The following is a 57,671-nucleotide window of genomic DNA, read 5'->3' as shown; positions in this document are numbered from 1 at the left end:
AGCCTGGGAATACAGCGGGGTACGCTGGTATTTGTCCCTCGCATTAATATCGGCACCCTGCTCCACCAGCCAGCGGACCAGCTCATCCGGAATCTGCCGCATGCTGAGCGCGGGTTCTTTGTAATATCCCAAGGTTGCATCCCAATCACATTTTTCAAAAACAGCCTTTAGTGCATCGACATCCCCTGATTTAACCAGCTCGCCGAAGTCGGCGGGTAAGGTTTTTCTCTTTTTGCCCATTTGCCCATTTCTCCTCCCTAAAATGATTTCCCATGAACTTAGTACAGCACTTCCACATTCTTCTCGGACAACAGCTTCAGCCACGCCTCCGAAGGCTTGCGGTCGGTAATCAGCACATCGATCCGGCTTAGCTCTGCGAGCCTCGCGAAGGCCGTCTGATCGAACTTGGTATGGTCCGCGAGCAGCACAACCTTATGTGCCTGGCGCAGCATATATTTCTTCAGCTCACATTCCGGTTCATTGGAATCGGTGACCCCGCGGTCCATATCGAGGGCCTTGCAGCTGATTACGGCGGTGTCCACATTGTAGCGCTGAATGGTCTCATGGGCTACGGGGCCGACAAGCGACAGGGAACGGTGGCGGAGTGAGCCGCCTGTAGAAATAATGCTGTGGCTCGAACTTGCGAACTCATGGAGAATGTTGATCGAATTGGTGATGATCGTCAGATTACTTTTATTACCCAGCAGCTTCAGGAATTCAAACGAAGTCGAGCTGGGGTCGACCATCAACGTATCCCCGTCATTAATCAGATCCAGCGCCTGGATCGCTATTGCGCGTTTGATATCCGTATTGAGCGCTCCCCGGGTCAGAAAAGGCAGGTCCTCATTGGTATGCCTGTTCAGCATGGCTCCGCCGTAGGTCCGGCTTACAATCCCATCCTTCTCCAGCTTCTCCAGATCTCTGCGGATCGTCTCCTCTGTCACCTCGAACATCCGGCTCAGATCGGACACCAGCACACGCTTGTCCTGATGGACAAGGTCGATTATTTTTTTGCGTCTTTCGGCAGCGAGCATACGTATCACCTTTCCAGAGTTGATAGTCTTAATATAGCCTGTTATTTCTGTGTTGTACAACACAATTCACCTGATTTGCTCTGAAACCCACAATAATGATTGCTTATTTCCCGTAAAACAAACAATAAACAAATAAAAACAACTTATTTAGTGTTTAAAGTGTTGACAACACAGATTAACGGCGATACGATGAGAAGGTCAACAGGGAGATGTGCGCTTACAGTGTTCATTAACTATTTACGTGCCCGGGAGGCTGGTTAAGCAATGAGTACTCATGTCTATTATGTGCCGTCGATTAACATGATGGGGGAGGGCTGTCTGAAGGACATCGCCCCGTACATTCAAGAGCTGAAGCTGAACAAGGCGCTTGTGGTCACAGACAAGTTCCTGATGAAGAGCGGAATCGCCGGAAGGCTGCTGGCTGTGCTGGAGGAGGCGGGGATTCAGTATGTGGTATATGATGAAGTGAAGCCGAACCCCACCTGCAAAAATGTTCATGACGGCGTAGACTTTCTGAAGCAGCACGAATGTGACTATCTGATCTCCATCGGCGGCGGCTCGCCGCAGGATACGGCCAAGGCCATCGGCATTGTTGCCACCAACGGGGGGCATATTGCCGATTATGAAGGCGTTCACAAATCCAAGAATAAATCTCTGCCGATTGTCGCGGTGAACACGACGGCCGGGACTTCAAGTGAAGTGACGATCAACTACGTGATTACAGATGAAGAGCGCAAGATCAAGATGGTCATGGTAGACAAGAACAGTATCGCCACCATCTCGGTGAATGATCCGGAGCTGATGGTCGATAAGCCTGCTGCGCTGACGGCGGCTACGGGCATGGATGCACTGACGCATGCGATTGAAGCGCTGGTCACTCCAGGCGCATATCCGGTAACCGATGCTACGGCACTGGCTGCGGTGGAGCTGATCTTCGGCAATCTGGCACGGACGGTAACGAACGGACAGGATATTGAAGCGCGTGAGCAGATGGTCTATGCGATCTTCCTCGGCGGCCTTGCCTTCAATAATGCAGGCTTAGGCTATGTGCATGCCATGGCCCATCAGCTTGGCGGGGTGTATGATCTGCCGCACGGCGTGTGCAATGCAATGCTGCTGCCTTATGTGGAAGAAGAGAATGCCAAGCATGTGCCGGAGAAGTTCAGAGCAATTGCCAGAGCGGCCGGTATGCAGACTGAAGGACGCAGCGACAAGGAATGTGCGGATTACGTCATTGAGGCGATCAAGGCCTTGTCCAAAGAGGTTGGCATTCCTGCCAAGCTGTCCGAGCTGGGTGTAGCGGAAGTAGATCTCGATCTGCTGGCTGAGAACGCCATGAAGGATGCCTGCGCGCCCGGTAATCCTTTTATTCCTACCAAAGATGAAGTAATCGCGTTATTCCGCAAAATTCTGTAAATCACCTCCCATAGAATAGGAGATTCCCTATGACCTATCATATCGCCGTCGATATCGGCGCCTCCAGCGGACGGCTGGTGCTCGGACAGCTCGTGGACGGGAGCCTCCAACTGGAGGAGATTCACCGTTTCAGCAATGGCTTCACAGAGCAGGAAGGCTCCTGCTTCTGGGATATGGATTATTTATTGAATGAAATTATTAACGGTCTGCAGCAGGCGAAGCTAAGAGGCATTCACGAATGCACCCTCGGCATTGATACCTGGGCGGTAGATTATGTGCTGCTGGATGCCGAAGGCAAGCAGATAAGCCGGGTCTATGCCTACCGTGACCACCGGACCGACGGGGTGATGGAAGAAGTCGGGCGGCTCCTTCCGCCCGAGAAGGTCTACGCCAAAACGGGCATTCAGCAGCTTCCCTTCAATACGCTGTATCAGCTATATGCGCATGACCGGGAAGAACTGAAGGCGGCCGATCAGATTCTGCTGGTGCCGGATTATCTCTACTACCGGCTCGGCGGACGTAAGATGAACGAGGTTACCAATGCATCCACGACGCAGCTATTGGATCTTGCGGCCCGTGATTTCGATGCCCAGCTGCTGGAATTCCTGGGTCTGCGGCGTGAACAGTTCGCTCCGTTAACCGAGCCTGGGGAGGATCTCGGCTTCATTACGCAGGAGCTGCGCGCGGAGTATGATCTGCCGGAATGCCGCCTGATCTGCGTGGCTACGCATGACACAGCATCTGCGGTACTCGGTGTGCCTGCTCAGAAGGACCGTGCGTCAGCCTATCTTAGCAGCGGAACCTGGTCTCTGCTGGGAGTAGAGCTGGATCACCCGATCAATAACAGCAGAGCGATGGCCGCTAATTATACCAACGAGTGGGGCGCTTACGGGACTTACCGGTTCCTGAAGAATATTATGGGCCTCTGGCTGATTCAGGAAGTGCGCAGACTGGACGGCGGAAGATTTAGCTTCGCGGAACTAGCAGAGCAGGCCGGTGAATGCCCAGGCTTCCGCAGCCTGATTCCCTGCAATCATCCGCGGTTTTTGAACCCGGACGATATGATTCAGGAGATCCGCCAGGCCTGCCTGGAGAGCGGCCAGCCTGTGCCGCAAGCTACGGGCGAGCTGGCACGCTGTATCTTTGACAGTCTGGCGTTATCCTACCGCAGTCATCTGGCTGAGCTGGAAGAACTCACCGGGGAGCTAACCCAAGTGCTGCAGATTGTCGGCGGCGGCGCTAACAATGGGCTGCTGTGCCAGCTGACGGCAGATGTTACCGGCAGGGAGGTGCTGGCCGGACCGACCGAATCCACAGCCCTGGGTAATCTGGCTGTGCAGATGATTGAGGCGGGGCGCATGGCAGATATCCATGAAGCCCGGCAGACCATCTCACAGTCCTTCGCGATTCAGTCTTATCTTCCGCAGCCGGTTCCTGGGCTGGCGGAGCTGCTGCTCCGCTGGGAGCAGCTTCATCCGGGAGCGGATGTTCACAATACGTATTAGGAGGCAACAGCATGGATCAGAGCATCATTAACAGCTACAACGAAGCCAAGAAATTATATGCAGCCCATGGAATTCAAACGGATGAGGTACTGGAGAAGCTGGCGCAGATCAAAGTATCGCTGCACTGCTGGCAGGGCGATGATGTACGGGGCTTTCTGTTCAAGGATAAAGAGCTGAGCGGCGGCATTGCCGTGACCGGCAGCTACCCGGGACGGGCCGGTACACCGGATGAGCTGCGTCAGGATCTGGAGAAGGCCCTCTCGCTGATTCCCGGCAAGCATAAGGTCAATCTGCATGCGATCTATGCCGATACGAAGGAGCAGGTGGATCTGGATGAGCTGGCGCCGCGCCATTTCAAGAATTGGGTGGAATGGGCCAAGGAGCAGGGCTTAGGCCTTGATTTCAATCCGACCTGCTTCTCGCATCCGAAGGCGGCAGACGGGTTCACCCTGAGCCATGCGGACGAAGAGATCCGCAGCTTCTGGATTAAGCATTGCAAGGCTTCCCGCAGCATTGCTGAGCACTTCGGCCGCGAGCTGGGCCAGCCGTGTGTGACGAATTTCTGGGTGCCTGACGGCTACAAGGATACTCCGGTAGACCGGCTGGCACCGCGCATGCGACTGAAGGAATCGCTGGACGAAATCTTCAGCGAGGAGATGGATCCGCAGTACACTATCGATGCCGTGGAGAGCAAGCTGTTCGGTATCGGCTCGGAGAGCTACGTTGTCGGTTCGCATGAGTTCTACATGGGCTACGGCCTGACACGCGGTAAGGCCATCTGCCTGGATGCCGGGCATTTCCATCCGACGGAAGTGATCTCGAACAAGCTCAGCTCTATCCTGATGTTCAGCGAGCAGCTGCTGCTGCATGTCAGCAGACCGGTCCGCTGGGATAGCGATCATGTGGTCACGATGGACGATGAGCTGCTGGAGATTGCCCGCGAGCTGGTTCGCGGGGATCTGCTGCCGCGTACGCATATCGGCCTCGACTTCTTCGACGGCAGTATCAATCACCTGGCAGCATGGGTAATCGGCACGCGCAATACGATCAAGGCGCTGCTGCGCGCTATGCTGGAGCCGGTAGAGGAGCTTCGTGCCATTGAGCGGGCCGGAGATTATACCTCACGGCTGGCCCTGGTGGAAGAATTCAAGTCCTACCCGTTCGGTGCTGTCTGGGATTACTACTGCGCTTCGCAGGGGACCCCGGTCCGCGAGGGGTGGCTGGCTGAAGTGAAGCGCTATGAACAGGATGTATTGGCTTTAAGATAAGATCAGGCTGCTGAAATCACAATGACTGCTGAAATAATAAATAACAAGTACCCGCACGCTTAGGGTGCATATAGAAGGAGAGAGCATATGAGTACTTCCGTAATTGAATCCAAAGGGTATATATCCGGCGTCACCGCGCCTTTTATCGAGGAAATGTCCGAAATTACCCATCACATGTGGTCGCTGGGCTGGGATGAGCTGAACGGAGGCAACGTCAGTTACCTCCTGGATGAAGAAGAGGTAGCCAAGTATATCAATATCCGCGAGCCGCTGCGCACGATCAGCCTTACCTTCCCTGTAGCCGAGCTGGCGGGCAAATACTTCATCGTTACCGGATCAGGCAAGTATTTCCGTAATGTGATCAAGGACCCGGAGGCCAATCTGGGTGTGTTGCGTGTCAGCAGCAGCGGCGAGAGTGTGGAGGTGTTATGGGGATTGCGTAATGGCGCTGTTCCGACCAGTGAGCTGGCTTCCCACTTCATGAGCCATATCGAACGGCTGAAGGTAGATCCGGCGCACCGGATTGTGCTGCATACCCATGCAACGAATGTGATTGCCATGACCTTCACCCATGATCTGGATGAGCTGAAATTCACCAAGACGCTGTGGGAGATGTGCACAGAATGTCTGGTGGTCTTCCCGGATGGCGTCAGCGTCATTCCCTGGATGGTGCCGGGGAGCAGCGAGATCGGCCGGGCCACCGCTGACCGGATGAAGGAATACCGCGTGGTCATCTGGCCGCAGCATGGGATATTTGTTACTGGTGCGACGATGGATGCCACCTTCGGACTGGTTGAAACGATTGAAAAGGCTGCGATTGTCTATAACCTGATCGGCGGAAGAGAGATTCGGCAGAAGATCACCGATCGGCAGCTGGCAGATCTGGCTGCAGCCTTCCGAGTGACTCCAAAAGCCGGAGTGCTGGACTTATAAGACTTATCAAATCTCTTGTACTGGCAGTCATTTGCATTTGCCGCCGGGAACCGTCATACTATGCTTACTTAAAGTAATCATCAAGTAAGTAATCATCGTATGAAATGGAGGCTTGTGAATTATGAATGCTGCTGCATTGTTTGAACCTTTTGAATACGGAGGCTTGTCCCTCAGTAACCGTGTGGTGATGGCGCCGATGACCCGGGTGCATTCCCCTGAGGGCGTACCTGGCCCTGAGGTGGCGGCGTATTACCGCCGCCGCGCGGAAGGCGGGGTGGGTCTGATCATTACCGAAGGCACGGCCATTGATCATCCGGCGGCAGTCAGCCATCAGGATATCCCGAACTTCCATGGCGAAGCCTCCCTTGCGGGATGGGCGCAGGTCGTGAGTGAGGTGCATGCTGCCGGAGGCAAGATTATGCCCCAGCTCTGGCATGTCGGCATGGCCCGCAAGATCGGTGAGGGGCCTAATGCTTCGGCGCTGCCGATCGGTCCGTCCGGGCTGAATCTGGCCGGAGAGCAAGTTACAGAGCCGATGACTAAGAGCGAGATTCAGGCCATCGTCAGTGCCTTCGCCAAGGCAGCGAAGGCAGCCAAAGCCGTCGGCTTCGACGGCATAGAGCTGCACGGCGCCCACGGCTATCTGATCGACCAGTTCTTCTGGGAGAAAACCAACCGCCGCACCGATGAATACGGCGGCGATCTGGAAGCCCGCACTACCTTCGCGGTGGAAGTGATCGATGCCTGCCGCCGTGCGGTAGGACCGGATTTCCCGATCGTACTCCGCTTCTCGCAGTGGAAGAGCGGGGCCTATGACGCTAAGCTGGCGGAGACGCCGGAGGATCTGGCCCGTTTCCTGACCCCGCTCAGCAATGCCGGGGTAGATATCTTCCATTGCTCCACCCGGCGGTTCTGGGAGCCTGAATTTGCAGGCTCTGAGCTGAATCTGGCGGGCTGGACGAAGAAGATTACGGGCAAACCGGCGATTACAGTGGGCTCTGTCGGCCTGGACAGCGCATTCACCAGTGCGGTTATGGAGAAGAATGAGGATAACAACCTTGAGCGGCTGCTGCTCCGGCTGGATCAGGGAGAGTTCGATCTGGTGGCGGTAGGCAGAGCCTTGATCAGCGATCCGGCTTGGCCTGCCAAGGTACAGGCAGGCAAGATTAACGAGATTATTCCGTTCACCTCGGAGTCTACCAAGACATTGTATTAATCAATAGAGCTTGATCTGTAACACCCTGTGCCAAGCCATTAGGTTAGACTTCAAGTCTATCAGCTCATGGCTGCCTGCATGGGGTGTTTTTTTGCGGGTGAATCTTTGAAGATGTACTGATTGTTACTGTTTCTTATAATAATGTCAATATGCCAACACTCTTCTGTTTTCTCTCGAATACTGCTATTAATATAGCTGGATTTAGCTTGAGAGGGGAGCTGGAAAATGGCAATTTTATCTACAGGACCGATTGAGAATATTATTGCAAGCAATACGGGGACCCGGCCGACTCAAAGGGTAACACTCAAAATAGACGGCCGTAATATAACCGGATTCTTCGATATTCTTATTTTGGGTTATACCCTGAACGGCATACGCACCTTATATGTACAGGAGGAGATCACTGTGGCCCCCTCCCAAGTGGTTACCAAAATTTACTATGCGGACCTGGATGCTTTTGAATTCGTGTTCAACACGACAGGAACGGCAGTCTCCGAAGCGCAGGTATCTCTATGGGGCCAAAATGCCAGCGGGCAGCTGGTGACAGCACACCGGCTGGTCTCGCAGGAGTTGCTGGGAGAAGAGGCAACAGGAGTCACCGGAGCCACAGGAGTAACGGGTGCGACGGGAGTAACGGGTGTGACGGGTGCAACGGGAGTAACGGGTGCGACGGGAGTAACGGGTGTGACGGGAGTAACGGGTGTGACGGGAGTAACGGGTGCAACAGGTACAACGGGTGTGACGGGTGCCACTGGAGTAACGGGTGCCACGGGTGCAACGGGTGTAACTGGTGCAACGGGAGCCACAGGCGCACTGGCGTCATCTTATGCCTATATTTTCAATACGGGGGCCCAGACCGTGGCTACGGAAGCAGATGTTACTTTTGACAGCAATGAGAGTCTTGTCGGCTTCTCGCATACCCCTAATACAGCTCAGATTAATGTTGAGAATGCAGGAGATTATGCGGTAATCTTTATTGTCACCGCAGTGGAACCGAATCAGTTCACTTTGTATCTGAACGGTGCACCTGTAGGTGGCAGCGTCTATGGTTCAGGAGCGGGAACACAGCCTAACCCCGGGATGGTGATTATCTCTGTAGTCCCCGGCGATGTAATCACTTTAAGGAACCATTCCAGTGCCGCTGCAATCAATTTACAGACCTTAGCCGGAGGAACGCAGATCAACTCCAACGCATCGATTTTGATCTATAGGCTTGGGGATTAAGATGTCCGGCGGCAAGCTGGTTGTAATAAATAAGTCCGGGACCTTACATTTTAGGCCGGGCTTTTTTGTCGTATAGGAAATTATATTATCCGTCTGTTGTGGATAAGGGGGCCTAGCGTGGGGAGAAGTACTCTTTGAATGAGTCCGGAGGCCTCATGAGTATATGAGGAGCTCAGAATGTATGCGAAAAACAGCATACATTTGCTGGCGTGAAGGCTAGTGGCCCGAATGTATGCGAAAAACAGCATACATTTGCTGGCGTGAAGGCTAGTGGCCCGAATGTATGTGAAAAACAGCATACATTTGCTGGCGCGCAGGCTGGTGGCCCGAATGTATGCGGAAAACGGCATACATTTGCTGGCATGAAGGCTTGTGGTCCGAATGTATGTGGAAAACAGCATACATTTGCTGGCGCGTAGGCTTTTGGCCCGAATGTATGCGGAAAACGGCATACATTTGCTGGCGCGCAGGTAATCTCATTCACCCGCAGGGTGATTTTGTTGCGCTGGAGATACTCCTGAGTTGCGTGCCTCATACATAAGCTCTAAGCAATAAGTTGTTTTAAATCTGATGTTATACAAGACGCAATAGTCAGACTGCTGACTTGCCCTCTCTTCCTGCCGCCGCGCGGTAGGACCGGATTTCCCGATAGTACTCCTTATCCCGGCCCCAGGCGGAATTTCTTCTCGCATACAGACTTCGCGCTATCCCCTCGGGATTTGTGGGTCGCTACTACCTCCCCGTCATACAGGATTGTGCAGCTTATCCAAGTGGCATCGGCATCCTTTTCTGCTTGTACCCTGGTAGAGGTTAACGGTATGAACGTGTCTTTGGGGACAGCAAATTCCTCTCTGTAAGGGAGTTCGATAGAATCGAAATATACACTCTGCGGATGGTCACGGGCATTGACTTCCACCTCCAGATTAAGTGCTGCATCACTATCACTTTCAATTAGCACCTCTACGAGTATAGCGTCCGCTTCCGGTTCAACCGTTGTTGTTGACTCCTCAGCTTTCTTTTCACGTATTGGATCTGTAGCTGTTCCACAGGTTGACAATAGGATCACTACTCCTGCCAGTACAGCCAGCATCCAAGGATTCTTAAGAATGCCCAGTGATTGTAGCCCTCTATTCATGCCGGTTCTCCTCTCTATGCCCAAGATAATATCCGATCATCTCATCTATAAAAGACATCATTGCGCTATCCATGCCCATCACGACAGGAGTCGCACCGTCAGCGGGCCGGATCATTTCCCAATACCTATCCAGCAGCGTCTCATTACCTTCAAAAAGGTCCAGCGCCATGCTATATAAACGGCCAGCCAGCGCATGAGCTTCTGAAGAATAGGGGGACGAGGCCATCAACGGTACGGCTTGCTCTAAAAGGCGTACAAGCTCCTCCGCTTTGTTGCTGCCGCCGCCCAGGATAGGGAGACGCTTAAGCAGCTCAACCTCCTCAACAGTTAGTGACGGCTCCTCCCTGAATTCGGCTGGAATGATTCCATCACTTAGAGGACGGTCATTCATAGCCGCAAGGACCTGCATTAAATCTTGCAGATGCTCTGTACCTTTGAGCCGGAGGGTATGAAGAGTAGACCTGAGATAATACTGCTTGCGGCTTAACTCTTCTTTTTTTTGTTCGATCAGCTCGATCTGCTCATGCAATGATGCTATCCAATGGTCATGTTCATCCGCAGGGCTCTGATTCTGTAACAGCTCTTTTATTTGCTCTAAGGTGTAGCCGATCGATTTCAATAACAGAATTTTTTGAAGCCGGATTACAGCTTGGTTATCGTAGAAGCGGTAACCGTTCTCAGAGACCCTTGTGGGCTGCAGCAGTCCAATATGCTCATAGTGGTATAAGGTTCTTTTGCTGATATTCGCTGTCTTCGCTAAATCGCCAATACGGATCATAGTCACGACTCCCTCCTTATCATCACTATAAACGATAACGTATACGTTACAGTAAAGCCCCTAGCTTCTGAAATGTTCAGAATGGATTATCTTGGGAGCGGTATGATATAATTTTACATTAGAAAAGCACGGAAAATATGGGGACATCAGCAGAGGATGTGACTTTAGCATGGCGAAGGGGAGCAAGGATTACGGGCAGTATTTCGATTTCACGGATGCCAAGATCGTCAGCGAGACTGAAGGCAAGACCACTTACCGGATCAAAGGCAGGAACGTGCAGATCAACAGCCAGCCCGATTACAAGGAAGGCAAGCGGCGGGGCAAGGAAGAGATTGAAGTGCTGTATCACTTCGACATTCCGCCGGAGATGGCAGATTTCGGTGCAGGCAAGAGCTATCATATTACCACCTACGGCTGCCAGATGAATGAGCATGACACGGAGACGATGAAGGGTATGCTGGAGCAGCTCGGCTACCGGGCGGCTGAAGACCGCAGCGAGGCTGATATTATACTACTTAATACATGTGCGATCCGCGAGAATGCGGAGGATAAGGTATTCGGAGAACTGGGCCATCTCAAAACACTGAAGCTGGAGAAGCCCGGCCTGCTCCTGGGGATCTGCGGCTGTATGTCCCAGGAGGAGGGCGTGGTCAACCGGATCATGAGCCGGTACGGCTTCGTGGATCTGATTTTTGGCACACATAATATCCACCGCCTGCCGGAGCTGATTAAGGAAGCGGTGTTCAGCCGCGAGCTGGTCATTGAGGTCTGGTCCAAGGAAGGCGATATCATTGAGAATCTGCCGAAGAAGCGGGAGGGTCTGCGCGCCTGGGTGAACATTATGTACGGCTGCGACAAGTTCTGTACGTATTGTATTGTGCCGTTCACCCGGGGGAAGGAGCGGAGCAGACGTCCCGAGGATGTCATTGCCGAGGTGCGGGAGCTGGCCCGCCAGGGCTTCAAGGAAGTAACGCTGCTGGGGCAGAACGTGAACGCATACGGCAAGGATTTTACGGACATTGATTATACCTTCGGCGACCTGATGGACGACATGCGGGGGATTGATATTCCGCGTATCCGGTTCATGACCTCGCATCCGCGTGATTTTGACGATAAACTGATTCACGTGCTGGGCAAAGGCGGCAATCTGGTGGAGCATATCCATCTGCCGGTGCAGTCGGGAAGTACAGCCGTGCTGAAGCGGATGAGCCGCAAATATACCCGTGAAGCCTACCTGGAGCTGGTCCGTAAGATTAAGGCAGGCGTGCCGGATGCGGTGCTGACTACGGATATTATCGTCGGCTTCCCGGGTGAGACGGAGGAGCAGTTCGAGGAGACACTGTCCCTGGTGCGCGAAGTAGGGTATGATATGGCGTATACCTTCATTTATTCTCCGCGCGAAGGGACTCCGGCAGCCGGGATGGACGATAATGTTCCGTCAGAGGTTAAGAGCGCGCGTCTCCAGCGTCTGAATGATCTGATCAAGGAGCAGAGCCGTCTGGGGAATGAGCGGATGCTGGGCCGGCGGGTGGAGGTGTTGGTGGAAGGTACGAGCAAGAATAATGCCCGGATGCTGGCCGGACGTACCCGTGACAGTAAGCTGGTGCATTTTGAAGGCCCGTCCTCCCTGATTGGCACGCTGGTGCAGGTGAGCATTACCGGCGCGAAGACTTGGTACATTAGAGGGGACTATCAGGCGGAAGCCGCAGCGGTCCTCTAATTATAGAGAAATGAGGCGAGAAGAATGAGCCAGGAAGAAGCACGACTGAATGAATATGGCATGCAGACCCACAATACCCGCGATTTAATTGTCCGGGAGGATATTATGGGCAAGGCGAAGGACTTGGCTGCACTCATCTCCACCAGTGAGGAGGTCCGTCATTTCCAGCAGGCCGAGCAGAAGATTCTGAATCACGAGCGTGTGCAGGGACTTATTGCTACAATTAAGAAGAAGCAGAAGGAGATCGTGGCGTTCGAGAGCTTCAAGAACCAGGCGATGGTCGCGAAGATTGAACGTGAGATTGAAGAGCTGCAGGATGAAATCGACAGCATCCCGGTCGTGAACGAGTTCCAGCAGAGCCAGAGCGATATCAATTATCTGCTGCAGATGGTGATTTCAGTGATCAGGGATACCGTTTCGGATAAAATCAATGTGGAAGCAGGCACCGAGGCGCCGCCCTCCACTTGCGGAGATTAATGCAGAATCACCCGGGGGCGGATGTGAATCCGTCCCTTTTACATATCTGCGGCCTGCTCCGGTTGATTTTGGGCGGACAGGTTTGGTACATTAAAAGATACGAACAACAAACAATAGCTGCGGCAAAGGATGATCTATAGTGACTGAGAACGCGGAACAAACCTATAACGCCAAGAAGTACCGCACTCCGGATGGCGTTCCGGCGGATATTGTCATGTTTACACTGACCAAGCGCGAGCGGAAGACCGTCACGAAGACGCTGCCGCTGCGCGAGCTGAAGGTGATGCTGGTCCGGCGCAAAAAATGGCCGTGTGCGGGCATGTGGGCCCTGCCGGGCGGCTTTTGCCAGGAGGATGAATCGATCTATGATGCCGCTACGCGCGAGCTGAAGGAAGAAACGGGCGTGGACGGCGGACATCTGGAGTATCTCGGTGTCTACAGCCAGCCGGGCCGTGATCCGCGCGGCTGGATTATCAGCCATGCTTTCTTTGCACTGGTGGAGGAGTGGATGCTGGAGCAGCGGCAGGCCTCGGATGATGCAGGCGAGGTTGGCCTGTTCACACTGCAGGAAGCGCTTGAGGAGCTGGAACTGGCTTTTGACCACCATGATATTATTACCGATGCCTACCTGCGGATTCAGCAGCAGATGCTGCAGACGACGATTGCCCGGCAGTTCCTCCCGCGTCATTTCACGCTGAGCGAGCTGTATCAGGTGATCCAGACGGTGGTGCCGGAATTCAAAGAACCGAATTTTATCCGCAAAATTACGTCAACACGCAGCCGTCAGGGTATATTAAAAGAAGTGAGCGATGAAGCGGGGAATCCGCTCAGCTCCAATCAATACTCCCAGCGCCCGGCACAGCTCTATATGTTCACGGACCATGAGCCGTTATTATCCATTTATACGTAAGCTGCCGGGAAGGGCAGGCCCATTAACCTTTTAGGAGGCTATCCTACCATGAGAGCACTGATTGTAATTGATTTCACGAATGATTTCGTTGACGGGAACCTGCCTGTCGGCCAGCCCGGCATCGATATTGCGCCCAGAGTCAGTGAACTGACGGAACAATTCGTGCGCAGCGGGGACTATGTGGTGATGGCTGTAGATCTGCATGAAGCGGATGACCCGTACCACCCGGAGACCAAGCTGTTTCCGCCGCATAATCTGCGGGGAAGCGAGGGGCGTGAGCTGTACGGCAGCCTGAAGGCTGTCTACGAGGCGAACCGGGAAGCCATCTACTGGATGGACAAAACGCGTTACAGCGCCTTCTGCGGCACGGATCTTGCGCTGAAGCTGCGTGAACGGGGCATTACCGAGGTGCATCTGATCGGGGTATGTACGGATATCTGTGTACTGCATACGGCAGTGGATGCCTACAACCACGGCTTCGGGATTACGGTGCATGAGGATGCCGTCGCCAGCTTCAATCCTGACGGTCATGTATGGGCGCTTGGACACTTCCGCGGCAGTCTTGGCGCGAACGTTGTCACGGGCGCTATAGAGAAGTAGCACATCAGCAGAGACAGAACCCAAATACAACAGTGGAATGACTAGGAGATGAGGACTTGAGGAGAGAACTTGCTCTACATACAGACAAATACCAGATCAATATGATGTATGCCCATTGGATGAATGGTACACACAAGCGCCGGGCGGTGTTCGAAGCCTATTTCCGCAAGCTGCCGTTCGGCAACGGCTTCGCTGTATTTGCCGGGCTGGAGCGGATCGCCCAGTATATTGCCGAGCTGCGGTTCACGGAAGAGGATATCCGCTACCTGTCGGAGCAGGAGGAGAACTATGCGCCGGCCTTCCTGGAGGAGCTGCTGCAGTTCCATTTTCAAGGCAGTCTTCACTCCATGAAGGAAGGGGCCCTGGTGTTTCAGGATGAACCGCTGATCCGGGTCGAGGGTACGATTATGGAGGCGCAGCTTGTCGAGACTGCGATCCTGAACTTCATGAACTATCAGACGCTGATTGCTACCAAGGCGTCACGGATCAAGCAGGTGGCCCCGAATGATACGCTGCTGGAGTTCGGAACGCGCCGCGCGCAGGAAGCGGATGCCGCAGTCTGGGGCGCTCGCGCCGCTTATGTCGGCGGCTTCCATGCGACTTCTAACATGCTGGCCGGCAAAAAGTTCGGCATCCCTACGAAGGGCACCCATGCCCATTCTTGGGTGCAGAGCTTCCCAAGCGAGCAGGAGGCGTTCGACGCTTACGCGCGGGTAATGCCGGACGGCGTGACGCTGTTGGTGGATACGTTCGATACCCTGCGCAGCGGTGTGCCGAATGCGATCAACACGGCGAAGAAGCTGGAAGCGCAGGGCAAACGGATGAACGGCATCCGGCTGGACAGCGGTGACCTTGCTTATCTGTCCCGCAAGGCACGCGAGATGCTGGATGAAGCCGGGCTGCAGTATGTGAAGATTGTGGCCTCCAATGATCTGGATGAGAACACCATCATGAACCTGAAGTCGCAGGGGGCGGCGATCGACACCTGGGGGGTCGGAACCCAACTGATTACCGCTTCGGATCAGCCTTCGCTGGGCGGCGTCTATAAGCTGGTCGAGATCGAAGCGCCAAGCGGCGAGATGATCCCCACGATTAAGATCTCTTCGAATCCCGAGAAGGTATCCACTCCCGGCAAAAAGGAAGTCTACCGCATTATCGGCCAGAACGGCAAGGCGCTGGCTGATTATATCAGCTCCGCCGATGAGCCAGCACCCCGCAGTGGAGTGCGGCTGAAGCTGTTCAATCCGCTGCATCCTTACATGAAGAAGCATGTGGAGCGTTACGACGCGGTGCGGATGCTGGAGCCGATTGTAGTGAACGGGTTCCAGGTCTATACCCTGCCGGAGCTGGCGGAGATCCGCCGTTACCATGAGGAGCAGCTCGACCTCTTCTGGCCGGAGTACTTGCGCAAGCTGAACCCGGAAGTGTTCCGCGTGAATCTCAGCGAACAGCTATGGAACCGCAAGCAGCAGCTGATTGCGGAGCATATGATTACCGATGTGGAGTAACCGGACTGTATTGCAGGAATAGAGATGTTGACTTAGCCCCTTCAAACCGGTTGAATTGTTTTCCGGCTGAAGGGGCTGTTGCTGCATCAATGGAGGAAGGCCGCTGGGCAGGCTTCTACTTGCTATCATAACGGGCACTTCTTACGTAGGACCATATGCTTATTGACATAGATACTCTGGAATAATATATTAAATATGTACCGATTTACAATTTTAGTAGAAGAAGATTATTTTTTTGGGACAAAAGTATAAGCGCTTTAACTTTTGTCCGGCAGGCAGCATCCGCAATATCCAGTAAGGAGGTGAGCTTTTCCTACAGCTGTCCGTTTGTGAATACAATGGGTTCTCTTAAGTATCCACCCCAACCACAAGGAGTGAATGGATGATGAACAAGCAAGGGAAACGCAAGCTGCACTGGAAAAGTCTGATGCTTCTATGTCTGGCCATATTTATCCTGCCTGCCGGATCTGCCTTCGCCGCTGTGAACAAACCGTTCCCGCAGCACACCACCTATACAAGCGGAACCATTAAACCGAACAATGTCACTCAGACCGTCATGGATAACGCCGTCAAGACCAAATGGGATGCCTGGAAAGGCGCATATCTTAAGCCTGCCGGAACAGGCAAATATTATGTGAAATATAATTCAGCCGGGGAGACGGTCTCTGAAGCACATGGCTATGGTATGCTGTTCACCGTGCTGATGGCCGGCTACGACAGTAACGCACAGACCTACTACAACGGACTCTACAATTATTACACAGCACATCCAAGCGCCATCAACCCCTATCTGATGTCCTGGAAGCAGAACAGCAGCTTCCAGAATATCGAAGGGGAAGACTCCGCAACCGACGGAGATATGGATATTGCCTTCTCGCTGCTGCTGGCCCACAAGCAATGGGGAAGCAGCGGAACCGTCAACTATCTGCAGGCTGCGACGAATATGATTAACGCTATCATGGATAATGAGATTAATCAGACCCAGTGGACGATCCGTCTCGGGGACTGGGCGAACAGCGGCTCATACAATACGGCTACCCGCCCTTCAGACTTCATGCTCAATCACCTGAAGGCCTTCCAGGCTGCTACAGGGGATGCCCGCTGGCAGAATGTAACGAACAAGACCTACACCTTAATCAACAGCCTCTACACCGGCTATAGCTCAACCACCGGCCTGCTGCCGGACTTCGTGGTCTACTCCAGCAATACCTATAAGCCGGCTGCGGCTAATTTCCTGGAGGATGCCAACGACGGCAACTATAACTATAATTCCTGCCGCACCCCGTGGCGGATCACCACCGATTATCTGCTGACAGGCGATAACCGGGCCTTATCCCAGCTGAATCAGCTGAACAGCTGGATCAAGACCAAAGCAAGCAATACGCCGGGTAACATCAAGGACGGCTATAAGCTGAACGGAACCACCTTCGGCAGCTATAACAGCGGCGCATTCTATGCCCCCTTCGGCGTAAGCGCAATGACCTCCTCCGCCAACCAGAGCTGGCTGAACTCCCTGTGGAGCCATACGGCGAACAGCGCGGCAGAGGATTACTATGAAGACAGCATCAAGCTGTTCTCGATGATTGTCATGTCAGGCAACTGGTGGGCTTACTAAGCGGTACACGGCAGCTTCCCGGTGTAATTCGGTGAAGCTGCTTTTTTTTCGATGTAAGGGCAAGTTGTTCAAGAAGACGCCATTATATTTCAAATATTTAAAGTATATTTATTCTTTTTTAGTCCAGACTCATAAAAAAAGGGGGTGGAAAATATGTCAATAAGAAGTATTCCGGATTTAAGTCATTTAAAAGTTGATGATTTAGTTAGGGTTATTAAAGAAAGTAACCAGTTTGAAATCGAAAAGACTAGAGAATATGTTGATCTGTTTTTGAAACATGCGGATTCTATTAGCTCTCTAGAATCTAACAATGTTGAAAAAATTTTAAAAATGATGAATTCTGCAACAATGGCTAGAGGTGATGGAGGATGCGGTTCTGTGAGCGGTGGTTGTTGTTAGTGAAAAACAATTAACTATTTGGGCTCAGGAAATTCTTGGGCCCATCAAAACTGAAAAAAATATAACTTTGATGGAGTGATGTTAATATGCTTTCAAAACTTACCTTAATAGTTACACACAATTGCAATTTAAATTGCAACTATTGTTATGCAATGGGTGGTGATTATGGCCTTCCTGTAGGACAAATGTCAAAAGAAGAAGCAATTAAAATAGTAGAGCATTTTTGGAACGCTTTTAATGGAATCAAAGAAATATTTTTCTTTGGGGGAGAGCCGTTGCTGGCTATTGATACTATCGAGTCGCTCTGTATTCATTTGAAAAATAAAGTTAAAGAGAGAAAAATAAAGGAATTGCCGTTGTTTACATTAATAAGCAACGGAACTAGAGTAAATCAACGCTTTGCATTAATTGCAAAAAAATATTGCTTTGATATCACTATCAGTATTGATGGTCCCAAAGAAATTCACAACACAAATAGAAAACTTAAATCGGGAAATGGATCATTTGACAAGGCAATTAAAGGTATTTCAATTTTAAAGAAACATAATATTCCTTTTTCTATTGAATGTACCTATACCAAGGAACATATAGAAAATTCTCATACTCCATTATCAATATATAAATACCTACAGTCATTTGGGCCCAATAAAATTATTATTACAGAACAATTGGATGCCAAGTCGGAATATGTAAACAATTCATCGAAAGAAGATTACAAAAATAATCTATATAACTCGGCTATAGAATTGTTTAAGCATGCAATTGATGAATGTAAATCTTGTGGGACACTGAACCATGCCGGATTACACAAATCCTATGATTCATTATTAAATAAACCTAAAGGAATAAGTCAGAGATTTTGCGGAGCTGGTATAAATAATTTTGCAGTGAATCCAACAGGTGAAACGTATCCTTGTCATATGTTTAATAATCAGGTTTCCTTCAGTTTGGGAACGTTTCAGAATGTTGATGGACCAGTAGAAATAATCCCGAAAAAAGAAGACTATGAAGCTTGCAGTACATGCCCTGTAAAAAGCTTATGCCGATCATGCCCTGCAAGAATGTATTTCTATCATGATTCTGAGAAGATAGCACCTATTGAAAGTGAGTGTAAGATAATTATGAGTTACTCTTGCCTTGCGATGAATTCGATTCAGAATAAATAAATTTAAAATGGATAAATAACCTGTAATAAATGCTTTAAACAATAGAAGTTATAAGTGGAATGAAAATAATTGGGAGTAAGTTTTTAGGACTTAACTTAGAGTGTACTGTTATTATTTTGAAATGGAAGCCACTAAGTCTTTTTACATTATATTGAATGTTGAGGAGGCAAGTTTTTTGATTTACAAATTGTTACACAAACAACTATAATAAAGCTTGATCTTGCTGAGTAGAACAACTGTTATATAATCAAAAGATTTATAGTTATTTGTATTTTATGTTCGCATTAGATTCTAAACATTTAAAAAGTAGGAGGACTATTATGAGATTAAGTGAAATAGCTAGCATTGTACAAGACCTTAAACCTGAAATATCTTTTAAAATACAGGCTTTAAGCAACGGGGATTTTAGAGTACATAATTATAAACAGACTATTTTTAATATTGACAATTTGTCTCAGATTGGATTTATCGATGCAGAAATAGAAATACTTAAAGGTATGGACTATATCTATTCGAATAAATCTTCAGTGGACTATGTTGATGTTGATAAATCTGCAAAACTGAATTTGGAACGTGCTGAACAATATATTAAAAAGAAAATTGATTCCATTTTAGATGTTGCACATATTTCAATTCCTCCAGAATCCTCGGAATCAATTGATGTAAAGCTTCCTAACTTTAAAAGTTTAAAGGATACATCGAAATTCTTTAACGATTTGAATAATATCTTAGAAATTGTGGTTGTTAATAAAGATATCAATGGAAAGGTGGAATTGGAGAACTTTGAGTCAGGTTCTTTATGGATTTCAATTGGTTTAGGAACTTCTGCCGCTGTTTCGATAATAGGCAATATTGTAAACACAGCATTAAATTTAAAATCAAAATATTATGAAACTGAAACTCTAAAGGCAGCTGCTAGATCATTAAATGCTACTGCAGACGCGCAAGAATTGTTAGTTAAGGCTCTAGATGAAAGCCTAACTAATGTAAGTAAAGTTCATGCTACGGAACTTTTGGAAAATTCTCCAATAAATAATAACACTCCAGAATATTTAAGTAAATTTGAGCATGTTGTGATAACTTTCACCAGATTGATTTATGAGGGAGCAGAGATCCACCCTGCTTTAAATGCTCCAAAAGATACTAAAGATAAATTTCCTTCATATCCTAAATTAATACAGTCTAATTCAGTAAAAGAATTGCAAGAATCAACACAAGGTTCTGTTGAAGAAGATCAACAACCTACTGATGAAGATGATAAAGAATCTACTGAATTTTCTTAAATCTGGGCTTCTAATGAGAGTAGAAATATCAGGAGATCACTATAAATAATTATTCTTGCAGTCAGTTAATTGACACTGGTTCTGATCGTAAATAAATCGTTGAGAGAGTAAGCTCCTTATTTCTAAGTTCATCTAAATCGTTTTGTATTCAAGCATACATAAAATAACCCGTAGTCTTACGTCTGACGGGTTATTTTATGTATGCTTAATGGCACTAACGATTATTAAATCGAAAAAATATTATAACATAAAAAGTGGACAATTATCATTGACGATATTGCAGATTTATTGTACACCAAATATTCTGTGATATTTTTAACATCTTAATTTTTAATTTTATTGCTAAATTAAGGATGACATCTCATCCACAGTTTGCTTGGGAAAGTGCGGAATTACACAGAATTTTCACATTTTGTCGTTTTCATGGAAGCTTTCCTTCTATTGAAATTACACCGCACTGTCGCGTATAAAGGAACCTGCCCGAATCTATAAAGAATTGTGATTTCCTGAGCGTGGAAAATGCAAGATTTGTCACTTCGCGGCTTGCAAAATCAAGTTACAATCGCTCTAAAAAGTCAAAAGGATGTACTAAGAAAGGGGTTATGTCGGTGGTACAATTGCCAATAGTAAATGAGCTGGGATTCTTTGAGATTCGTCTGGAATCCATTGGAGGCCTGGGCGCGAACCTGGCAGGTAAAATGCTGGCGGAAGCAGGAGTGGTCGGCGCAGGGCTGAACGGCGTCAGCTTCTCATCGTACGGTTCGGAGAAGAAGGGGTCTGCGGTTAAGGCTCACATCCGCTTCTGTGATATGGATACCCATATCCGCGATACTTCACCAGTCGAGCGTCCGCATGTTGTCGGCGTATTCCACGAAGCACTTGCCAAGACCGTTAATGTAACCAGCGGAATTCATGAACACAGCACCGTTCTTGTGAACTCGGCCAAGACGCCGGAAGAACTCAGAGAGCTGCTGAAGATGAAGGCCGGCACGATTGCGGTAATCGATGCTACCAGCATCGCACTCAAGGAGAAGAACCGTGTTAACATGGCCATGCTCGGGGCGCTGTTCCGGCTCTGCCCGTTCCTGGATACGGATATCATGAAGGGCGTCATTGAGAAGTCGCTCGGCAAAAAATATCCGCAGGCCGTCCAGTCGGCCATCACGACCTTCGAGCGCGGCTACAATGAAGTGAAATTCATGCAGTTCGAGCTGGCTGCCGGCGACAGCATGCCGGAATATGTCCGTTCCGATATCTCGGCTCTCGGTTATGAGACTCAGCCGATGGGCGGAACGATCACGAATCCGGGCGGCAGCTTCCTGAAGAATCTCAGCATCTCCCGTTCCGGTATGCTTCCGGCATTTGAGATCGAGTCCTGTATCAACTGCGCACAGTGTGACACGGTATGTCCTGACCAATGCTTCGTGTGGGAAGAGCGCCTGGACCGCAAGGGCCGTTCGCAGATGTTCCTGCTCGGTATTGACTACCAGTACTGTAAAGGCTGCCTGAAATGCATCGGTGCCTGCCCGACCTCGGCATTATCCAGCATGAGGGAGAAGGAAGGCTATGCGGACAGCCATGCCGTGAAGCATCAGTTCGATCTGGTTACTCCAGTCTAAAACCCGGAAGAAAGGTGGAATACATTGTGGCTATTGATTATGAAAAAGAACTAGGCTCCGCCAAGGTGGAGCAGAAATTCCTATACGAGTCCGGCAATGAAATGGCGGCCTATGCCGCGCATCAGATTAACTATCATGTCATGGGTTATTTCCCGATCTCCCCATCGACTGAGGTGGCCCAGTTCCTCGATACGATGAAGGCCAGCGGCCAGCACGATATTATGCTGGTACCGTCCGACGGCGAGCATAGCTCCGCCGGGATCTGCTATGGTGCTTCGACGGCAGGCGGCCGTGTGTTCAACGCAACGAGCGCTCAAGGATACATGTTTATGCTGGAGCAATTGCCTGTACAAGCAGGTACGCGGATGCCGATGGTCATGAACCTGGTCTGCCGTTCGATCTCGGGACCGCTGAATATTCACGGAGACCACTCGGATCTGTACTTTGCCCTGAACACCGGCTGGCCGATCCTGATGTGCCGTGATCCGCAGTCGGTCTATGATATGAACCTGATGGCCCTGAAGCTGGCGGAACACGCCAAAGTCCGGCTGCCGGTGATGGTAGCCTCTGACGGTTACTTCACTTCGCACCAGAAGCGCCGGGTACAGGCTTTTGCCCACCGTGAGGATGTTCACAAGTTCGTTGGCGAACAACCGCCTGCCGGCTTCACCGATACGCTGGACCGTAACAATCCGGTCACTGTGGGACCTTACATGAATGAACCGGATTACATCAACAACCGCTATCAGCAATCCGTTGCGATGTACAATGCGGGTGAAGTCTTTGAAGAAATCGCCCAGGAATTCGCAGAGCTGACCGGACGCCATTATGAGATGATCGAGCAGTACCGGATGGAGGATGCCGATGTCGCCGTCTTCTTGATGAACTCGGCTTCGGAGATCATTAAGGACGTAGTGGATCAGCTCCGTGAGCAGGGAATCAAGGCAGGGGCGATCTCCCCGAACATGATCCGTCCGTTCCCGCAGAAGCAGATTGCTGAAGCGCTGAAGCATGTCAAAGCCATTACTGTAGGTGACCGTGCCGATTCGGTCGGCGGACACGGCGGTAACATGGTGAACGAGATTAAGGCGGCACTGTTCACTTACGGCAATACAACGACTAAGGTGATTAGCCGGATCTACGGTCTGGGCGGTAAAGACTTCTATGCCGAAGACGGACACCACTTCTTCCAGCTGGCTATGGATGCCGTTGTTGCGGACCGTGTAGAGATTCCTTTTGATTACTATGGCCACAATCCGGGGGCGCCGGAGAATGCGCCGAAGCGCCTCTTGAAGCCGATGGACTTCGATAAGCTGAAGACCGGCCTGATCACGGTAACTCAGAACGAAGAGACCGGCAAGCTGAGTGTCAGAGTTCCGCCGGTCCGTTCGCTGATGAAGAAGCCAAGACGTCTGTCTCCAGGACATGGGGCATGTCCGGGCTGCGGGATTTTCTCCGGGCTGGAGCTGTTCTTCAAAGGGATCGAAGGGGATATCGTAGCGCTCTACCACACCGGCTGCGCGATGGTAACGACTACCGGCTATCCGTATTCCTCCCATAAATCGACGTTCATCCACAACCTGTTCCAGAATGGGGCAGCTACACTGTCCGGCGTGGTTGAGATGTTCTGGGAACGCAAACGCCGCGGTGAGCTTGACGGGCTGGGACTGAAGGAAGACTTCACGTTCGTTATGGTTACCGGCGACGGCGGGATGGACATCGGGATGGGACCTGCGATCGGTGCAGCGCTGCGCGGCCACAAGATGATCATCGTGGAATATGATAACGAAGGATATATGAATACAGGGGCGCAGCAGTCCTATTCGACACCGCTTGGACACCGGACTTCCACCTCAAGCATCGGCAAAACCCAGCAGGGCAAGGTGACCCAGCACAAGGATACAGCGCAGATTATGGCAGCTACCAACATTCCTTATGTCTTCACCGGCTGTGAAGCTTATCCGCAGGATATGCTGAAGAAGGCGGCGAAGGCCCAGTGGTATGCGCAGAATGAAGGTCTGGTCTACGGCAAGATTCTTATTGCCTGTCCGCTGAACTGGATGAGCGACGACAAGGACGGCACAGATATCGTGTCCCTGGCTGTCGAATCCTGCTTCTTCCCGCTCTATGAAGTAGAGCAGGGAATTACGAGTATCACCTATAACCCGGAAGACAAGGACAAACGGATAGAAGTATCTGCCTGGCTGAAGACGATGGGCAAGACCCGCCATCTGCTGAAGCCGGAGAATGAACCGGCCCTGCGCAGCTTCGAGGGTGAAGTTCAGCGCCGCTGGAGCCGCCTCAAGGCGAAGCATGAGCATCCAGACTTGTAAGGTGTAAGGTCTATTGGAGTCTTAGCATTTGTAAGCAAGCAATAGCTAAAGTTAGTACCCGCCCGGCAGAGTCACTCTGCCGGGCTATTTTGCAGCTGTAACCAGAACGGAAGAATATTATAAAATAATCATGCAAAGTGATATAGTAACGAGGGGAAACGCAAATGAAAAAGGTTGCATTCAAGAAGCTTGCAACTCTATCGATGGTGTAGTTCACCTGCAAGGGAAGGGATAGGAGGGAAACATGGCAACGGTGTTCTTAATCATTATTTATCTGGCGTTCATCAGCCTGGGACTGCCAGATTCGATGCTTGGCGCAGCCTGGCCGATTATCCGGCTGGATTTCGGGGCGCCGGTCGAGCTGGCCGGACTGCTGTCGATGATAGTAGTCGCCGGGACGATTATCTCAAGCTTGGCCAGCAGTGTGGTGCTGAAGCGGCTCGGGACGGGGTTGGTTACTTTTATCAGCGTGGCGGTAACCGCTCTGGCCCTGCTCGGCTTCTCTTATTCCTCTTCCGTCGTGTGGGTGGCTCTGCTGGCCTTACCGCTGGGTCTGGGGGCCGGTTCGATCGATACAGGGTTGAATAATTATGTGGCGACTCATTACAAAGCGCATCATATGAGCTGGCTGCACTGTTTTTGGGGGATAGGGGCTATGCTGGGGCCGATTCTGATGTCGCGATATATTGCGAATGGCGAGTCCTGGAGAACAGGATTTTTCGCGGTCAGCATGATTCAGTTCGCGTTAGTCGTGGTACTGTTCTTCAGTCTGCCGCTGTGGACAAAGGTAAGCAAACGGGGCGGCCAGCAGCCTGTAGAGATGCCTGAGAAGTTAGATTCCCGGCCTACGGCCGTTCCTGCTGAGGGTAAGGTGCTGCGGATCAAAGGCGTGAAGCTGGCGATGCTCACCTTCTTGTTCTATTGCGGAGTGGAAGCTACGGTGGGGCTATGGGGCAGCAGTTATCTGGTGAACGTCAAGGAGGTATCCCCGGCAACGGCGGCCGGATGGGTCTCGCTCTATTATGGCGGAATCACGGCCGGGCGGCTGATTACCGGCTTCATTACCTTCCGGTTCAGCAACCGTACGCTGATTCGCGGAGGGTTGGCAATCTCACTCGCGGGTGCGCTGCTGCTGGCCTTGCCGCTTCCAGCGGTATATTCACTGGTTGCTTTTATTCTGATCGGCCTCGGCTCGGCACCGATCTTCCCCTGCATGCTGCATGAGACGCCCGCCCGGTTCGGAGCGGAGCATTCGCAGAAGATTATGGGGTATCAGATGGCCTTGGCCTACACCGGCGGTGCGTTCTTGCCTCCGCTCTTGGGCTGGGCAGCGGCGCGGAGCACCTTCATGATTCTCCCGCCGGCAATGATTGGGTATATAATAGTGATGATAGTAAGCTCTGAAGTGATTAACCGGATGATGAGCAGACGACAAGGAGAGGTGAGCCTGTAATGAGATTCATAGAGTGGCAGGATGGAGCATGGAGCAATGAACCGGTATCAAGCAGCACCGCTGACGGTCAACTGGTGGTCCATGCAGCGGAGGGCAGCGATTACTGGGAAAAGACGATGTACGGCTTCCAGCATGACAACGGTCATGCGCTGCTTGCCCCTTGGGATAAGGCAGAGGCGATAGAGATCAGCTTTGCGCTGGACGGGTTCACGGAGCTGTACGACCAGGCAGGTATTATGCTATGGCACAGCGGTGAGCAATGGATCAAAGCCGGTATTGAGCTGAATGACGGTATTCCCCATATAGGTGCAGTCGTGACGGACGGTTACTCTGACTGGTCATTGTCCCCTGTGCCCGAGTGGAAGGGTGAAGTGATTACCCTGCGGGCTTCACGGATGAAGGATGCGGTAATCCTCAGAGCGCGAACAGAGAATCATCCCTGGCGGACTATCCGCGTTGCCCGGTTCCCCCATGAGACTGGCAGCCAGGCGGGACCCTTCCTGTGTGCTCCAACGCGGGCCGGGTTTCAGGTCACCTTCACACGCTGGGCGGCTACAGCACCCGATGCAGACGTTCATACAGACCCGCCAATCGTATAGACTTCCCGGAAAAGGCAAAACCGCCGCTGCGCGTATCCTTCACGCGCAGACGGCGGTTTTGTCTTTACAATATACTATCGTACAGACGGGAATGGCAGGTTATCTTCTTCTGCTGCGCACCATTGCGGTCGGACCGCACATTTCATCCCGGACGGAATAAGTGTAGATATGGTGAGGGACTGGAACACAGTGGTGGCGTCTGACGACCTCGACATGGTGGACCACCTGGACCACCTGGGGATGATAGTAATCTTCATATATAACCTGTGTGGGATCTGTAACCGTTTCAGCAGGACATTTCGGACAATTTCTCATTACACTCAGCTCCTTCGCAGTGGACTTATGCCAGTATACGCGTTATGCAGGAGCCTGCTTGTTCATTCGTCTAGATTCCGGCAAAATAGGTGTCCGGCCATGCTGCGTCTCACGGACGCTTGTAGATCTCGCGCATGACATGGCGCAGCTCGGGCAGGATTAGCCGTTCCATAGCCAGTTTGATTGCACCGGTGGAGCCGGGCATGGAGAAGACAGCGGTACTGCCGATTGTCCCGGCAATGGCCCGGCTGAGCATGGCGGCAGAGCCGATATCTTCGGTGAAGCTCAGCAGCCGGAAAATCTCCCCGAAGCCCGGCAGCGACTTGTCCAGCAGAGAGGCTACGGCCTCATAGGTGGTGTCACGTGGGGAAATGCCGGTCCCTCCGGTCAGAAGCACAGCTTCGATGCCGGAATGAACGGAGCTTTTGTAGACCAGCTCCCGGATATCTTCATAATCATCCTTGACGATGGTGCGGCCGGTCACGGTATAACCGGCGGCTTCCAGCAGACTCTGGATCAGCGGACCTCCGGTGTCCGTATCGATGGTGCGGGTATCCGAGACCGTTATGATGTAGCAAGCGACTGAATCCGGGGCTTCGCTCCGGTGTTCTTCGACGGATGATATACGAACCAGCTCCTTTTTGTATCTGCTGTGCAGCTTGTATTTCCCATGATAGGGGATGGAAGCGGCAATAACAAGCTCCCCGGGGGAAGCTGATGTATGCCTCACCAGGCAGGGCCGCCTTGCACAGAGGCGGTCATTGTAGTACACTCGCTACCATAACCGATTGAGGCAGGGAGAGAGCAAACTTGGAACAGTCATTACCAGTATATATCTTGTCGGGATTTCTCGGCAGCGGCAAGACAACATTATTGCAGCGTCTCTTGGATCATTGGAATCACCAGGGCCTCCGGCCGGCCGTGATTATGAACGAGCTGGGTGAGGTGAATCTGGACGGCTTGCTGGTGGAGCAGTCTGTGCCGATGGCAGAGATGCTGGGCGGCTGTATCTGCTGCACCAGCAGGGGGGACTTAAGTACGGAGCTGACCACGCTGGTCAAAAAAGAATCGCCGGATGTAGTTATCATCGAGGCTACAGGCGCAGCCAACCCGCTGGAGATTGTGGATGCAGTAACGGAGACTTCGCTATATCAGCAGGTGGAGCTGAAGGGGCTGATTACCGTTGTCGATACCGCCCATCTGCTGGAGCTGTACCGCTCCCAGCAAGGGGCTACCTACCGTCTGATGCAGGAGCAGATCCGCTGTGCATCCGTCCTGATCCTGAACAAGACAGACCGCATTCAAGCCGCAGAGATTGCAGAGATCTCGGAGGTGCTGCGTAAGTGGAATGCGTACGCGGAGATTCTGCCGGCGGTACGCTGTGAACTGGAGCCAGAAGCGCTGCTGGGCAGTGTGGGAGCCGTTCATATGGAAGACCGGCCTGAGGGCGGGGAGCATATGGAGGGCGGAGCTGAAGGGGTGATGCATGCTTCGCATGATCATGTGATGGCTTACACGCATTATTTCCAGAATCCCGTGAACAGCGAGGAATTCGAACGGTTTGTGAAGGAGCTGCCACGCGATGTGTACCGGGCCAAGGGGATCGTAACTTTTACCGATACCTCCAGCCGGTTTCTGTTTCAGTACGCTTACAGAGAAGCGGATTTCATGAGAATTACGCCCCAGGGCGAGGTGCCGGATGTTGCAGTATTCATCGGTGAGCATTTCTCCTCCGGTGAGCTGCGCAGGGAGCTTCTGCGCCTGGAGAGACGTCTGCTGACGAGACCCGCAGCGGTCAAACGAAGCCTATAGTTAACAAATCTGCAGTTCCTTATGAATGGTTCGTTCTTATTCTTGCAGGTTAATACATAGGCATACCCTATACTAATTGCAGGAGGTTGTAAGGCTATGACCCGAATTCAATATCAGGAATGCATTAATGCTTTGATTAAATGTATGGATGCCTGTAACTATAGCTATGTCTCAAGCCTCAAGGAATATGATCTGGCCGATCTGCGGGAGAGCATCCAGCTGGACCGTGAATGCGCAGACATTTGTTCCTTCGCTATTCAGGCGATGACCCGCCGAAGCCCGTTCGTGGCCGAAATCCTCAAATTATGTGCTGACATCTGTGACCGCTGCGCGGACACAAGCAGCCGTCATAAGCATAACCATTGCCAGGATTGCATCGATACCTGCCGCAATGCAGCCATGGCCTGCAGAAGGGTCAGTGAAGCTGTTGAAGTCTACGCCTGACATCACCCTTTAGGACTAACATATATAGCATCGAATACTTAACAGGAACCAGGGCGGGTGCGGATTTTTTTCTGCACAGTTCTGGTTTTTTCAATGTGAATTTCATGGATCTGGGATAATAAAAAGGAGAATAAAGCCATTCCGGCGAATATTACATAAGAGAATAATCAGGCTGCCGTTCGATGCGGCCCATAGGCATGCACGAATGGAAGGAGGCCTGGAAGCCACGAATGCAACATCTCTAATTACAATTACCGAAGGAAGCAAGCGCTATGGAAGCCGCCCGGTACTTACCGGAATATCGATGACAGTTCTTCCCGGCACGGCCACGGCTCTGATCGGCCGTAACGGGTCCGGCAAGAGTACGCTGTTATCCATCCTCGCGGGGCTGCTGAAGCTGTCCTCCGGTGATCTTACCTGCGACCGTCGGGCGATAACCACAGGTTATGCACCCGAGGCATTTCCCGGCTTGAAGCTCACCGCCGAGGACTATCTGCGCTGTATGGGCCGGATTGCCGGACTCTCCGAAGCGGCTTCGGCGTCCCGGATCAACGAACTGCTGCAGCTGTTCAGTCTCGAATCGTACCGCAGTCACAAGCTGGCAGGCTTCTCCAAGGGAATGCTGCAGAAGGTCAACCTGATCCAGAGCCTGCTCATCCGGCCGCAGCTGCTGTTGCTTGACGAGCCCATGTCCGGACTGGATCTGCCGGCACAAGATACGCTTATCGAAATACTGCTGGAGCTGAAGGCGGAGGGGACGGCACTCGTATTGTCCGTTCATGAACCGCAGATCATCGAAGCTGTTGCGGATACCGTATATGTATTACATGAAGGGCAGACCCTCCGGACGATTCATGGAGCGGAGAAGCTGAAGAGTACTCCAGTAGTGGATATCGTCTATACAGCACTGCCGGGACAAACCCAGCGGGCTCTGGAAGCCTTGCCTGGAGTCATCCATATGCTGCCGGAGCCGGACTTCGCCGGTACAGCGTGTACAGGGTTGACTGTAGAACAGAAAATGTCAGATACCTGCCTGCTGCAGATTCTTGCTGCGGGCGGTTCCATAGTTTCAGTGAAGCCTCTCGGGGGATTAAGTGACCTGGCCGAGTGGATGGATCCCAAGGATCAGAGCGGGAGTGGACGCGGGTGAAAGGGCTAATCGGTTATTTTTTGCACAGTTATACAGTCTCCCAGCGGTTCTTCGGACCGGTTGCCGGTGTAATTATTGCGGTATTAATTCTCTATTCCTATAAGCCTAATCCGGTCATGAGCAGCTACTCGGCTACGGCAGTCTTTCTATTCATAGCCTGTGCGTGGCTCGGCTTAAGCTTCCTTAACCATGAGCAGGCGGTACAGAAGCAGGTGGTTATCGTTCAGCTCCGCAGTGCCCGCCGCTACAGTATCGGCGGTCTGCTTACAATGGTCTTGCTTACGCTGCTGCTGGATGTAGTCATTGTTATGTATCCCGTCTTAACCGGAAGCTTCCATGAACCTGCCGGACTTCAGCGGATCTTGCTTGGTTTGGCCGGACATGCTCTAATGGGGTTATTAGGGATTACACTCTCCTTGTACCTGCAATCCTCGTGGGTACCACGGGCTGGATATGCGGCCGGAATGATGCTGATCCTCCTCATTCTGTCTATTAGCGCCGGTAAAGTGGCTGAAGTGGTGCCAGGGCCCGTTGTATCTATTCTCCTGCCCCCGGTATATCCGGTCATGGACAGGATGATGAATGCAGAGACTCTGCCAGTGTCCTCCGTGCTAGGAGCCTATGCCCACGCGTTGGCGTACATACTATTGCTTGCCGGATTCTACATTTACCGTTCCGGCCGAATGGACTATAACAAAACAATATAAACTCAAATATGATCAGATCAAGAACGGGAGGAACGATGAAGGATACACAAATACCGGAGAGTGAACAATCCAAAGAGCTATTTGCTTATTTCGGTCTGGCTGTCTACTATTGCCAGGCGCTGGAGCAGCAATTAACGAATCTGCTGCTGCTGACGAAGCTGTCGCAGGGCAAGACGCCAACTGACGCCGAAATCGCAGAATTGTATCAACGCAAGCTTAGCAATTCACTCGGCCAACTCATCAAAGAAATCCAGCATCACTTCCCCTTCTCTGAGGAAGAGACGAGTCAATTGCAGGCTGTATGGAAGGAACGCAATCATATTGTCCATGATTACTTCAAGGAACGGATTCAAGAGACCTTCACCCCAGCCGGCCGGGCCCATATGATCCGTGAACTGAAACGCTTCAAGAACAAGGCGAGCCGGCTGGAGATTAAGCTGCAGGGCTATTGTACCGAGATGTACAGCAAGCTGGGCCTTGAGGAAGAGCATATCCAATAAGGCACCCGATGAAATATAGCTAACCTTACGAGAAGACTCCCCCTGACGCAGCAAGACTGCGCCAGAGGGAGTTTTCTTTGGTTATACGAGCTGAGCGTAATAGTGGGCCGGATGTATGCGGAAAACCGAACGCAATGGGCTGGTGCGGGTGTAGGTGTGCCGAATGTATGCGGAAAACTGAACACAATGTATTGGCGGGGGGGAAGTGTGCCGGATGTATGCGGAAAACCGAACACATTGGGGTAGGTGGGGGTGTGAGTGGCCGAATGTATGCGGAAAACCGAACACAATGTATTGGCGGGGGTGTGAGTGGGTCGGATGTATACGGAAAACCGAATACAATGTGTTAGCGGGGAGGAGGAATGTGGGCCGAAATGTTGCTGACGGAGATCCTGATTCGTGAGGGGTAGAAATGCTCCTGAATTCAGCGAATGTGGGGCAACGCACGCGAATGAAGAGCACTAGTGCACCTGAATTTGTCGGATACGAGCTAAATCCCCAAAGGAGGGGCATTAATGCCCCCGAATAAACCGGTTGCTCCGAAGTAGGCGGATGAGTATTGTGGGGAGGGGGTCCACCGACACAAGCTGTGTGGCCCCCTAAGTTTTTATATCCTCTGCCCGCAGGATGATTCAGATGATTGAATTAATTTGTCTTTACAGGAGTGGCAGACAGCGCCTCCTCCAGCTCCTGCAGTCCGCAGGATTGGACGATATCCGGCGCGAAGCGGATCGTGGAGGCTCCGGTTGAGTGCTGCAGCGAGGAGAAGGCCCTGGTCAGCGCAGGGAGCATGGAGCGTTCAAGCGCCTCTCCGGCCTCCCACCACCAGCGGACGATGGTTAGAACACCTGTCTTCTTGTTCATCACCGGCTCCAGCCGGCCGATGAAGCGGTCGCCGTAGAGGAGGGGGAGGACATAGTATCCGTATTCCCGTTCAAGCACAGGCTTGTAGACCTCCCAGCGGTATTGAAAGCCGAACAACTGGAGGATCAGCTCTCTGTCCCATAACAGATTGTCCAGCGGAGCCAGTGCCGCCGCGAAGGAGGCCGCTCCTCCGGCATGACCGGTCCCACCCTCATTACCAGCCTGCGGCCCGGCTGCGGATTCATTTGCACCCGCAGTATCATCCTGAAGCAATATGGCTTCAAGCTCAGGGACGTCTGCTGTGCGGATGTATAGCGGTAGCTTCAGGCCGTCCACCTGTACCTCGCGGAGCAGGTCTTTCTGCAGCAGCCGCTGCACGGACGCTGTCCGTTCTTTGCTCTTCAGGCCAGCGATGCCAAGCCAGCCGTCCCCGGACCGGTTCCATTGCAGGCCAATGCTGCCGATCCGGCGCAGCACATACCAATCGTGATGCTGCTCCAGCGTCTCGTTAGGATCGCTTGCGCTTAGCAGTTCAGGAGGCAGCAGCTTGGCCGTATAATCGTAATAACGGCGGGTGTGCACCCGGTGATGGATGGATAGCTCGCCCCAAAAGTACATGCTCTCCATGGCAGCCCGGGAGAGTCTTGCCGGAGCCCAGGACCAGTCGATCTTCTCCGTACTCTCCAGGTCCAGTGACGAGAGTGGCCCTCGTGCATCCAGCTCCGCACGGACATGGGTAATCATGGCCGCCATGGCCTCGTTATGCTGATGCCTGGCAGCAGCTTCCCTGCGTCGCTGGAAATACGGCCAGTCTTCCGTGCAGTAGATCGACATGTTCTTATCCCAGCCGTCAATCAGCAGTCTGTCCTTATATAGCAGCTCATTGGCCATCTCAGGCACGAAGCCGGGGATTCTCGCCTGAAGCACCAGCTCGTGGTTATGTCCGGCTATGCTGAGCGGATCATACTGAATACAGCCTACATGCCGGACGAAGTCATAGATGCTCTGCTTGCCGCCGGGCAATCCGTCCGGGACAAGCCGCTGATGGCGCAGCAGGAACAGCCGGGCTTGCCGCTTGCTAAGACTGTAGATTATCATCATCTTCACCTCATCCATAATATGTATTGCTCCATTATACAGAACAAACGTTCTGATATCAAGTGAAAGGCACCCCCTGACGCAGGAACGCATCAGGGGGTGTTCTAGGTTCGATGTATGACAGGTATATGCTGTTGCCGCCAGTGGCCTTAAATTGCTGTACTAGAGCCGCTGGACTTAAGCAGCCAAACTAGATCTGCTCCAGCGATGGCCGGAGTACAGCGGAAGAAGCATGGTCCCCGGATAGAGGAGCTGCCTCGCCTGAGCCGTTCCCGGCTCCTGCACCCAGTTGAAGCTGATACATGCGGAAGTACCTGCCGCCCTGCGCCATCAGCTCATCATGGTTGCCGCGTTCAACAATCTGGCCCCGGTGCAGCACCAGAATCTGGTCCGCACTACGGATGGTTGACAGCCGGTGGGCGATGATGAAGGTGGTCCGGCCTTTTTTCAACACCTCCAGCGCCTGCTGGATAATGCTCTCAGTCTCGGTATCGATGTTGGACGTTGCTTCATCCAGAATCAGGATCGCCGGATCGAAGGACAAGGCTCTGGCGAAGGAGATCAGCTGCCGCTGTCCGGCGGACAGGGTGCTGCCCTTCTCAATGACCGGTTCATCGAAGCCTTGCGGCAGGTGAGCCAGCAGTTTATCGGCCCCTACCTCACGCAAGGCGCGTTCGACACGCTCTCTAGAGATCCGCTCGTCACCCAGACTGACATTGGAGGCAATGGTTCCGGTGAAGAGGTACGGGTCCTGAAGCACGATGCCCATATGACTGCGCAGCCATTGCTTCGGCAGATCTTTGACCTTTTTCCCGTCGATCGTTATGCTTCCCTGCTGCGGATCATAGAAGCGGAACAGCAGGTTAATGATGGAGCTTTTGCCGGAGCCGGTATGGCCCACAAGGGCGACGGTCTCGCCTGGGCGCGCCTCGAAGGAGATATCGCGCAGGACGAAGTCCTTTTTATATGCAAAGGAGACATCCTTGAACACGACATTTCCCTTGTAACGCGGCATCGATCCGTCAGTGACCGGTTCTCCCGGCTCATCCATCAGCGTGAACACGCGGCCTGCGGAGACCATCGAGCTGTCCAGATTCGCCAGCTGGTTGACCATCCCCGTAATCGGCTGGAACATCCGGCCCAGTACATCGACGAAGGCATACAGGACGCCAAGCGATACGAAGGTCGACCCGTCCAGGCTGCCGAAGCCGAAGTACCACAGCACCAGCACGAAGGAGAGGCTGCGCAGCGAGTTCACCAGGTTGTGGGAGGTGAAGGCGTTCAGGTTGAGCATTTTGTTCTGATATTTCAGATAGTCGTCATTGAGCTGCTCGAATTCAGCGCTACTCTGCTTCTGGCGGCGAAAAATCCGGATGATCGACATCCCCTGAATCGATTCGTTGATAATGGCATTAATCTCACTGAGCCGCGAGCGGATGATCGTATTGTATTTGGTAGCGATTTTGCGGTACAGCACGATCCAGAGAATAATAATCGGCACGATGAACAAGCTGACCAGTCCCAGCTTCACATCGAGCAGGAAGAGGGCCACATAGACACCGGTGATATTGATGATTCCTGTAGCGAAGTTGGATAACACGGCAATGAAGAGATCCTTGACTGCTTCCGTATCGTTGGTAACCCGTGACACAACCTTACCGGCAGGCAGATTATCGAAGAAATAGACCGGCAGGCGCTGGATATGGGCATAGACATCGGTCCGCAGCTTGCGGATGACCTGATTGGCAGACGATTGCAGCCAGTAGGTTTTGCCGAACTCAGCAATAATGGAGATGACAAGGAACATGGCGTATAGAGCGACTAACTGATAGATTCCAGGAAGCTCCGGCTTGTAAAAGGAAAACAGATCACCCGCCGACAGCTTGACAGCCGGATAGGCCGTCGTCTGCTCGCCGTATTTGATCTGGAGCTTCCCGTCTGCGAAGCTGCGCTCGCCTTCGGCCTTCGGTACCGCTTCATTAATGAAGTAGAAGCTTCTGCCCGCCTGAAGCAGGCGGACCTCCTGGCCCTTGGCTTCACCTGCGGCAAAACGGTCACCGCGTTTGTAATAAGTGTTGTTATATTCTGCAGCATCCTCCGGCAAGGCTGTCTGGAAGTAGGGCTTCTCTATCGCAAGCAGATGATTGTCAATCATGCTCTTGGCGATAAAAGGCCCTGCCAGCTCAGCCGCTACTCCGATGGTCAGGAGCAGAAGGGCGGCAATAAAGGTCTTTTTGGCGGTCAGTGCATATTGCAGCAGACGTTTGCCTGTACTCTGTGTCAACGGTGACACCTCCTGTATGGGGTTATTCATTCGTCAGATTATTCTCGACCTGCTGGCGGTCAAACTGCTCACGGTACCAGCCGTTCAGCTCCAGCAGCTCCTGGTGTGTACCTTGTTCTGTAATATGCCCGTCTTCGAGGACAACGATCAGATCGGCATGCTCAATCGCCGAGAGGCGGTGGGTGGAGATGAGCGTGGTTTTGCCGCTGCGCTCCTCGCGGATGTTCTCGATGATCTTCGCTTCTGTCCGCGCGTCAACGGCAGACAGGGCATCATCGAGAATCAGAATGTCAGGATTCGAGATGAAGGCACGCGAGATTGAGACACGCTGCTTCTGTCCCCCCGATAGGGAGACGCCGCGTTCGCCAACCATTGTATCCAGCCCGTCGGATAAGGTACCAAGGTCATTCTGGAAGGCGGCGGCGGTAATCGCCTGCATGATCCGCTCATCGCTGGCCCCGGAGTATCCGAACTGGATATTCTCGCGCACCGATTTGGAGAAGAGGATCTGCTCCTGCGGCACATAGCCCATCCAGCTGTGAAGCTGGTCGAGGGCGATCTGGGTGATCGGCACACCGGAGATCAGAATCTCGCCTGTTCCCGCCGGGTATTCATGCAGCAGCTGCTTCAGCAGCGTCGATTTGCCGCTGCCGGTCCGTCCGACCACGCCAAGCGTCTGGCCTTGGGAGAGGGATAAGCTGACTCCGCTGAGATTATCGATGGTAGAGGTCGGATACCGGAAGGTTACATCTTTCAGCTCGATGGTGGTCGGCTGGGCTACGGGAACCGGATGAGGTACATCCTTAACATCAGGCTTCGCATTCAGCGTCTCGTCGATCCGCTCCAGTGAAGCGCCGCCGCGCTGCATGATATTAATCAGCTCGCCGATCGCGAACATCGGCCACACGATCATCCCGAGGTACATGTTGAACGACACCAGATCGCCCAGCGTAATCTGATTGCGGAATACGAGATAGATTCCGTAGGTCAGGGCGATGATATAGCTGAGACCCACGAACAAGCGGATCGTCGGCTCGAAGAAGGCATCGACCCGGGCGACCGCCATATTTTTGCGGTACACATCCTCTGTAATGTCAGAGAAGCGCTTCTCATCGTGCCGCTCCTGCACATAAGCGCGGATGACGCGAATACCCGATACGGATTCCAGTACCTGGTCGTTCATGTCACCGAAGGCATCCTGTGCCAGACTGTAACGGTCGTGGATCGCTTTGCCGTAGAACACCATGGCTACCGCAATCATCGGAAGCGGGATGACCGCGGCCAGTGTCAGCTTCCAGCTGACCAGGAACCCCATGGCGAACAGGACGACCGTGAGATATACGGTGGAGTCGACAAGAGTGAGCATCCCGAAGCCTACGGTTGCAGAGACGGCGCGGATATCGTTGGTGGCGCGGGCCATCAGATCGCCGGTGCGGTTACGCTCGAAGAAGGCGGGGGTCATCGTCATGAGATGATTCATGAACCGCGAGCGCAGCAGGCGCTCCACCAGATTCGATCCCCCGAACAGCTTGTGCATCCATATGTAGGTGATCCAGTAAATGATCAGCAGCATAAGTACGATCAGGCCAATGTATTTCATCAGTGAACCTGCGGTGATGGCGCCGGTGACGATTTCGTCAATGGCGTTGCCCAGCAGGCGTGGAGGCAGGAGTTCTAACACACCTACCACAATAAGAAGGATGAGGCCTATAGTATAGCGCCTTTTTTCCCGGCGGAAGAACCAGCCGAGATTTCGGAGTACGGAGAACAAGGTGAATCCCTTCCTTTCGTGCTTGAAGTAATTTCGAAGTTAGCTTGTTTAACGGAACATTTACGGACATTTCCCAGCGGATCATAACCTCATAGCACACGAAAAAGCGTACCATCCGAAAACGGATGATACGCCTCTAATTGCGGTTATCATGTCCACGGTGCTATAAGCAGCACAGAGACATGTGAGAGATAAGTTAAGCCTGTTCTCATACGTTACGCGTAATACGCATGAACCTCAGGAATTCTCCACTGCTCGGGCTGCTTCGGTATTCAGTTGGGTATAGTTTTCTACAATAGTGGCGAGGTATACCATATCCATATCCATATTCAACACCGAGATCACCCTTTCTTCATTTTGGTAATTACTTGAAGACGTTTCGTTATGTTCCGAGTTTATCATCACACTTTAAGAATTGTCAAACTTAATTTTGCGGCGCGGCAGGATATCTGGCAGGAGTGCTGCAGTAATTTGGTGAATTGAAGTTTTTTGGGTATGATTGGGGTAGAGGGGAGGAGTGGAGAGATGAACATATTAATTAGTCCGGAAGCAGCCGCCTGGTTCAAAAGAGAACTGAGCCTCCAGGAGGGCGCATATATCCGGTTGTTCCCCCGGTACAGCTCAGGCGGAGGCCTGCATCCCGGCTTCTCGCTGGGCATTGCTACCGAGCAGCCTGGACGTCCTGCTGTGCAGTTCGGGGAAGGCGGCTTGACCTTCTATATGGAGGAGCAGGATCTGTGGTATATGGAGGGGTACAATTTGTCGATTGTCTATTCTGAAGCAGAGGATGACATCGAATATAAGTATGAGCCTGTGCCGGTGGCATAAGGGAGAGCTGGAGCGAATGGCAGATCCCGGCACTGCCAGGGATGCGGAACAAGCCCTTGCCGTCAGGCAAGGGCTTGTTCCAAGATATAAAAATTTATAGGTTTCACACCATAACTTATCCTTCTATTTCTCGCTGAAACGGTACCGTCCTTTAAAAGACGGCCAGGCCGTCTCCACTTGTACGCACCAGGCCAACGAAGCTGCCCGCCGCTCAGGTGGCGCGATCAGTGCGAGCTGCGGAAGGTTTCTTCCTCCATGGCGAATTCGAAATCATCAATGTCATATACCTGAACGGGAACTCCGCCTTCGATGATGCGCTGGATCAGCTCGAACTGGTCGGTCAGAATCGGCACCTTCTCACGCTGGGACGCCAGCAGCAGCTCTGTCTCAATCGGATCGAACGCTTCGCCGTAGGAGGCATTGTCGATGCTGTTGATGATGGTAATCTGCGCGTGTCCGCCGAGGAGGATGCCGGAGCTTTTGGCCCAGGGGATATTCAGGCAGCGGTTGATCTTCTTGGCATTGAGCGGCTCCTCGAAATAGTTGATCAGCTCGCGGATTCTGAGTCTGACATGCTTGTCATCATCCGCCTGGCTCATCACCGGCTCATCGCTGTCCCGCAGCTCGTAAAGCTCCATAATTGTGGTATAAGGGACTATATATTCTACAGGGCTCCGCGGGATGAGAAGCTGGCCGTAAATCGCCATCATGACGGCTTCCGTCACAAATTGTCTGGGCATCATTATCCTCCTGAATTTCGGTACTGCAACCGTAACTGTTTAAAAATAATAAAACACTGCAGCGCGCAAATGTCAACTGCACCCTGATGAAGAATGAATTGGAAAGGACCTGACACGCTGTGAAACCTTGGAAATCTTATTATACCTTTGTTCGGCCGTATATGAAATGGATTGTGCTCACTCTGATCATCGGGATGGTCAAATTCAGCATTCCGCTGACGCTGCCGATGATTCTCAAATATGTAGTCGATGAGCTGCTGGGTAATCCGGCATTGACGATAGCGGAGCGGGTCTCGAAGCTGATGACGGTAATCGGCGGGGGCCTGATTCTGTTCGTGATTGTCCGCGGGCCGGTGGAGTATTACCGCCAGTATTTCGCCCAGCTGATTACGAGCAAGGTCCTCTTCGATATGCGCAATAAGCTCTACGGGCATCTGCAGCGGCTGTCGCTGCGTTATTACCAGAATACGAAGGTGGGCGAGGCCATCTCCCGGTTCATTAACGATGTGGAGCAGTCGAAGAACCTGGTTGAGGTCGGAATGATGAATGTCTGGCTGGATATGTTCACCCTGCTCTTCGCGCTGGGCTTCATGCTCTATCTGAATCCGGTGCTGACGCTGGTGGCGATTGCCATTTTGCCGCTATATGGGATTGCCGTCAATACGCTGTACAAGCGTCTCAAGGTGCTGACCAAAGACCGGTCGCAGGCACTTGCCGTCATTCAGGGCTATCTGCATGAACGGATTCAGGGGATTGCGGTCATCCGCAGCTTCACGATGGAGCGGGTGGACCAGCGGCAATTCGAGGAGATCAACGGCAAGTTCCTGCAAAAAGCGCTCGCGCAGACGCGTTGGAATGCCTTCACCTTCGCGATTATCAACACCCTGACCGATATTGCTCCGCTGCTTGTCATCGGATACGGGGGATACCAGGTCATCCAGGGCAATCTGACGCTCGGGACCTTCGTGGCCTTCTTCGGCTATCTGGACCGGATGTATGCGCCGCTGCGCCGCCTGATCAACTCCTCGACCGTGCTGACCCAGGCTTCGGCATCCCTTGAACGTGTGCTGGAGCTGCTGAATGAGCCGTATGATATTGTCGATGCTCCGGGCGCGAAGCCGCTGCTGAAGGCAGCCGGGAAGATCGAATTCAGCAACGTGTGGTTCAAGTATAGCGACGAGCACGAGTGGGTGCTGCGGGACATTAACCTGAGCATTGCTCCGGGCCAGACGGTGGCTTTTGTCGGAATGAGCGGGGGCGGCAAATCCTCGCTGATCAGCCTGATCCCGCGCTTTTACGATATCAGCGAAGGCAGTCTGCGCATGGATGGACACGATATCCGCGGGCTGACCCAGGAGAGTCTGCGGCAGACGGTGGGCATGGTGCTGCAGGATAATTTCCTGTTCAGCGGCTCGGTACGCGACAATATCCGGTTCGGGAACCCGGAAGCGGGGGAAGAGGAGGTGATGAAGGCGGCGGTGTCTGCGAATGCCCACGACTTCATCATGCAGCTGCCGGAAGGTTATGATACCGAAGTGGGGGAACGGGGTGTGAAGCTGTCCGGCGGACAGAAGCAGCGCGTGGCGATTGCACGGGTATTCCTGAAGGACCCCAAGGTGCTGATTCTGGACGAAGCGACCTCCGCGCTGGATCTGGAGTCTGAGCATCTCATCCAGCAGGCGCTGCAGTCCCTGGCATCTGAGCGGACGACGCTGATTGTGGCTCATCGGCTGTCTACGATTACCCATGCCGACCAGATTATCGTGCTGGAGAACGGGGAGATCACCGAACGCGGCACCCATGAAGAGCTGATGGGACTTGCGGGGAGCTACGCCCGGCTGTTCAACGTTCAGCGGCTGGATGCATAACGCGGCTATACTATTCTTAGTCCAATAAAAGAGGCTGCAAGTCCACCCGCATAGGTGGGCTTGCAGCCTGTTTCGTCTTGCCTTGGTCTTGCGGTGGATACCGGCTTACATCCGGCCAATCAACAGCGACAGGATGCCGGCGGCAATCAGCGGTCCCACGGGAACGCCTTTGAACAGAGCCACTCCAAGGACGGTTCCGATGAGAAGCCCGGCGACGATGGTCGGCTGGCTGCCCATGAGCATGGCTCCGCGTCCGCCCAGATAAGCGACCAGGACGCCAACTCCGATGGCGGCCAGGGATTTCCAGTGCAGGAACGACTGTCCGACGGTCTGGAGGGAGATCTTCCCGCTGGCCAGCGGCGTCATGACCCCGATGGTCAGGATGATAATGCCGACGGTCAGCCCGTATTTCTCCAGCCAGGGAAAAGCCTGCTGAAGTCCCAGCACACGGATCAGCAGCAGCACGACCATGGCGATGGTTATCGGTGAGTTACTGCTGATGACACCGAGCGCTGCCAGACCCAGCAGCAATAACGAGGTTATATCCATAGCTTGGATACACTCCTTCTCTTAAGTAAGCCTTGTACTCACAATATGATCGGCAATCAGCTTGCCGTGCCCACGCCCGCTTTCGATGAATACCTCGTTGGCATTCCGTCCGGAAGCGATAACCCCGGCGACATAGATGCCCGGTATATTACTCTCCATGGTAGCGGGGTTAAAGGCTGGTTTATCCATAGAGTCATCCATCTGCACCCCGGCAGAGGTGAGCAGGGCTCTGCTGGGACGGAAGCCGGTCATCGCCAGTACGAAGTCATTATCCAGCTCGGTAGGTTCCCCGTTCACAGAGGAGGTTACCAAGACAGAGGCCGGGGTGATCTCCGTGACGCGCGATTCCAGATGCAGCGTAATGCTACCCTTTTGCACCATGCTCTCGAAGATCGGACGCACCCAGGGCTTGATATTGTCCGAGATACTGCTTCCCCGGTAGACCATATCCACCTTGGCGCCTACCCGCAGCAGCTCCAGCGCAGCATCCACCGCTGAATTACTGCCCCCGATTACAGCCACCTTCATGCCGGAATAAGGATGTGCCTCGCCAAAATAATGCGTGACCTTCGACAGCTCCTCCCCGGGAATCCCTATCAGGTTAGGCTGGTCGAAGTAACCGGTAGAGATGACTACGTTCGCTGCGCTGCGCTGCTGCTCCTCGCCGCGCTTGTTGACCGTATGTACAACGAAGCTGCCATCCTCCTGCGGCAGAACGGACAGCGCTTCTTCATAAGCGGCAATCTCAAGCTGATGCTGCGCGGCCGCACGGCGGTAGTAGACCAGCGCCTCATGGCGGTAAGGCTTGTCATTCGGAGAGGTGAAGGGCACATCTCCAATCTCAAGCAGCGGGGTGGTGCTGAAGAACTGCATGTTGGTCGGATACAGGTAGATGGAATGGACAATGAAGTTCTTTTCCACAATCAGGCTGGAGAGCCCTTGGCGCTGGCATTCGATGGCTGCAGACAGTCCGCAGGGACCGGCGCCGATAATAATAACGTCTAGCATAATATCTATGTCCTCCTAAGGTAGTATTCTATTCAGTAAATGGTACATTATATTTTTGTTTTTTGCCATGGCCGGCGAATTCCGCAAATTGGGGATTGATCAGATGTCAAGATGGGTATATAATTAGATATATATCTAAAGTATGAAATGGCAGTTCCCCCAGACTGCCTGACGAATATCCGTAGGAGCGTGATCCCGCTTGCAGTTAGACAAAATTGTCGCCTATCACAAAGCTTTATCCGATCCCACCCGGCTGCGCATACTTCTGCTCTTGTCCCGGGGCGAGGTTCACGGTCACGCCTTAGCCGAGAAGCTGAATCTGTCACAGCCTACGGTGACCCATCATGCAGCCAAGCTGCGTGAAGCTGCTCTCATTCAGGAGCGCAGAGACAAGAACACTGTATATTTCAAGCTGAATCCCGAGTTTATCCAGTCAGGCTCTGAGGCCTCGCTGAAATTTATTTTTGCAAAGGGGGTGGAGGAGATGGAGGAAGAGTCGCCTGAACACAGTCTGAAGGAGTCGGTGCTCCGTAATTTTTTTGCCAAAGACGGACGGCTGCGCCAGATTCCCGCACAATACAAGAAAAAATTAATCGCGCTGCAATATATGGTGGAGAAGCTCGAACCGGGTGTGGTCTATTCGGAGAAAGAGATCAATGAGTTCATTAAGCCGTTCCACGATGATTATGCCACAATCCGCCGCGAGTTCATTATGCACCAATTCATGTACCGGGAGAATGATAAGTACGAGCTTAACCCGCCGGAGCTGTGGACTCACTGGGAAAATGTCAAATAATGATCTAATAAATGGGGATTTTTTATGACAAGTGCGAAACTGCTGATTAAATGTTCAAATAACGAATAAAATGGAATTGTAAGCGTTATCTGACATAACTTCGAAAGGAGACCTTCAGTATGATATTCAAACGTGCCAAAAAAAACTTGCAACCCGTTCATCCGACCGTTACCTTGCCGCAGATCAAGCAGGCTGTAAGGCAATTTGAAGAAGATATGCCCGCTCCCATTAACCGTACCGCTCTGATCCAGGAAGATAAGAGTATTGACCTGAACCGGCTCAAACGATATTTAGGCGGAGTCCCGCAGCAGAAATTCTATATGTCCAGCGAGACCTTTGAGATTTTTGAAGAATCTGACAAGCTGGTGCCGTACTACCTCGACATGGTTCAATCGGCGGTAGACAATTATATCAGTGACACCGGCAAGCTGCCGCTGCTCGAAGACGCCTGGCTCCCTGAGGTTCATTACCGGCTGTTGTCCACCGAGCGTTATCTGAAGGAGACACCGCCGTTCCCGCTCTACATTACCGACGAGGAAATGATGCTTACGCACCGGGCAGAACATTTTGAACATCTTGAATCCTGAAAGCTCTGCGATCCTGATTCCCCTATACAGGCCATTCTGACGAAGGAGAGGTTATCCTTCCGGGCGGAATGGTCTTTATTTTGCTCCCCGGAGCGTAGTACAATAAGCATCTGGTGTTTTGACTGCAGAAATGGAAGACAGAAGGGGAGCGTATACATGAGAGAGGTACAAGCGTTGCTGTTTGATCTGGATAACACCCTGATGGACCGTGATCAGACCTTCCGCAGCTTCAGTACGAAGTTTGTTCAGGATTTCCTGGGACATCTTAGCGAAGAGCAGGCCGCGGAGGTTGTAGAGGATATGATTATCAGGGATGCTGACGGATACCGGGATAAGGATGGGTTCTTCGCGGAGCTTAGCGAGGTTCTTCCTTGGGAGAAGGCATTGACCACTGCGGACATACGGGCCTATTATGACGAGACCTATATCCGTCACGGGGCGATGATGAAGCATGCGCTGGAGACACTGGAGTATTGCCGGGACCGGGGATATCCGCTGGGACTGGTCACGAACGGCGGCACAGATATTCAATATGGCAAAATCGATCTGCTCGGACTCCGCGGCTACTTCCGCACGATCGTCATTTCGGGTGAAGCCGGGATCAGCAAGCCTGATCCAGAGATCTACCGGTTAGCCCTGGAACGTCTGGGTTCCACGGCAGAACAGACTGTATTCATCGGCGATCATCCGGTGAATGATATCTGGGGGGCGGCGCAGAGCGGGATGGATACGATCTGGCTGAAGCGCAACCACCCTTGGGATGAATCACTGAACGTGAAGCCTCTCGCTGTCATTCAGGAGCTGGAGGAGCTCTGGGATATTATTTAAGCAAGTTAGGCCCACTGTTGACAAACGGTATCCGGGCCGTATATTATTACAGCATATTATTTCGGAAGGAGACGATGTCAAATGGCAGTTTATACTAGCGGTTCAGGATTGGTTGCTACTGTTGTGGATACGTGTCTTCCGGGAAATGCGGCTGTGGAGTAATAATTGATCCCAGCTTCGCAGGTAAGCTCTATGATGCCTTCTAGAGCCGCCGGGAACCGTATCGGTTCCGGCGGCTTTTTTGCGTGTGCAGGTCTGCTGCATCACGCCCGGATAGTGGATTCTGTTCTTCTTCTCGCGCAGAGGAGCAGACTCACTATCCTGGAATGACTCTGCCCGCAGCGGACGGTTTTTGCTGTACAACAGCAAAAGCCGGACCGCGGACGAGTCTGCCTCTGCCGCCGGAACCTTTGGGTTCCGGCGGTTTTTTGTGTGCGCATGTGGAGCCAATGCTGCCCGGAGATACATGGATTTGTGGTAAGCGGAGGTATGAGAACGATAATAACCCATTCAGGAGGAAATGCATGAATATCGATATCAAGCTTGAACAGTACGGCTGGAATGAAGAATGGAACAGAAAATGGACAGATAAGCTGCGGCTGCTGGACGACAGGGAGTATGCAGCGGGCCGGATTGCCGGAGATTTCGGCAGTAAATACAGGGTGATTACTGCAGCAGGTGAAATATGGGGTGAGCTGTCAGGCAAGTTCCGGCATTCGCTGAGCGGGTCCGGCGAGTATCCGGCGGTAGGGGACTGGGTGGTCCTGGCGATGCAGGATGGCGGAGCGCATGCGGTGATCCATGGTGTGCTTCCCCGTCACAGTGTCATCTCGCGCAAGGTGGCTGGCCCGACTCAGGAGGAGCAGATTGTGGCTTCCAACGTGGATACCTTATTCCTGGTCAGTGCACTGAATGATGATTTCAATGTACGGCGGATGGAGCGTTATCTGATTATGGCCTGGAACAGCGGGGCGAATCCCGTCATTTTATTGACCAAGGCAGATCTGTGCACCGATGCGGAGCTGAAAATGGCCGAAATGCAGCAGGCGGCTCCCGGTGTCCCGGTCCATGTGGTCAGCGCCTTACTGGGCGATGGTCGGGAGGAGCTCCAGCCCTACATCGGCAGCGGCCAGACGGTAGCTCTGACCGGTTCGTCCGGCTGCGGCAAATCGACAATGGTCAACTGGCTCAGCGGCCGGAATCTGCAGCTCACCCAGGATGTGCGGGAAGGGGACAGCCGCGGACGTCATACGACCACACACCGCGAGCTGTTCGTCCTCCCGGATGGCGGAATCATCGTCGATACGCCTGGAATGCGAGAGCTGCAATTATGGGAGGATGACGGCGGACTGGACCTGGCGTTCGGTGAGATCAGTACACTTGCGGCGGAATGCCGCTTCAGCGACTGTACTCATACACGGGAGGAAGGCTGCGCCGTGCTTGAGGCTGCCGCCAGCGGTGTGCTGGACGGGAAGCGGCTGCAGAATTACCACAAGACGCAAAAGGAGCTGCAATTCCAGAACAGCAAGGAAGCGAGACAGAAGCGCAAGACAGCCGCCGCTTCTGCCAAAAGCACCCCTCCCCGCGCCAAGGGCAACAGCTGGCAGCGGGTGCTGGACGAATATTGAGCGGCGATGAAATCCCAAGGCGTTGTAGAAGCATGGAAGCGAGCATGGGAATAGGGATGAAAGTTTGCATGACGGATTAAACTTGCTGGATGTTGAGCATTGTGTAAGCAGGAGCTACGCCACCCTGGAGAGTAGTTGGAAAAACGTAGCTTAATTTGATGACTCATGAGCATTTTGGGAAATTAGGTGGATAAACGTCACTTGTTACCCCGCTAATACCTCGATTGGGAAGAGTTGAAGCAGATTAAGTGCCTTTTTTCCAACTGCTATCTAGCTTAAGGCAACTTGTTCAATAGCAAGTGGAGAAAATCCACCTGCTTCAGCAGCTGTTATAGCAGTGGCACCTGGCCCTGTCCAAAAGTAGATGTTCTACTGAGGAGCCAAGTTCTCGGTTTTCTAAAAGCTTCAAACATTAAATAAAGAGCTGTCCCAAGTTTGGGACAGCCCCTTTTACGTATGCCGGTTTATATAATAGCAGATTAGAACGATGCTGCTGCTGTCTTAGCCAGTTGCAGACCGGAAGCGATAATGTCAGCGGATTTGTCCGGGTTCTGGTTGTGTCCTTCGATGATTACCTGTGTAGTTTCCTTGAAGCCCCAGAAGTTCAGGTTGCCCATGATGAAGTTAACGGCCATTTCAGCACTTGCTGCCGGGCCTTCGGAGTACACGCCGCCTCTGGCGTTAAGAACAGCTGCTTTTTTGCCAGTCAACAGTCCTACAGGACCTTCAGCAGTATACTTGAAGGTAGTTCCAGCCTGGTTCAGGTAGTCGATATAAGTGTGCAGTACAGCCGGAACGGTCATGTTCCAGAGCGGGAAGGCAAAGACTACTTTGTCAGCGGCCAAGAACTGGTCCAGATATTTCTTAACAAGTGCAGCGCCTGCTGCTTCTTCAGGAGTGGCTTCGAAGCCTTGAGCGGCTTTGTATACGCCAGTGATGAGTGTGTTATCGTAGTAAGGAAGCTGTTCAGCGAACAGGTCGAGTTCAGTAATCTGGTCCTGCGGATGAGTCTCCTTGTAGCTGGACAGGAATTCGTTGTAGAGCTGAACACTTACGGATTGCTCGGCAGGGCGGTTATTAGCTTTGATAAACAGTACATTCGACATTATGATTTCTCCTTAGATATCTATTTAATATTAACTATCGATAATATAGCATTTAATTTTTAGTTTGTAAATATCCGTCGGATAAAATTTTTATTCTGCCTATAGAAGCTGCTGTCCTTCGTCAAAGGTACCATATCTTCTATAACGGATTCTTAATTTGCCACTCAAAGGCCCATATCTAGTATGACTAATTTCGCAAGCGGTGGAGGCGCAGCCAGGGACAAGTTTAAGGAATCAGCGGCCCGGTTATATAGGTGATATAAGGAGAAGAGGAAATGATTCCCTCTCCAGATCACGGGACTAAGCCCCCATTTAAAGGAGCGATTGACATGTCCATCGACCGTTTCATCCTGAAGAAGCTGGACAGCTGTCACGAAGAGCATACCCGGCGTAACCTGGTGAAGTTGTTCAAATTGCGAATTAAAAAGGCGGAGAAAGAGGAGAACCGGAACCTCCGGATTGGCTGACTGATGGTATAATGTTGACTCCTAAGCCCCTGTAACCCATAGACTAAGCGCATCCCTCACTTGCGGGCATGTGCTTTTTTAAGTTGTTTAACTTTATATGTATACCGGCAAAAAAATATCCCTCTGTTTAATAGAGGGATAAGGCCAATGAATCATTTTCACTGTAACTGTGCAATATAGCTTCTGAGCCTTTAATTTCGATACTGATCAGGGAATTCAAACAGGTCTGCAGGGCGTTTTTGCCTTTTTGAATTTTGAGTTCAAGCGTACTGTTGAGCAGTCGAAGTACTTTTTGGGTCGGCTGTTTGTTTTCTGTTGTGAAATATACAGGGACAAGCTTGTTTTGAAAAGTGATGAGCATTCTCATTTTGAAAACCACCTCGCTAAAAGTATTTCATGGTATTGATCTTACCCTGTGTTTCTTAATTTTACCTTAAAATTAGCTTATGATAACATAAAGATTGCAAGTTTTATAGTTTTGCAGTTTTTTTGAAAGCCACTCATTTACATTAATACTTACATGTATGCTACAGAGGAAGGGATAAAGAATGTGAATAAGCAAGATTGTATCTGTCTGGCACAGTATCTGTTCCCGGGTGAGACCCGGCGTAGAGTGGTGGCAGAGCTCCTGCGCACAGCCTCCGGCTCCAAGCGGATCTGCAGAATGAAATTTAATGAGCGTGAATATGCGCAGGACGTATGCCTGCAAGTACATAAGGATAAGATCCTCCTGACAGGGTTAACGGAAGAGGAAGATTTCAGATGCGAGCTGAAAGAGCCGGCAGAGATGAAGCGCGCCTGCTATTACCTGTTCAACTGCTTCGAGCGTGCGCAGTCCCGGAAACCGTCCGCTCCTGCGGTATTCCTGTCCAGACGGAGTTATGAGGAGATTCATGAGAAGGCCGGAACATGGACGTTGTGTGTGCTGGCGGCTTCACTGGAAGCGGAGACAGGTGATCCTGACAGCTCCGCTGAATTGGCTAAAGTGCTTAAGAACCGGACAGCTTCCGGTGAACTGCGGTTATGTGCGAAGAATGGGGAAGGCTGGACCCTGCAGCAGATTTCTTACATTGAAGCTTCTTCGGGCGGATGGGTTCTGCGCAGCAGCAGTGAGCAGGATGACGGTTATATCATTGCGTTCCCGCTGACCCGGGCGGAGCTGTGTCATGCTTTTGGGGAATGGCTGCTCTATTAAGATTGTTCTTGCAAAATAACCCCGGCGGAAGCACCGCCCAATTCAGACGGGTCTGGCTCGCTGGTCCGGTACAGCGTGAATACGGCGCTGCGATCATTCATAGAGTGGGCGGGGTTGACGAACCGAATATAATGTAAGCGCTTTATATATTGTACTTTAACCTTTCTATAGACTCCCGCATATGCATAGAGCAAGGGCGAAAGACCCGGGAGGAAAGGAGTGGAGAGGATGAAAGGGTTCAAAAGACTGTCATTGCCGTTCTTGTTGATGCTTGTGCTCGGCTCTGTTCTTGCAGGCTGCGGCAGTAAAACCGGTGATGTCAAGGTGAAGATCGGCGAAGTTACCCGTTCCGTGTTCTATGCGCCTGAATATGTGGCCTTATCGCAGGGCTTTTTCAAGGATGAAGGGCTGGATGTGGAGCTGCAGACGATACCTGGCGGAGATAAAACCATGACGGCCCTGCTCTCAGGGGCAATCGATGTGGCGCTGGTCGGTTCGGAGACCTCTATTTACGTGTACCAGCAGGGGGCGGATGATCCTGTAATTAATTTTGCGCAGCTCACGCAGCGGGATGGAACCTTCTTGTTCGCGCGTACACCGGACAGCCATTTTACATGGGACAAAGTGAAGGGGTCGACCTTCCTTGGGCAAAGGCAAGGGGGCATGCCGCAGATGGCGGGCGCATTCACACTGCGCAGCAAGGGGATTGATGCGGGGAAGGATCTGACACTGATCCAGAACATTGATTTTGCCAATATTGCCGGTGCATTTGCTTCCGGGACTGGAGATTATGTGCAGCTGTTCGAGCCTCAGGCATCGATCTTCGAGAGTGAAGGCCGGGGTCAGGTGGTCGCTTCCTTCGGGGTAGAGAGCGGTTATCTGCCGTATACGGTATTCATGTCCAAGCAGAGCTACATTACTAAGAATCAGGACACGGTGCAGAAATTCACCAATGCGGTCCAGCGTGCCCAGTTATGGGTGAAGGCTCATAGTCCTGAGGAGATTGCTGACGCGGTAATGCCGTATTTTGACAAGATTGACCGGGGCATTGTGGTCTCTGCCATCAGCCGTTATAAGGAACAGGATACCTATGCGGTGAATCCGGTGATCGATGAGAAGGAATGGAATAATCTGCTGGATGTCATTGACCATGCCGGTGAGCTGAAGGAACGGATTCCAGCCGCTAAGATTGTTAATAACAGCTTTGCAGAGCGGGCAGAGAGCACCATTAAGGAGTGAGGAGGCCGACCACTATGCTTCCAGTAGTCGAGTTGAAGGAAGTCACGCACGCCTACCTGGGAGACCGCGAGGCTTCGCTTGCTATAGAGGATCTGAATCTCAGCGTCAGCCAAGGCGAGTTCGTCAGCCTGGTCGGACCGAGCGGCTGCGGCAAAACGACGATTCTGTCGATCATCGCCGGGCTGCTGCAGCCTTCACGCGGTGAGGTGCTGCTCAGCGGACGTAAGACCGCGGGACCTTCGCCGGAGGTCGGCTATATGCTCCAGCAGGACTATCTCTTCCCCTGGAGGACGATTGAGGATAACGCGCTGCTCGGGCTGGAGCTGACCGGAAGGCTCACCGGAAGCTCGCGTGCCAAATCGCTGCAGCTTCTGGCCGATATGGGGCTGGAGGGCAAGGAGCAGGCTTATCCGGCACAGCTCTCGGGAGGGATGCGCCAGCGTGTCGCTTTGGTGCGGACACTGGCTACCGACCCCGGTCTGCTGCTGCTCGATGAGCCGTTCTCGGCGCTGGACTACCAGATTAAGCTGCAGCTGGAGGATCTGGTCTCGGAGACGCTGATGCGCCGGGGAACCACGGCGATCCTGGTTACGCATGACCTGTCTGAAGCGATTGCGGTCAGCAGCCGGGTCATTCTGCTCCAGCCGAATCCGGGCAGAATCCGCAGGATTTTTGAGATTCCGGAAGCGATTCGCCGCACCCCGCCGCTGTATGCGCGGGACCTACCGGGCTTCGCGGAGCTTTTTCACGAGGTATGGAAGGAAATGGAGCTGGCAGGGAGGGAAGAAATGTGAATACAGAAGCGCAGCCCCGTGAGACGGCCTCCCGTGCGCAGTGGCTGGAACAGAAGCATGCGGATTACAGGAAGAAGAAGCTGCGCCGCAAGAGTCAGGTGCTTATGGTCCGGAGCAGCCTGCTGCTGGTGTTCTTCGTGCTCTGGGAAGCCGGGGCCAGAATGGGCTGGATCGATGAGCTGTTGTTCAGCTATCCGACGAAGGTGTTCGGGCAGATCTGGGACGACATGGTCAGCGGGAGTCTGTGGCCGCATTTGGGAATGACCGTGGGCGAGACCGCAGTGGGCTTCATTCTGGGTACCCTAATCGGGACGCTGCTGGCTGTCGTCATCTGGTGGTCACCTTTTCTGTCCGCCGTGCTGGACCCTTATATGGTCGTATTCAACAGTATGCCGAAGGTGGCGCTGGGCCCGATCTTCATTGTCATGTTCGGGGCAGGCTTCACCGCCATTGTCATTACCACCTTATCGATTACCGTGATTATCACGACTCTGGTAGTGTACAACAGCTTTTGCAGCGTGGACCCGAATCTGGTCAAGGTGGTCCGCTCCTTCGGCGCCTCCAAAAGCCAGGAGTTCTGCAAAGTCATTCTTCCGGCTTCATTCCCGGCGGTGGTCTCCACCCTTAAGGTGAATGTCGGCATGTCCTGGGTCGGGGTTATTGTCGGTGAATTTCTGGTTGCGAAATCGGGGCTGGGGTATCTGATCATCTACGGCTTTCAGGTGTTCAACTTCACCCTGGTCATGTCGAGTCTGCTCATTATTGCGGCTGTGGCTACGGCTATGTACCAGCTGGTGGTGTATGTGGAGAAGCTGCTGCTGTCGAGACGGTAAGAACGATGTCATATTGTGTCTCTTGGCAAAATCTTGTACCATGACTATATCTTTATTTGAATGATGAAGCTTAACGGTGTAGGAGAGATATTCACATGGGATTTCGTATTATTAAAACGGCGGCTGCAACTTTGCTGTCTATTCTGCTGGCAGCCGCCGCTGGTATCCCTAATGCGCAAAGCGCGGGACTGCTGGCCATTCTCGGGGTGGAAACGACCCGCAAAAGGAGTCTACGCACGATTTCGGCGCGCTTCTTCGCCTCATTGGTGGGACTCTTTTTGGGCTGTATTCTATTCTTCGCCCTGGGCTTTCATTATTGGGTACTAGGACTGTATGTATTGTTCGGCTTCCCGCTGATCGTCAAAGCCGGCTTCAAGGAAGGGATCGTCACCAGCTCGGTAATTGTGTTCCGCGTGTTTGGACAAGCTGATATTACGGTTCATATCCTGCTGCAGCAGGTGGAGCTGCTGATTATCGGCCTCGGCTCGGCTGGCCTTGTGAACTTCATCTATATGCCGCAGACCGGCGGGATTATTGCGGGTATCCGCAAAGAGGTGGACGGCTACTTCTCGGTCATCTTCCGGCAGATGGCCAGAACGCTCCGTGATCCCGGTTATATCTGGGACGGAAAAGAGCTGATCGGGGCAGGGGAGGCTGTACAGAAGGGGCTCAGCGCGGCATCCAGGGAAATGGAGAATCATGTGATCCACCCGGATGAAGCCTGGAATGTATACTTCTATATGCGCAAGGAGCAGCTGGAGTCCATCCAGAATATGATGCAGCTGCTCTCACAGGTGTACCGGCAGCTGCCTCACGGAGATATGGTGGCCGAGCTGTTCGACCAGCTTAGCGGCGATGTGCTGGCTGAGGAATATACCGGCCGGACCGAGCGGCTGCTGGAGGAGCTGCAGCAGGAGTTCCAGGAGATGGAGCTGCCGGATTCGCGTGAGGAATTCGAGATCCGCTCTGCAATTCTGCAATTGTGCCGCGAGCTTGCGCTGTATCTTAAGATTGCCAAGCGCTATAAGAGCCCGGTGGAGCTGCGTCCGGCGAAGGACAAACAGCCTGCGAAAGGCAAAGCATAAGCAAATCCATGTAATTTAGGTGTCAGGTATTCACATTCCGGTGTAAAATAACGATAAGAAACATAAGCGCCCAAAGTGAGCTTGTCTCTTAAGTGATGTCCAAAACCCAAGAATCTTGGTCTGGCAGGTGAGGAATATGAATAACAGCAATGATCAATATATCGGCAAACAGCTGGTAGCGAACCTTTTTAATCATAGCGGTGTATTTGTCTTGCCGGCTTTGACCCTGCTCACCGGAGAGCATATCCGCCTGATTACGCAGCACAAGATCGTTCTGGAGCCGCAGGATGTGGTCCAGGTCGACAGCGCTGCATTCTATCAGCTGGCTGTGGATGATTGTACGGCGGCGATGGAGAGTATTTTTGAGCAGCTGCGCTATACGAAGACGAAGCGTCTGCCGATGATTGAGCTCAGGAATGAAGTGATCCCGTTCATCCAGCAGGTGAGCGAGAAGAATGATTTCTTTGGAATATTGTCTGCGCTGCAGACTAAGGATGACTATACATACAGGCATAATGTGGCGGTGGGCATCATCTCTACGCTGCTTGGCAAATGGCTGAAGCTGAAGCCGGACGAGCTGAGCATGCTGACGATTGCTGCGACGCTTCATGATATCGGCAAAATTATGATCCCGGCCGAGATCCTTACTAAGCCGGGTCCGCTGAGTGAGGATGAATATGCCCTGATGAAAAAGCACACCACCTATGGCTATGAGATGATCCGCGATACGGTGGGCACCAATCATATGCAGGCGCTTGTGGCGCTGCAGCACCATGAACGTATGGACGGAAGCGGCTACCCCTTCGGCGTGCTGGGCCACCGGATTACGGATTTCAGCAAAATCGTGGCGGTGGCGGATATTTTCCACGCGATGACTTCAGACCGGTTCTATCGAACAGCCGCGCCGCTGTATGAGGTGCTTAAGCAGATGGACGAGAACGTCTACGGCAAGCTGGACCCGTATATCTGCAGTGTGTTCATTAATAAGCTAATGCAGTCGATGATCGGCAATGAGGTGCTCCTGACGGACGGGCAGATCGGCAAAATCATTATGATTCTGGCCCACGACCCGCTGCGTCCGCTGGTGAACATCGGTGAGGACTTCATCGATCTCAGCCGCCACCGGCAGCTTGGCATCGTACGTGTACTTTCCTAGCAGGGGGCCTCTGCCCTTCCCGGCTTAAAATGTTGGCACAACAAAAAGTAGCGGTTTTCCCGGTTTGGGGGAGCCGCTACTTTTGTTTTTTTTCGCTTCAGGAGACTCATAATGGACTAAATCCGGCAATAAAATGAAGCAAAGGGCTTCAGTTACGGCATCTGAGGGCTTACCCAAATTTATTTCTACTCTAACAATCAACAAATGCCCAGAACGTGCATACACTTGATAGTGAATGATTGTATGGAGGAGGTTCAAAGATGTCATTAAGCCATAAACGTCAAACAAGGGAGATCATTACGAAGGCAATTTGCGGCAAAGGTCGTAAGTTCTCTACAGCAACCCATACCGTGACTCCGCCACATCATCCGACTAGTATTCTGGGGGCTTGGATCATTAACCACCAGTACGAAGCGGTTGCCGCCGGGAACGGAATCGAAGTAATCGGTACCTATGATGTGAACATCTGGTATTCGTACGACAAAAACAAGCAGACCGAGGTTGCCAAGGAAACGGTCTCCTATGTGGAGCTTATTCCATTGTCGTACCTCGACCCGAGACACCGTGCTTCCACGGCACAGGTCTCTGCGGAGGCAACGCAGGAACCCAATTGTGTGGAAGCCGGGGTATCGCCGGGCGGAGGCAGTGTGACACTGCGGGTGGAACGCGAGTTCGATGCGGAACTGGTGGCTGAGACCAAGCTCCGCGTGTTTGTCAGTGATCAGGCCGATGATCTGGAAGACAAGGATTATGATTTTGAAGGCGAGAATTATGATTACGATGATTTGGACCCTGACGCCCTGGATGATGAGTTGTAGGAAGGTGTGCGCCGCTGCCTGAAGTACTGTGTGGGTTATGATCCATTATATGATGAGAGGGCAGCGGCGTAGAGGGCGAATGCCCTCTTTTTTTTAAAATATAAAAATATTTTTTGAATGGTAAGGATGTAGGCTTCATGCTGTTGAGTATCCTTCAAGGCGAAATGAAGCGGAGGGGGATGCTGGAGCTGGAGAAGCGTCATTCATCAGGAATATTAAACAGGGCAGCGTTCGAATGTTCAAGTATACACCGCAGCAGAGAGCAAGCTTTGAGTTCAATTTTTATGCGGGTCTAATATGTTTTTTTTATTTTAACCTTGGTTTTCACACAGGATGATAGCGTCTCAATAAGGGGCGGTTTGTGCTATTTTGCTAAGATGATTTGGGGGTCAGGTTTCCTCAGCGGCTTATGCTCAAAGGGTATCGTCTGATTCAGGACGGTGCGCGAGGGGATACGCCCTGAGGAATTTCGTATGGGCGGAGGCATTAGACATGAATGAAGGGCTGAACGTATTCCGGCAGCTTGCGCCGGAGCAGATCGAACGCAGGCTCCGGCGCTGCGGGATTGAGGCTGACTCCATTTCTATAGGCAGAGGGTCGCGGCGGCAAGATACAAGAGACACCCAAAACCACTCGGATGGACAAGACCCCGCAAGCTACAGACAGCATTACCGCGTGCTTATTTTCAATCTGGCCGTGCTGGACTGCCAGCCGCTTGGAGCGGGGGCGGCTATGGGCGGGGGGCTTGGGGCTGGATGGTTGGCTGGGGATGGGAGTGGCGGGGGAAGAGTTGGAGGGCAAGGGGAGAATGAGAGTGGTGGGGTAGGAGTTGGAGGGCAAGGCGGGAATGGGAGAGGTGGCGAAGGAGCTGGAAGGCAAGAGGAGTATGGGAGTGGTGGGGTTGGTGTTGGAGGGCAAGAGGAGTATGGGAATAGTGGGGTAGGATTTGGAGTGCAAGAGGAGTATGGGAGAAGTGGCGAAGGAGTTGGAGGGCAAGAGGAGTATGGGAGAGGTCGGGGAGGCGTTGGAAGACAAGGCGGGAATGAGAGAGAAGGAGAAGGAGCTGGGGAGCAAGAAGGGTATGAGCGTGGAGGGCCAGGAGTTGAGGAGCGAGAGGAGTATGGGAATGGTAGGGCAGGAGTTGGAAGGCAGGGTGAGTATCGGAGTGGTGGGGATGAGTTTGGGAGTTTAGGTGGTGGAGGAAGGGAGCAGCGGGGGGTTGCGGGGGTTCTGCGGACCACTGCGGTGCGGGCGTTGTATAGTCTGGGACTGGACAGCGGCGAGGTGGAGCTGCGGGCCATGGGCGGGCGGCGGTACATGGTGACAGGCATCACTCCGGTGCTGCCTGATCCCGCAGGAGCGCTGCCTGAGCCTTACCGGTCAGCATCCGCAGCGCTTGCGCGGATGCTTGACGGTGAGCAGCCGGGCCGGCCGGGGCTGCTCATGGGCATGGACCCGGAGTTCCTGCTGCTCCGGGAATCCTCTGGCCGCGTCGTGCCGGCGTCGCGGTACCTGCCCATGGACGGCGTCGCGGGCTGTGACGCCGGACCCCCGGGAACGCGCGGCGTGTTCCCGGTGGCGGAGCTGCGCCCCGCGCCGCGCGGAGAACCGCGCGCGCTGCTGGCGCAGCTGATGTCCGCCGCACGCGAGGCGGACCGGCTCATTGCCGACCGCTCGCTCTGCTGGCGGGCGGGAGGTATGCCGCTGCGGGGCTGGGCCCTCGGCGGCCACCTGCACTTCAGCGGCGTCACGCTGTGTGCGCCGCTCCTGCGCGCGCTAGATAACTATCTGGCGCTGCCCTTGTTCCTGCTGGAGGACATCCGGGCTGCGGCCCGGCGTCCCCGCTATGGCGTACTCGGCGATTTCCGCCCTCAGCCGCATGGCGGCTTCGAGTACCGGACCCTGCCGAGCTTCCTGGTCTCCCCGGTCATCGCCAAAGGCGCGGTCTGTCTGGCTCACCTGATCGTGAGCCATTATGAAGACCTGCCGCTGCGCCCGCTCGACCGGGAAGACCTGCATGCCGCCTTCTACAGCGGCGGCAAATCTCCTCTGCGCACAGCCTGGCCTCCCCTGGAGGCGCAGCTGCGCGCACTGGGCGGCTACGCAGCCGCCGCCCGGTGGATTGATCCGCTGCTGCGCGCCATAGCGGAGCAGCAAAGCTGGGATGAGTCGCGGGATATCCGCGGCTCCTGGGTACGGAGCGCCCCGCCGGACTCCGGGGCGCTGCCTTCCGGGCGGGCGGATGCATATCAATAGAGCGCGCCGCCCGTCAAATCCCGATAGCCGCCAGTTACAGCTTTTCTGCACCGCTAGGTGTGGGAAGCTCTAACTATGGCGGCTATATTTTTAAACAAACAATCGTACTCAAATACTCTAATTTACTCTAAATTAATCTGAATTACTCCAAGTACTCTAAAATACTCTGAATACTTAAGTTACTTAACCAATCATCCTCTTTAATTGTGCGCTCATTCATAAAATTTCGTTCGAAGCGAGCATTCAGCGATAGGGCATTGCGATAGGTGTACTCTGTACAACTATACATACTTCTAAAGAGGCTTTTTCCCTTCTAAGTGTAGTCTGTACAACTAAATTTGCCCGAATCGCGAGAACCCGGCTTCAGATGGATTTTTAAATGTATAAACTACAACTAAACGGATAATCGGTGGAATATCGGACGATTTAGTTGTATGAATTACAATTAAGCTTAACGCCCAATACAATTTACTATTCTAATCACGCTATCGCAACTACATGGGTCTGGTGAAGTAATTAACGAAGTGATTATCATAGCAATTGCATTTACTACAGCAGAATCGCCGTTTGCCAGCGCAGAGATTCATTCGGATGTAGTTCGTACATTAGATTTCCGGGATTTGGTCCGAAAACTCTCCTTTTAAGGATTTCTACTGTACAAAGTGGAGCGACCGAGCCTAGGTTGAGTAACTTAGCAGGTGGAACCCCTGCTTGGAAAGGCGAAAGCCACGCCACCAATAGCGAGTCTTGGAGC

The 57,671-nt window shown here is 52.5% G+C and carries 56 protein-coding genes (1 of these 56 running past the window's edge); 40 read left to right on the top strand and 16 right to left on the bottom strand.

The window, feature by feature from the left end; translation table 11 throughout:
• Positions 1-240, bottom strand: partial view of an ankyrin repeat domain-containing protein gene (locus J2Z70_RS27845; RefSeq protein WP_209878516.1) — the 5' end (the start) only. 816 nt of this gene lie to the left of the window's left edge; only the first 240 of its 1,056 coding nucleotides appear in the window; the start codon lies at positions 238-240; its stop codon lies off the left edge, out of view.
• Between the two features lie 38 nt (positions 241-278).
• A complete protein-coding gene (locus J2Z70_RS27840) occupies positions 279-1,034 on the bottom strand; it encodes a DeoR/GlpR family DNA-binding transcription regulator (RefSeq protein ID WP_036724867.1) in 756 nt (251 codons plus the stop codon).
• Positions 1,035-1,298: 264 nt separating this feature from the next.
• On the opposite strand from J2Z70_RS27840, the gene J2Z70_RS27835 reads away from it, so the two are divergent.
• From J2Z70_RS27835 to J2Z70_RS27810, 6 genes are all read left to right on the top strand, one after another.
• On the top strand, positions 1,299-2,450 hold the full coding sequence (locus tag J2Z70_RS27835; protein ID WP_209878515.1) for an iron-containing alcohol dehydrogenase: 1,152 nt from the start codon (positions 1,299-1,301) through the stop codon (positions 2,448-2,450).
• Positions 2,451-2,479: 29 nt separating this feature from the next.
• Positions 2,480-3,955 carry a rhamnulokinase gene (gene rhaB / locus J2Z70_RS27830; protein ID WP_209878513.1) on the top strand — a complete coding sequence of 492 codons (1,476 nt, stop codon included), beginning with the start codon at positions 2,480-2,482 and terminating at the stop codon, positions 3,953-3,955.
• An 11-nt stretch (positions 3,956-3,966) separates the two neighbouring features.
• On the top strand, positions 3,967-5,223 hold the full coding sequence (rhaA, locus tag J2Z70_RS27825) for an L-rhamnose isomerase (RefSeq protein WP_209878511.1): 1,257 nt from the start codon (positions 3,967-3,969) through the stop codon (positions 5,221-5,223).
• A gap of 87 nt (positions 5,224-5,310) precedes the next feature.
• Positions 5,311-6,156 carry a rhamnulose-1-phosphate aldolase gene (gene rhaD, locus J2Z70_RS27820; RefSeq protein ID WP_209878509.1) on the top strand — a complete coding sequence of 282 codons (846 nt, stop codon included), beginning with the start codon at positions 5,311-5,313 and terminating at the stop codon, positions 6,154-6,156.
• Positions 6,157-6,277: 121 nt separating this feature from the next.
• Entirely contained in the window at positions 6,278-7,372 is a 1,095-nt protein-coding gene (locus J2Z70_RS27815) for an NADH:flavin oxidoreductase (protein WP_209878507.1), read from the top strand.
• Between the two features lie 225 nt (positions 7,373-7,597).
• Positions 7,598-8,596 (top strand): BclA C-terminal domain-containing protein, encoded by a 999-nt coding sequence (locus tag J2Z70_RS27810; RefSeq protein WP_209878505.1) that lies wholly within the window; start codon positions 7,598-7,600, stop codon positions 8,594-8,596.
• Between the two features lie 658 nt (positions 8,597-9,254).
• Here J2Z70_RS27810 and J2Z70_RS27805 read toward each other — a convergent pair.
• Positions 9,255-9,731 (bottom strand): hypothetical protein, encoded by a 477-nt coding sequence (locus J2Z70_RS27805; protein WP_209878503.1) that lies wholly within the window; start codon positions 9,729-9,731, stop codon positions 9,255-9,257.
• On the bottom strand, positions 9,724-10,509 hold the full coding sequence (locus J2Z70_RS27800) for a MerR family transcriptional regulator (protein ID WP_245368573.1): 786 nt from the start codon (positions 10,507-10,509) through the stop codon (positions 9,724-9,726). Before J2Z70_RS27800 ends, J2Z70_RS27805 begins: the two co-directional genes overlap by 8 nt.
• A 169-nt stretch (positions 10,510-10,678) precedes the next feature.
• Here J2Z70_RS27800 and miaB point away from each other — a divergent pair, with 169 nt between their 5' ends.
• From miaB to J2Z70_RS27735, 13 genes are all read left to right on the top strand, one after another.
• A complete protein-coding gene (miaB, locus tag J2Z70_RS27795) occupies positions 10,679-12,229 on the top strand; it encodes a tRNA (N6-isopentenyl adenosine(37)-C2)-methylthiotransferase MiaB (protein WP_209878499.1) in 1,551 nt (516 codons plus the stop codon).
• Positions 12,230-12,253: 24 nt separating this feature from the next.
• A complete protein-coding gene (locus J2Z70_RS27790; protein ID WP_076086829.1) occupies positions 12,254-12,706 on the top strand; it encodes a YlbF/YmcA family competence regulator in 453 nt (150 codons plus the stop codon).
• 139 nt (positions 12,707-12,845) lie between these two features.
• Positions 12,846-13,616, top strand: a complete 771-nt coding sequence (locus J2Z70_RS27785) for an NUDIX domain-containing protein (RefSeq protein ID WP_036699096.1) — start codon at positions 12,846-12,848, stop codon at positions 13,614-13,616.
• Between the two features lie 48 nt (positions 13,617-13,664).
• Positions 13,665-14,216: a cysteine hydrolase family protein gene (locus tag J2Z70_RS27780; protein WP_209878497.1), complete on the top strand. Its 552-nt coding sequence runs from the start codon at positions 13,665-13,667 to the stop codon at positions 14,214-14,216.
• Between the two features lie 56 nt (positions 14,217-14,272).
• Complete coding sequence (locus J2Z70_RS27775; protein WP_036724857.1) at positions 14,273-15,724, top strand: nicotinate phosphoribosyltransferase; 1,452 nt, start codon at positions 14,273-14,275, stop codon at positions 15,722-15,724.
• A gap of 385 nt (positions 15,725-16,109) precedes the next feature.
• On the top strand, positions 16,110-17,339 hold the full coding sequence (locus tag J2Z70_RS27770; RefSeq protein ID WP_036724869.1) for a family 8 glycosyl hydrolase: 1,230 nt from the start codon (positions 16,110-16,112) through the stop codon (positions 17,337-17,339).
• Positions 17,340-17,492: 153 nt separating this feature from the next.
• Positions 17,493-17,738, top strand: coding sequence for a hypothetical protein (locus J2Z70_RS27765; RefSeq protein ID WP_209878495.1), 246 nt, complete (start codon positions 17,493-17,495; stop codon positions 17,736-17,738).
• Between the two features lie 86 nt (positions 17,739-17,824).
• Positions 17,825-18,904: a radical SAM/SPASM domain-containing protein gene (locus J2Z70_RS27760; protein WP_209878493.1), complete on the top strand. Its 1,080-nt coding sequence runs from the start codon at positions 17,825-17,827 to the stop codon at positions 18,902-18,904.
• A 320-nt stretch (positions 18,905-19,224) separates the two neighbouring features.
• Positions 19,225-20,187, top strand: a complete 963-nt coding sequence (locus J2Z70_RS27755) for a hypothetical protein (protein ID WP_209878491.1) — start codon at positions 19,225-19,227, stop codon at positions 20,185-20,187.
• A gap of 608 nt (positions 20,188-20,795) precedes the next feature.
• On the top strand, positions 20,796-21,806 hold the full coding sequence (locus J2Z70_RS27750; RefSeq protein WP_209878490.1) for a 2-oxoacid:acceptor oxidoreductase family protein: 1,011 nt from the start codon (positions 20,796-20,798) through the stop codon (positions 21,804-21,806).
• 26 nt (positions 21,807-21,832) lie between these two features.
• Positions 21,833-24,139 (top strand): thiamine pyrophosphate-dependent enzyme, encoded by a 2,307-nt coding sequence (locus J2Z70_RS27745; protein ID WP_209878488.1) that lies wholly within the window; start codon positions 21,833-21,835, stop codon positions 24,137-24,139.
• 244 nt (positions 24,140-24,383) lie between these two features.
• Complete coding sequence (locus tag J2Z70_RS27740) at positions 24,384-25,592, top strand: MFS transporter (protein WP_209878486.1); 1,209 nt, start codon at positions 24,384-24,386, stop codon at positions 25,590-25,592.
• A complete protein-coding gene (locus tag J2Z70_RS27735) occupies positions 25,592-26,191 on the top strand; it encodes a DUF1349 domain-containing protein (protein WP_209878484.1) in 600 nt (199 codons plus the stop codon). Before J2Z70_RS27740 ends, J2Z70_RS27735 begins: the two co-directional genes overlap by 1 nt.
• Positions 26,192-26,290: 99 nt before the next feature.
• Here the strand turns inward: J2Z70_RS27735 and J2Z70_RS27730 are convergent, their stop codons facing one another.
• Together J2Z70_RS27730 and J2Z70_RS27725 are read right to left on the bottom strand one after the other, a co-directional pair.
• Positions 26,291-26,506, bottom strand: coding sequence for a hypothetical protein (locus J2Z70_RS27730; RefSeq protein WP_209878482.1), 216 nt, complete (start codon positions 26,504-26,506; stop codon positions 26,291-26,293).
• Between the two features lie 109 nt (positions 26,507-26,615).
• Positions 26,616-27,131, bottom strand: coding sequence for a MogA/MoaB family molybdenum cofactor biosynthesis protein (locus J2Z70_RS27725; protein ID WP_209878576.1), 516 nt, complete (start codon positions 27,129-27,131; stop codon positions 26,616-26,618).
• Positions 27,132-27,316: 185 nt separating this feature from the next.
• Between J2Z70_RS27725 and J2Z70_RS27720 the strand changes: the two genes are divergently transcribed.
• The 5 genes from J2Z70_RS27720 (at position 27,317) to J2Z70_RS27700 (ending at position 31,119) form a co-directional block, all read left to right on the top strand.
• Entirely contained in the window at positions 27,317-28,318 is a 1,002-nt protein-coding gene (locus tag J2Z70_RS27720) for a CobW family GTP-binding protein (protein WP_209878480.1), read from the top strand.
• Between the two features lie 96 nt (positions 28,319-28,414).
• Positions 28,415-28,762: a four-helix bundle copper-binding protein gene (locus J2Z70_RS27715; protein WP_036699084.1), complete on the top strand. Its 348-nt coding sequence runs from the start codon at positions 28,415-28,417 to the stop codon at positions 28,760-28,762.
• A gap of 205 nt (positions 28,763-28,967) precedes the next feature.
• A complete protein-coding gene (locus J2Z70_RS27710; RefSeq protein ID WP_209878478.1) occupies positions 28,968-29,912 on the top strand; it encodes an ATP-binding cassette domain-containing protein in 945 nt (314 codons plus the stop codon).
• Positions 29,870-30,619: a hypothetical protein gene (locus tag J2Z70_RS27705; protein ID WP_209878582.1), complete on the top strand. Its 750-nt coding sequence runs from the start codon at positions 29,870-29,872 to the stop codon at positions 30,617-30,619. The genes J2Z70_RS27710 and J2Z70_RS27705 overlap by 43 nt, the downstream gene beginning before the upstream one ends.
• An 8-nt stretch (positions 30,620-30,627) precedes the next feature.
• Positions 30,628-31,119 (top strand): hypothetical protein, encoded by a 492-nt coding sequence (locus J2Z70_RS27700; protein ID WP_245368562.1) that lies wholly within the window; start codon positions 30,628-30,630, stop codon positions 31,117-31,119.
• Positions 31,120-31,764: 645 nt separating this feature from the next.
• On the opposite strand, the gene J2Z70_RS27695 is transcribed toward J2Z70_RS27700, so the two are convergent.
• From J2Z70_RS27695 to J2Z70_RS27685, 3 genes are all read right to left on the bottom strand, one after another.
• The gene (locus tag J2Z70_RS27695; protein WP_245368561.1) at positions 31,765-33,099 is read right to left on the bottom strand and encodes a DNA glycosylase AlkZ-like family protein; all 1,335 of its coding nucleotides are present in this window, start codon (positions 33,097-33,099) and stop codon (positions 31,765-31,767) included.
• Between the two features lie 172 nt (positions 33,100-33,271).
• Positions 33,272-35,365, bottom strand: a complete 2,094-nt coding sequence (locus J2Z70_RS27690; RefSeq protein ID WP_245368560.1) for an ABC transporter ATP-binding protein — start codon at positions 35,363-35,365, stop codon at positions 33,272-33,274.
• A gap of 22 nt (positions 35,366-35,387) precedes the next feature.
• A complete protein-coding gene (locus J2Z70_RS27685; RefSeq protein ID WP_209878476.1) occupies positions 35,388-37,136 on the bottom strand; it encodes an ABC transporter ATP-binding protein in 1,749 nt (582 codons plus the stop codon).
• Between the two features lie 525 nt (positions 37,137-37,661).
• Here J2Z70_RS27685 and J2Z70_RS27680 point away from each other — a divergent pair.
• Positions 37,662-37,964, top strand: a complete 303-nt coding sequence (locus J2Z70_RS27680; protein WP_036724585.1) for a HesB/YadR/YfhF family protein — start codon at positions 37,662-37,664, stop codon at positions 37,962-37,964.
• A 224-nt stretch (positions 37,965-38,188) separates the two neighbouring features.
• Here J2Z70_RS27680 and J2Z70_RS27675 read toward each other — a convergent pair whose 3' ends face one another.
• The gene (locus tag J2Z70_RS27675) at positions 38,189-38,704 is read right to left on the bottom strand and encodes a hypothetical protein (RefSeq protein ID WP_036724586.1); all 516 of its coding nucleotides are present in this window, start codon (positions 38,702-38,704) and stop codon (positions 38,189-38,191) included.
• 119 nt (positions 38,705-38,823) lie between these two features.
• Between J2Z70_RS27675 and J2Z70_RS27670 the strand changes: the two genes are divergently transcribed.
• Positions 38,824-40,572: an ABC transporter ATP-binding protein gene (locus J2Z70_RS27670; protein WP_339248944.1), complete on the top strand. Its 1,749-nt coding sequence runs from the start codon at positions 38,824-38,826 to the stop codon at positions 40,570-40,572.
• Positions 40,573-40,677: 105 nt separating this feature from the next.
• Here the strand turns inward: J2Z70_RS27670 and J2Z70_RS27665 are convergent, their stop codons facing one another.
• Complete coding sequence (locus tag J2Z70_RS27665) at positions 40,678-41,121, bottom strand: DUF441 domain-containing protein (RefSeq protein WP_036724588.1); 444 nt, start codon at positions 41,119-41,121, stop codon at positions 40,678-40,680.
• Between the two features lie 21 nt (positions 41,122-41,142).
• Complete coding sequence (locus J2Z70_RS27660) at positions 41,143-42,129, bottom strand: YpdA family putative bacillithiol disulfide reductase (RefSeq protein ID WP_209878474.1); 987 nt, start codon at positions 42,127-42,129, stop codon at positions 41,143-41,145.
• A gap of 199 nt (positions 42,130-42,328) precedes the next feature.
• Here J2Z70_RS27660 and J2Z70_RS27655 point away from each other — a divergent pair, with 199 nt between their 5' ends.
• From J2Z70_RS27655 to J2Z70_RS27645, 3 genes are all read left to right on the top strand, one after another.
• Positions 42,329-42,925: a DUF2087 domain-containing protein gene (locus tag J2Z70_RS27655; RefSeq protein WP_036724591.1), complete on the top strand. Its 597-nt coding sequence runs from the start codon at positions 42,329-42,331 to the stop codon at positions 42,923-42,925.
• A gap of 119 nt (positions 42,926-43,044) precedes the next feature.
• Positions 43,045-43,512 (top strand): DUF3939 domain-containing protein, encoded by a 468-nt coding sequence (locus J2Z70_RS27650; protein WP_036724592.1) that lies wholly within the window; start codon positions 43,045-43,047, stop codon positions 43,510-43,512.
• Between the two features lie 156 nt (positions 43,513-43,668).
• The gene (locus J2Z70_RS27645) at positions 43,669-44,340 is read left to right on the top strand and encodes an HAD family hydrolase (RefSeq protein ID WP_209878472.1); all 672 of its coding nucleotides are present in this window, start codon (positions 43,669-43,671) and stop codon (positions 44,338-44,340) included.
• A 102-nt stretch (positions 44,341-44,442) separates the two neighbouring features.
• Here the strand turns inward: J2Z70_RS27645 and J2Z70_RS27640 are convergent, their stop codons facing one another.
• Positions 44,443-44,703, bottom strand: coding sequence for a hypothetical protein (locus J2Z70_RS27640; protein WP_209878470.1), 261 nt, complete (start codon positions 44,701-44,703; stop codon positions 44,443-44,445).
• A 173-nt stretch (positions 44,704-44,876) separates the two neighbouring features.
• On the opposite strand from J2Z70_RS27640, the gene rsgA reads away from it, so the two are divergent.
• Positions 44,877-45,968, top strand: a complete 1,092-nt coding sequence (rsgA, locus tag J2Z70_RS27635) for a ribosome small subunit-dependent GTPase A (protein ID WP_209878570.1) — start codon at positions 44,877-44,879, stop codon at positions 45,966-45,968.
• 479 nt (positions 45,969-46,447) lie between these two features.
• On the opposite strand, the gene J2Z70_RS27630 is transcribed toward rsgA, so the two are convergent.
• Entirely contained in the window at positions 46,448-47,074 is a 627-nt protein-coding gene (locus tag J2Z70_RS27630; RefSeq protein ID WP_036699056.1) for an FMN-dependent NADH-azoreductase, read from the bottom strand.
• Between the two features lie 329 nt (positions 47,075-47,403).
• On the opposite strand from J2Z70_RS27630, the gene J2Z70_RS27625 reads away from it, so the two are divergent.
• Positions 47,404-47,541 carry a hypothetical protein gene (locus tag J2Z70_RS27625; RefSeq protein ID WP_179090468.1) on the top strand — a complete coding sequence of 46 codons (138 nt, stop codon included), beginning with the start codon at positions 47,404-47,406 and terminating at the stop codon, positions 47,539-47,541.
• 127 nt (positions 47,542-47,668) lie between these two features.
• Here J2Z70_RS27625 and J2Z70_RS27620 read toward each other — a convergent pair whose 3' ends face one another.
• A complete protein-coding gene (locus J2Z70_RS27620; RefSeq protein WP_036699054.1) occupies positions 47,669-47,908 on the bottom strand; it encodes a hypothetical protein in 240 nt (79 codons plus the stop codon).
• A 183-nt stretch (positions 47,909-48,091) separates the two neighbouring features.
• On the opposite strand from J2Z70_RS27620, the gene J2Z70_RS27615 reads away from it, so the two are divergent.
• The 9 genes from J2Z70_RS27615 (at position 48,092) to J2Z70_RS27580 (ending at position 56,917) form a co-directional block, all read left to right on the top strand.
• Complete coding sequence (locus tag J2Z70_RS27615) at positions 48,092-48,736, top strand: hypothetical protein (RefSeq protein ID WP_036724594.1); 645 nt, start codon at positions 48,092-48,094, stop codon at positions 48,734-48,736.
• A gap of 2 nt (positions 48,737-48,738) precedes the next feature.
• A complete protein-coding gene (locus J2Z70_RS33775; RefSeq protein ID WP_281068277.1) occupies positions 48,739-48,873 on the top strand; it encodes a hypothetical protein in 135 nt (44 codons plus the stop codon).
• A gap of 91 nt (positions 48,874-48,964) precedes the next feature.
• Positions 48,965-49,975: an ABC transporter substrate-binding protein gene (locus J2Z70_RS27610; protein WP_209878468.1), complete on the top strand. Its 1,011-nt coding sequence runs from the start codon at positions 48,965-48,967 to the stop codon at positions 49,973-49,975.
• A 14-nt stretch (positions 49,976-49,989) separates the two neighbouring features.
• Positions 49,990-50,769, top strand: a complete 780-nt coding sequence (locus J2Z70_RS27605) for an ABC transporter ATP-binding protein (protein WP_036724598.1) — start codon at positions 49,990-49,992, stop codon at positions 50,767-50,769.
• An 80-nt stretch (positions 50,770-50,849) separates the two neighbouring features.
• Positions 50,850-51,602, top strand: coding sequence for an ABC transporter permease (locus J2Z70_RS27600; protein WP_425355133.1), 753 nt, complete (start codon positions 50,850-50,852; stop codon positions 51,600-51,602).
• Positions 51,603-51,697: 95 nt separating this feature from the next.
• Positions 51,698-52,687: an aromatic acid exporter family protein gene (locus J2Z70_RS27595; protein ID WP_209878466.1), complete on the top strand. Its 990-nt coding sequence runs from the start codon at positions 51,698-51,700 to the stop codon at positions 52,685-52,687.
• Positions 52,688-52,823: 136 nt separating this feature from the next.
• A complete protein-coding gene (locus tag J2Z70_RS27590; RefSeq protein WP_036699042.1) occupies positions 52,824-53,843 on the top strand; it encodes an HD-GYP domain-containing protein in 1,020 nt (339 codons plus the stop codon).
• Positions 53,844-54,103: 260 nt separating this feature from the next.
• The gene (locus tag J2Z70_RS27585) at positions 54,104-54,661 is read left to right on the top strand and encodes an outer spore coat protein CotE (RefSeq protein WP_036724604.1); all 558 of its coding nucleotides are present in this window, start codon (positions 54,104-54,106) and stop codon (positions 54,659-54,661) included.
• A gap of 492 nt (positions 54,662-55,153) precedes the next feature.
• Positions 55,154-56,917, top strand: a complete 1,764-nt coding sequence (locus tag J2Z70_RS27580; RefSeq protein ID WP_209878464.1) for a putative amidoligase domain-containing protein — start codon at positions 55,154-55,156, stop codon at positions 56,915-56,917.
• Between the two features lie 549 nt (positions 56,918-57,466).
• Here J2Z70_RS27580 and J2Z70_RS27575 read toward each other — a convergent pair.
• Positions 57,467-57,671: hypothetical protein (locus J2Z70_RS27575; RefSeq protein WP_209878462.1), on the bottom strand; the 205-nt coding region annotated here is incomplete at its 5' end.

Origin of the sequence: Paenibacillus silagei (genome assembly GCF_017874735.1) — a bacterium.
GTDB classification, from domain to species: domain Bacteria; phylum Bacillota; class Bacilli; order Paenibacillales; family Paenibacillaceae; genus Paenibacillus_AQ; species Paenibacillus_AQ silagei.
Note: the sequence above shows the minus strand (reverse complement) of the source record. Positions and strands in the feature narration are given on the sequence as shown.

What these genes read in the sequence shown, in the direction of transcription:
- J2Z70_RS27760 (WP_209878493.1), top strand. Translation starts at nt 17,825, where the DNA reads ATGCTTTCAAAACTTACCTTAATAGTTACACACAATTGCAATTTAAAT.
- J2Z70_RS27645 (WP_209878472.1), top strand. Translation starts at nt 43,669, where the DNA reads ATGAGAGAGGTACAAGCGTTGCTGTTTGATCTGGATAACACCCTGATG.
- J2Z70_RS27650 (WP_036724592.1), top strand. Translation starts at nt 43,045, where the DNA reads ATGATATTCAAACGTGCCAAAAAAAACTTGCAACCCGTTCATCCGACC.
- J2Z70_RS27620 (WP_036699054.1), bottom strand. Translation starts at nt 47,908, where the DNA reads ATGAGAATGCTCATCACTTTTCAAAACAAGCTTGTCCCTGTATATTTC.
- J2Z70_RS27630 (WP_036699056.1), bottom strand. Translation starts at nt 47,074, where the DNA reads ATGTCGAATGTACTGTTTATCAAAGCTAATAACCGCCCTGCCGAGCAA.
- rhaB (WP_209878513.1), top strand. Translation starts at nt 2,480, where the DNA reads ATGACCTATCATATCGCCGTCGATATCGGCGCCTCCAGCGGACGGCTG.
- J2Z70_RS27590 (WP_036699042.1), top strand. Translation starts at nt 52,824, where the DNA reads ATGAATAACAGCAATGATCAATATATCGGCAAACAGCTGGTAGCGAAC.
- J2Z70_RS27755 (WP_209878491.1), top strand. Translation starts at nt 19,225, where the DNA reads ATGAGATTAAGTGAAATAGCTAGCATTGTACAAGACCTTAAACCTGAA.
- J2Z70_RS27730 (WP_209878482.1), bottom strand. Translation starts at nt 26,506, where the DNA reads ATGAGAAATTGTCCGAAATGTCCTGCTGAAACGGTTACAGATCCCACA.
- J2Z70_RS27770 (WP_036724869.1), top strand. Translation starts at nt 16,110, where the DNA reads ATGAACAAGCAAGGGAAACGCAAGCTGCACTGGAAAAGTCTGATGCTT.
- rhaD (WP_209878509.1), top strand. Translation starts at nt 5,311, where the DNA reads ATGAGTACTTCCGTAATTGAATCCAAAGGGTATATATCCGGCGTCACC.
- J2Z70_RS27695 (WP_245368561.1), bottom strand. Translation starts at nt 33,099, where the DNA reads ATGGATGAGGTGAAGATGATGATAATCTACAGTCTTAGCAAGCGGCAA.
- J2Z70_RS27610 (WP_209878468.1), top strand. Translation starts at nt 48,965, where the DNA reads ATGAAAGGGTTCAAAAGACTGTCATTGCCGTTCTTGTTGATGCTTGTG.
- J2Z70_RS27715 (WP_036699084.1), top strand. Translation starts at nt 28,415, where the DNA reads ATGACCCGAATTCAATATCAGGAATGCATTAATGCTTTGATTAAATGT.
- J2Z70_RS27595 (WP_209878466.1), top strand. Translation starts at nt 51,698, where the DNA reads ATGGGATTTCGTATTATTAAAACGGCGGCTGCAACTTTGCTGTCTATT.
- J2Z70_RS27780 (WP_209878497.1), top strand. Translation starts at nt 13,665, where the DNA reads ATGAGAGCACTGATTGTAATTGATTTCACGAATGATTTCGTTGACGGG.
- J2Z70_RS27660 (WP_209878474.1), bottom strand. Translation starts at nt 42,129, where the DNA reads ATGCTAGACGTTATTATTATCGGCGCCGGTCCCTGCGGACTGTCTGCA.
- miaB (WP_209878499.1), top strand. Translation starts at nt 10,679, where the DNA reads ATGGCGAAGGGGAGCAAGGATTACGGGCAGTATTTCGATTTCACGGAT.
- J2Z70_RS27810 (WP_209878505.1), top strand. Translation starts at nt 7,598, where the DNA reads ATGGCAATTTTATCTACAGGACCGATTGAGAATATTATTGCAAGCAAT.
- J2Z70_RS27580 (WP_209878464.1), top strand. Translation starts at nt 55,154, where the DNA reads ATGAATGAAGGGCTGAACGTATTCCGGCAGCTTGCGCCGGAGCAGATC.
- J2Z70_RS27740 (WP_209878486.1), top strand. Translation starts at nt 24,384, where the DNA reads ATGGCAACGGTGTTCTTAATCATTATTTATCTGGCGTTCATCAGCCTG.
- J2Z70_RS27700 (WP_245368562.1), top strand. Translation starts at nt 30,628, where the DNA reads ATGATCAGATCAAGAACGGGAGGAACGATGAAGGATACACAAATACCG.
- J2Z70_RS27665 (WP_036724588.1), bottom strand. Translation starts at nt 41,121, where the DNA reads ATGGATATAACCTCGTTATTGCTGCTGGGTCTGGCAGCGCTCGGTGTC.
- J2Z70_RS27840 (WP_036724867.1), bottom strand. Translation starts at nt 1,034, where the DNA reads ATGCTCGCTGCCGAAAGACGCAAAAAAATAATCGACCTTGTCCATCAG.
- rhaA (WP_209878511.1), top strand. Translation starts at nt 3,967, where the DNA reads ATGGATCAGAGCATCATTAACAGCTACAACGAAGCCAAGAAATTATAT.
- J2Z70_RS27815 (WP_209878507.1), top strand. Translation starts at nt 6,278, where the DNA reads ATGAATGCTGCTGCATTGTTTGAACCTTTTGAATACGGAGGCTTGTCC.
- J2Z70_RS27790 (WP_076086829.1), top strand. Translation starts at nt 12,254, where the DNA reads ATGAGCCAGGAAGAAGCACGACTGAATGAATATGGCATGCAGACCCAC.
- J2Z70_RS27605 (WP_036724598.1), top strand. Translation starts at nt 49,990, where the DNA reads ATGCTTCCAGTAGTCGAGTTGAAGGAAGTCACGCACGCCTACCTGGGA.
- J2Z70_RS27680 (WP_036724585.1), top strand. Translation starts at nt 37,662, where the DNA reads ATGAACATATTAATTAGTCCGGAAGCAGCCGCCTGGTTCAAAAGAGAA.
- J2Z70_RS27735 (WP_209878484.1), top strand. Translation starts at nt 25,592, where the DNA reads ATGAGATTCATAGAGTGGCAGGATGGAGCATGGAGCAATGAACCGGTA.
- J2Z70_RS27675 (WP_036724586.1), bottom strand. Translation starts at nt 38,704, where the DNA reads ATGCCCAGACAATTTGTGACGGAAGCCGTCATGATGGCGATTTACGGC.
- J2Z70_RS27805 (WP_209878503.1), bottom strand. Translation starts at nt 9,731, where the DNA reads ATGAATAGAGGGCTACAATCACTGGGCATTCTTAAGAATCCTTGGATG.
- J2Z70_RS27765 (WP_209878495.1), top strand. Translation starts at nt 17,493, where the DNA reads ATGTCAATAAGAAGTATTCCGGATTTAAGTCATTTAAAAGTTGATGAT.
- J2Z70_RS27585 (WP_036724604.1), top strand. Translation starts at nt 54,104, where the DNA reads ATGTCATTAAGCCATAAACGTCAAACAAGGGAGATCATTACGAAGGCA.
- J2Z70_RS27800 (WP_245368573.1), bottom strand. Translation starts at nt 10,509, where the DNA reads ATGATCCGTATTGGCGATTTAGCGAAGACAGCGAATATCAGCAAAAGA.
- J2Z70_RS27710 (WP_209878478.1), top strand. Translation starts at nt 28,968, where the DNA reads ATGGAAGGAGGCCTGGAAGCCACGAATGCAACATCTCTAATTACAATT.
- J2Z70_RS27625 (WP_179090468.1), top strand. Translation starts at nt 47,404, where the DNA reads ATGTCCATCGACCGTTTCATCCTGAAGAAGCTGGACAGCTGTCACGAA.
- J2Z70_RS27835 (WP_209878515.1), top strand. Translation starts at nt 1,299, where the DNA reads ATGAGTACTCATGTCTATTATGTGCCGTCGATTAACATGATGGGGGAG.